The 43707-nt window shown below is 66.3% G+C and carries 38 protein-coding genes, 1 tRNA gene and 1 pseudogene; 15 read left to right on the forward strand and 25 right to left on the reverse strand.

Going from position 1 to position 43707, the window contains the following annotated elements:
* Nucleotides 1-58 precede the first annotated feature (58 nt).
* Nucleotides 59-718: an NUDIX hydrolase gene (locus J7J50_RS22735; protein WP_215059173.1), complete on the reverse strand. Its 660-nt coding sequence runs from the start codon at nt 716-718 to the stop codon at nt 59-61.
* A 185-nt stretch (nt 719-903) separates the two neighbouring features.
* Here J7J50_RS22735 and J7J50_RS22740 point away from each other — a divergent pair, with 185 nt between their 5' ends.
* From J7J50_RS22740 to mtnC, 5 genes are all read left to right on the forward strand, one after another.
* A complete protein-coding gene (locus J7J50_RS22740; RefSeq protein ID WP_215059170.1) occupies nt 904-2400 on the forward strand; it encodes an amino acid permease in 1497 nt (498 codons plus the stop codon).
* A 250-nt stretch (nt 2401-2650) separates the two neighbouring features.
* The gene (locus J7J50_RS22745; protein ID WP_215059167.1) at nt 2651-4087 is read left to right on the forward strand and encodes an amino acid permease; all 1437 of its coding nucleotides are present in this window, start codon (nt 2651-2653) and stop codon (nt 4085-4087) included.
* Between the two features lie 114 nt (nt 4088-4201).
* Entirely contained in the window at nt 4202-4840 is a 639-nt protein-coding gene (locus J7J50_RS22750; protein WP_215059165.1) for a methylthioribulose 1-phosphate dehydratase, read from the forward strand.
* Nucleotides 4837-5394, forward strand: coding sequence for an acireductone dioxygenase (locus tag J7J50_RS22755; RefSeq protein WP_215059163.1), 558 nt, complete (start codon nt 4837-4839; stop codon nt 5392-5394). The genes J7J50_RS22750 and J7J50_RS22755 overlap by 4 nt, the downstream gene beginning before the upstream one ends.
* 261 nt (nt 5395-5655) lie before the next feature.
* Nucleotides 5656-6351 (forward strand): acireductone synthase, encoded by a 696-nt coding sequence (gene mtnC / locus J7J50_RS22760; RefSeq protein WP_215059161.1) that lies wholly within the window; start codon nt 5656-5658, stop codon nt 6349-6351.
* A gap of 81 nt (nt 6352-6432) precedes the next feature.
* On the opposite strand, the gene J7J50_RS22765 is transcribed toward mtnC, so the two are convergent.
* The 13 genes from J7J50_RS22765 to J7J50_RS22825 form a co-directional block, all read right to left on the reverse strand.
* Nucleotides 6433-6642 (reverse strand): hypothetical protein, encoded by a 210-nt coding sequence (locus J7J50_RS22765; protein WP_215059159.1) that lies wholly within the window; start codon nt 6640-6642, stop codon nt 6433-6435.
* Between the two features lie 14 nt (nt 6643-6656).
* Nucleotides 6657-7109, reverse strand: a complete 453-nt coding sequence (locus J7J50_RS22770; RefSeq protein WP_215059157.1) for a type II 3-dehydroquinate dehydratase — start codon at nt 7107-7109, stop codon at nt 6657-6659.
* Between the two features lie 208 nt (nt 7110-7317).
* Nucleotides 7318-7911: a YdeI/OmpD-associated family protein gene (locus J7J50_RS22775; RefSeq protein ID WP_215059154.1), complete on the reverse strand. Its 594-nt coding sequence runs from the start codon at nt 7909-7911 to the stop codon at nt 7318-7320.
* A complete protein-coding gene (locus J7J50_RS22780) occupies nt 7908-9572 on the reverse strand; it encodes a calcineurin-like phosphoesterase family protein (RefSeq protein WP_215059152.1) in 1665 nt (554 codons plus the stop codon). The genes J7J50_RS22775 and J7J50_RS22780 overlap by 4 nt, the downstream gene beginning before the upstream one ends.
* Before the next feature lie 111 nt (nt 9573-9683).
* Nucleotides 9684-10343 carry a bifunctional phosphoribosyl-AMP cyclohydrolase/phosphoribosyl-ATP diphosphatase HisIE gene (gene hisIE / locus J7J50_RS22785; protein ID WP_215059150.1) on the reverse strand — a complete coding sequence of 220 codons (660 nt, stop codon included), beginning with the start codon at nt 10341-10343 and terminating at the stop codon, nt 9684-9686.
* Entirely contained in the window at nt 10343-11134 is a 792-nt protein-coding gene (gene hisF, locus J7J50_RS22790) for an imidazole glycerol phosphate synthase subunit HisF (protein ID WP_251044442.1), read from the reverse strand. Before hisF ends, hisIE begins: the two co-directional genes overlap by 1 nt.
* Nucleotides 11128-11877 carry a 1-(5-phosphoribosyl)-5-[(5-phosphoribosylamino)methylideneamino]imidazole-4-carboxamide isomerase gene (hisA, locus tag J7J50_RS22795; RefSeq protein WP_215059148.1) on the reverse strand — a complete coding sequence of 250 codons (750 nt, stop codon included), beginning with the start codon at nt 11875-11877 and terminating at the stop codon, nt 11128-11130. Before hisA ends, hisF begins: the two co-directional genes overlap by 7 nt.
* A 2-nt stretch (nt 11878-11879) precedes the next feature.
* The gene (gene hisH, locus J7J50_RS22800) at nt 11880-12488 is read right to left on the reverse strand and encodes an imidazole glycerol phosphate synthase subunit HisH (protein ID WP_215059145.1); all 609 of its coding nucleotides are present in this window, start codon (nt 12486-12488) and stop codon (nt 11880-11882) included.
* Complete coding sequence (hisB, locus tag J7J50_RS22805) at nt 12488-13726, reverse strand: histidinol-phosphatase (protein WP_215059179.1); 1239 nt, start codon at nt 13724-13726, stop codon at nt 12488-12490. The genes hisH and hisB overlap by 1 nt, the downstream gene beginning before the upstream one ends.
* 5 nt (nt 13727-13731) lie before the next feature.
* Complete coding sequence (gene hisC, locus J7J50_RS22810) at nt 13732-14835, reverse strand: histidinol-phosphate transaminase (RefSeq protein ID WP_215059144.1); 1104 nt, start codon at nt 14833-14835, stop codon at nt 13732-13734.
* A gap of 69 nt (nt 14836-14904) precedes the next feature.
* A complete protein-coding gene (gene hisD, locus J7J50_RS22815) occupies nt 14905-16245 on the reverse strand; it encodes a histidinol dehydrogenase (RefSeq protein ID WP_215059177.1) in 1341 nt (446 codons plus the stop codon).
* Between the two features lie 8 nt (nt 16246-16253).
* Nucleotides 16254-17168 (reverse strand): ATP phosphoribosyltransferase, encoded by a 915-nt coding sequence (gene hisG / locus J7J50_RS22820; protein ID WP_057942510.1) that lies wholly within the window; start codon nt 17166-17168, stop codon nt 16254-16256.
* 83 nt (nt 17169-17251) lie between these two features.
* Nucleotides 17252-17563 (reverse strand): YerC/YecD family TrpR-related protein, encoded by a 312-nt coding sequence (locus J7J50_RS22825; protein WP_057942509.1) that lies wholly within the window; start codon nt 17561-17563, stop codon nt 17252-17254.
* Between the two features lie 307 nt (nt 17564-17870).
* Here J7J50_RS22825 and J7J50_RS22830 point away from each other — a divergent pair, with 307 nt between their 5' ends.
* Nucleotides 17871-19736, forward strand: a complete 1866-nt coding sequence (locus tag J7J50_RS22830; RefSeq protein WP_215059141.1) for a diguanylate cyclase — start codon at nt 17871-17873, stop codon at nt 19734-19736.
* 211 nt (nt 19737-19947) lie between these two features.
* Here the strand turns inward: J7J50_RS22830 and J7J50_RS22835 are convergent, their stop codons facing one another.
* Both J7J50_RS22835 and hisS read right to left on the reverse strand, forming a co-directional pair.
* Nucleotides 19948-21846 (reverse strand): aromatic amino acid lyase, encoded by a 1899-nt coding sequence (locus J7J50_RS22835; protein ID WP_215059139.1) that lies wholly within the window; start codon nt 21844-21846, stop codon nt 19948-19950.
* 330 nt (nt 21847-22176) lie between these two features.
* Nucleotides 22177-23565: a histidine--tRNA ligase gene (gene hisS, locus J7J50_RS22840; RefSeq protein WP_083512872.1), complete on the reverse strand. Its 1389-nt coding sequence runs from the start codon at nt 23563-23565 to the stop codon at nt 22177-22179.
* A gap of 244 nt (nt 23566-23809) precedes the next feature.
* Here hisS and J7J50_RS22845 point away from each other — a divergent pair.
* Nucleotides 23810-23886: transfer RNA gene (locus J7J50_RS22845), tRNA-Pro, on the forward strand.
* Nucleotides 23887-24101: 215 nt separating this feature from the next.
* On the opposite strand, the pseudogene J7J50_RS22850 reads toward J7J50_RS22845, so the two are convergent.
* From J7J50_RS22850 to J7J50_RS22870, 5 genes and pseudogenes are all read right to left on the reverse strand, one after another.
* Nucleotides 24102-24286, reverse strand: a pseudogene (locus J7J50_RS22850) (hypothetical protein); the annotation flags it as partial.
* 10 nt (nt 24287-24296) lie between these two features.
* Nucleotides 24297-27896 (reverse strand): peptidoglycan-binding domain-containing protein, encoded by a 3600-nt coding sequence (locus J7J50_RS22855; protein ID WP_215059135.1) that lies wholly within the window; start codon nt 27894-27896, stop codon nt 24297-24299.
* 14 nt (nt 27897-27910) lie between these two features.
* Nucleotides 27911-28315, reverse strand: coding sequence for a hypothetical protein (locus J7J50_RS22860; protein WP_057942504.1), 405 nt, complete (start codon nt 28313-28315; stop codon nt 27911-27913).
* 119 nt (nt 28316-28434) lie between these two features.
* Entirely contained in the window at nt 28435-28839 is a 405-nt protein-coding gene (locus tag J7J50_RS22865; RefSeq protein ID WP_215059133.1) for a hypothetical protein, read from the reverse strand.
* Between the two features lie 118 nt (nt 28840-28957).
* Nucleotides 28958-29362: a hypothetical protein gene (locus J7J50_RS22870; RefSeq protein WP_215059131.1), complete on the reverse strand. Its 405-nt coding sequence runs from the start codon at nt 29360-29362 to the stop codon at nt 28958-28960.
* Nucleotides 29363-30100: 738 nt separating this feature from the next.
* Between J7J50_RS22870 and J7J50_RS22875 the strand changes: the two genes are divergently transcribed.
* From J7J50_RS22875 to J7J50_RS22900, 6 genes are all read left to right on the forward strand, one after another.
* Nucleotides 30101-30538: a DUF6393 family protein gene (locus J7J50_RS22875; RefSeq protein ID WP_251044443.1), complete on the forward strand. Its 438-nt coding sequence runs from the start codon at nt 30101-30103 to the stop codon at nt 30536-30538.
* Nucleotides 30539-30553: 15 nt separating this feature from the next.
* Nucleotides 30554-31492, forward strand: coding sequence for an XVIPCD domain-containing protein (locus tag J7J50_RS22880; RefSeq protein ID WP_215059129.1), 939 nt, complete (start codon nt 30554-30556; stop codon nt 31490-31492).
* 490 nt (nt 31493-31982) lie between these two features.
* Nucleotides 31983-32615 carry a hypothetical protein gene (locus J7J50_RS22885; RefSeq protein WP_215059127.1) on the forward strand — a complete coding sequence of 211 codons (633 nt, stop codon included), beginning with the start codon at nt 31983-31985 and terminating at the stop codon, nt 32613-32615.
* A 3-nt stretch (nt 32616-32618) separates the two neighbouring features.
* Nucleotides 32619-34535, forward strand: a complete 1917-nt coding sequence (locus J7J50_RS22890) for a hypothetical protein (protein WP_215059125.1) — start codon at nt 32619-32621, stop codon at nt 34533-34535.
* A 37-nt stretch (nt 34536-34572) separates the two neighbouring features.
* Nucleotides 34573-35736 (forward strand): OmpA family protein, encoded by a 1164-nt coding sequence (locus J7J50_RS22895; protein ID WP_215059123.1) that lies wholly within the window; start codon nt 34573-34575, stop codon nt 35734-35736.
* Between the two features lie 59 nt (nt 35737-35795).
* Nucleotides 35796-36233: a hypothetical protein gene (locus J7J50_RS22900; protein ID WP_215059121.1), complete on the forward strand. Its 438-nt coding sequence runs from the start codon at nt 35796-35798 to the stop codon at nt 36231-36233.
* Between the two features lie 41 nt (nt 36234-36274).
* On the opposite strand, the gene J7J50_RS22905 is transcribed toward J7J50_RS22900, so the two are convergent.
* Both J7J50_RS22905 and J7J50_RS22910 read right to left on the reverse strand, forming a co-directional pair.
* Nucleotides 36275-36940, reverse strand: a complete 666-nt coding sequence (locus J7J50_RS22905; protein WP_215059119.1) for a polysaccharide deacetylase family protein — start codon at nt 36938-36940, stop codon at nt 36275-36277.
* Between the two features lie 10 nt (nt 36941-36950).
* Entirely contained in the window at nt 36951-38141 is a 1191-nt protein-coding gene (locus J7J50_RS22910) for a glycosyltransferase family 2 protein (protein WP_215059116.1), read from the reverse strand.
* A 386-nt stretch (nt 38142-38527) separates the two neighbouring features.
* Between J7J50_RS22910 and J7J50_RS22915 the strand changes: the two genes are divergently transcribed.
* The gene (locus J7J50_RS22915; RefSeq protein WP_215059113.1) at nt 38528-39226 is read left to right on the forward strand and encodes a methyltransferase domain-containing protein; all 699 of its coding nucleotides are present in this window, start codon (nt 38528-38530) and stop codon (nt 39224-39226) included.
* A 49-nt stretch (nt 39227-39275) separates the two neighbouring features.
* Nucleotides 39276-40616, forward strand: a complete 1341-nt coding sequence (locus tag J7J50_RS22920) for an MFS transporter (protein ID WP_215059110.1) — start codon at nt 39276-39278, stop codon at nt 40614-40616.
* Nucleotides 40617-40646: 30 nt separating this feature from the next.
* On the opposite strand, the gene J7J50_RS22925 is transcribed toward J7J50_RS22920, so the two are convergent.
* Nucleotides 40647-42953: a hypothetical protein gene (locus tag J7J50_RS22925; RefSeq protein ID WP_215059107.1), complete on the reverse strand. Its 2307-nt coding sequence runs from the start codon at nt 42951-42953 to the stop codon at nt 40647-40649.
* 508 nt (nt 42954-43461) lie between these two features.
* Nucleotides 43462-43707, reverse strand: a 246-nt coding sequence (locus J7J50_RS22930; protein WP_215097570.1) for a hypothetical protein, incomplete at its 5' end; no start/stop codon positions are given.

Raw genomic sequence — 43707 nt, forward strand, 5'->3', positions numbered from 1 at the left:
CCTGAAGGCCCTCCTACAAAGGCAGGCCCTTCCACCAATTCTTTGGTGTGGACGACGATCAGGCCGGCGCCGGTTCGCTCAGCGCGGCGCGCGCCAACCACTTGCGCGCCATCCGCCGCATCGAGTCGTCGCTGCCCGGGTCGTCGAGCAGTTCCGCGATCTCGCGCCAGGCCAGGTCCAGCGATTCCTCGCTGATCACGTAGTCCTCGTTGTCGCCGGCGCGCACGACGTAGCGCAGGTCGTAATGCCAGTGGCCGGGGACCTCGCGGCGTTCGGGAATCCAGTGGCGGTCCACGTCGAACAAGTCCGGGTCCACCGACAGGCCGGTCAGGCCCGACTCTTCCTCGGCTTCGCGCAAAGCCACCTGGGCGAGGTCGCGGTCGCCGTCGGCATGGCCGCCCAGTTGCAGCCAGCGGCCGAGCTTGCGGTGATGGGTCAGCAGGACGCGGCGGCCCGCGCGGTCGATCAGCCAGGCGCCGCCGGTGAAGTGGCCAGCCAGTCGCTCGCGCATGAACGGGTCGGCGGCGCCCGCGATCGCATGCTGCGACGCGCCATCGGCGCTCGCGGCCGCGCCGCCGGGCCCGTGGTCGGCCTGCTGCGCTTCGTCGAGCAGTTCCAGGAACGGCTGCGTATGTTCGGCCTCTTCCGGCCAAAGTCGCGCATATTCGATGAGATTGGAACGAAGTTCGCCTATGGCGTCGGAATGTTTCGCGGGCATGCGTAAAAAGGTGCTCGACGGGGGATACGGACTGTGATTATGGGCGCAGGAACCATGACCGTGTCCGCTTGCCGCCCATTTCAACACTAGGTTAAGGTGGCCCGCCGCCCCGCTCTGGAGGCCGGTCATCGTCGTCGCCAGAACGACGGGTACAGATCACTTCTTACGAGAGAGAGGGGAGTTCGATGTCGACAGGCCTGTTCATCACCAAGCCGGTGCAAGCCGCGCCGCACGTAGACGCCGGGGAAGTCCACGGCAGTCTGGGCGGCGAAGATTCGCTGAAGCGCGCACTGACTTCCAAACACTTGGTGATGCTGGGCATCGGCGGCGTGATCGGTGCCGGTATCTTCGTCCTCACCGGCCAGGCGGCGGCGCAACATGCCGGCCCGGCGGTCGTCATCAGCTTCATGCTCGCCGGCTTCGCCTGCGCCCTGGCCGGCCTGTGCTACGCCGAGTTCGCGGCGATGCTGCCGGTCTCGGGCAGCGCCTACTCCTATTCCTATGCGACCCTCGGCGAGGGCGTGGCCTGGTTCATCGGCTGGAATCTGGTGCTGGAGTATCTGTTCGCGGCCTCCACCGTATCGGTCGGGTGGTCGGGTTATTTCAGCGAGCTGTTGCATTTAGTCGGCGGATGGACAGGCACGGACATATCGCTGCCGAAGGCATTGGCCTCGGCGCCGTATGAATTCGTCAACGGCCACATCCAGGCCACCGGCACCCTGATCAATCTGCCGGCGGTGTGCATCGTCGCCGCGCTCAGCGGCCTGTGCTACGTCGGCGTGACCCAGTCGGCCTTCGTCAACTCGATCATCGTCACCATCAAGCTGATCGTGATCCTGCTGTTCCTGGCGTTCGCGGTGAAGTACATCAATCCGGACAACTGGACCCCGTTCATTCCGGAAAACGAGGGCCCGGGCAAGTTCGGCTGGGAAGGCATCACCCGCGCGGCGGCGATCGTGTTCTTCTCCTATATCGGTTTCGACGCGGTCTCCACCGCCGCCGGCGAAGCCAAGAATCCGCAGCGCGACATGCCGATCGGCATCCTCGGTTCGCTGGCGATCTGCACGGTGCTGTACATCCTGGTCTCGCTGACCCTGACCGGCATCGCCGACTTCCGCACCCTCAACACGCCCGAGCCGGTCGCCACCGCGCTCAGCAATTATTCGGCGCTGAACTGGCTGCGCTTCATCGTGGTGATCGGCGCGCTGGCCGGCCTGTCCTCGGTGATCCTGGTGATGCTGATGGGCCAGCCGCGCATCTTCTTCACGATGTCGCAGGACGGCCTGATTCCGAAGGTCTTCTCCAAGGTCCATCCGAAGTTCCAGACGCCGTACGTGGGCACGATCATCGTCGGCATCTTCGCCTGCGCCCTGGCCGGTCTGTTCCCGATCAGCGTGCTGGGCGAGCTGGTGTCGATGGGCACCCTGCTGGCCTTCGCCACCGTCTGCATCGGCGTGCTGGTGCTGCGCTATACCCGCCCCGACCTGCCGCGTCCGTTCCGGGTGCCGTTCCCGTTCATCGTCTGCCCGCTCGGCGCCGCCGCGTGCCTGTTCCTGTTCTGGCAGGCCTTCGCCGAGCATTGGCGCCTGATGGTGGGCTGGACCGTGATCGGCGTGTTCATCTACATCATCTACGGCTACCGCAACAGCAAGCTGCGCAGGCTCGCGTCCAACGCGGCCTGATCGGCACGAAGCAGTCAAGGCCGGCGGGAGTGCTCCCGCCGGCCTTTTTCCATTTCACCGCAGCAAGGCTTCCACTGCGATCCGATCCGATTTCGAGCCTGTGCGCTTGAGCTCGTCATCCCCGCGAAGGCGGGGATCCAGGGCTTCAACGCGACACCACTCTGAAGTCTCTGGATTCCCGCCTTCGCGGGAATGACGGGCGGAAAGATCGCAGCCGGCGGCGACACGCAGCATCAGGAAGAACCGCACCATGCTGGAACAACTTCGGGCGACCAAACACCCGCACGCCGCCCACACCGAGGCCGAAGGGCTGAGCCTGCACCGCACGCTGGGGCCGTGGGGCCTGACCGCGCTGGGCATCGGCGCGGTCATCGGCGGCGGCATCTTCGTGATCACCGGCAAGGCCGCGGCCGAACACGCCGGCCCGGCGATCATGCTGTCGTTCGTCCTGGCCGCGATCTGCTGCACCTTCTGCGCGATGGCCTATGCCGAATTCGCCGCGATGGTGCCGGTCTCGGGCAGCGCCTACACCTACACCTACGCCACTCTGGGCGAGCTGGCCGCGTGGTTCATCGGCTGGATGCTGATATTGGAGTACGGCGTATCCGCCTCCGCGGTGGCGGTCAGCTGGACCGGGTATTTCCTGAGTCTGCTGCAGCACTTCGACATAACCCTGCCGGCGGCGCTGGTGCAGGCGCCGCTGGACGCCAAGCTGCGCCCGACCGGCGCGATCGCCAACGTCCCGGCGGCGATCATCGTGCTGCTGCTGACCTGGCTGTGCTACGTGGGCATCCGCAAGTCCTCGGCCATGAACATGGCGATGGTGCTGCTGAAGTCGGGCCTGATCGTGCTGGTGATCGTGGTCGGCTGGAAGTACGTCAATCCCGAGCTGTGGCACCCGTTCATCCCCGAATCCCAAGGCCACGGCAAGTACGGCTGGGAAGGCGTGCTGCGCGGGGCCTCGATGGTGTTCTTCGCCTACATCGGCTTCGAAGCGGTGTCGGTGGCGGCGCAGGAATCGCACAAGCCGCAGAAGGACATGCCGATCGGCATGCTGGCCTCGCTGGCGATCTGCACCGTGCTCTACATCGGCATGGCCGCGGTGATGACCGGCCTGGCGCCGTACACGACCCTGGGCACCGACGAGCCGGTGGTGACCGCGATCGCCGGACATGCCGGCCTGAACTGGCTGCGGGTGGTGGTCGAGGTCGGCGCCCTGGTCGGGCTGTCGTCGGTGGTGCTGGTGATGATCATCGGCCAGCCGCGCATCTTCATGATCATGGCGCGCGACGGCCTGTTGCCGCCGGTGTTCACCAAGATCCATCCCAAGTACCGCACCCCGCACATCAACACGGTGATCACCGGCATCGGCATCGCCCTGCTGGCGGCGCTGTTCCCGCTCGACATCCTCGGCGACATGACCTCGATGGGCACCCTGATCGCCTTCGCCGCGGTCTGCGCCGGCGTGCTGATCCTGCGCCGCACCCAGCCCGACCTGCCGCGTCCGTTCCGGATTCCCTTCGCCTGGCCGATCTGCCTGGCCGGCATCATCAGCTGCCTGGTCCTGCTGTCCACCATGTCCGCGCACAACTGGATGCTGATGGCGGTGTGGACGCTGATCGGCTTCGTGATCTATTTCGCCTACAGCATGCGCCACAGCAAGCTGGCCCGGCAGAACCGGCAATAGCGCGCCGCCGGGATTCGGACCGCGGCCCCGGCCGCCCCGATCCCGGCTCCGCGGCAACGCTGCGTTGCCGCAAAAACGAGGCAAGCGACACGTCCGGGCGCTAAACTTGGCCCCATGAACAGCGCCCTGCCCTACGATCCGCAACGCCTCGCCCACTGCGCCGGCGAGATCATCGTCAACGTGCGCGAGTTGTCGCAGCGCGGCTGGACTCCGGCCACGAGCAGCAATTTCTCGCGCCGTATCGACGCCCAGAATGTCGCCATCACCGTCTCCGGCCGCGACAAGGGCCGGCTGACCGAGGCCGACATCATGGTCGTCGACCTGGACGGCCAGCCGGTCGCCACCAGCCATCGCCCCTCGGCCGAGACCCTGCTGCACACCCAGCTGTACAAGCGCTACCCCGAGATCGGCTGCGTCCTGCACACCCATTCGCAGACCCAGACCGTGGCCTCGCGCCTGTACGCCGGCCAGGGCCACGTGCATCTGGAAGGCTACGAGCTGTTGAAAGCCTTCGCCGGCACCACCACTCACGACACCGAGCTGGACTTGCCGGTCTATCCCAACACCCAGGACATGCCCACCCTCGCCGCCCAGGTCGATGCCACGCTCGACAAGCAGGCGATGTGGGGCTACCTGATCGACGGCCACGGCCTGTACGCCTGGGGCCGCGACATGCCAGAAGCCCGGCGCCACCTGGAGGCGTTCGAATTCCTGCTGGGATGCGAACTCGAACTCAGGAGGCTGCAGCGATGAGCCGGCTGCGCATTTTCCCGCAAGACCAACCCGACGCCCCGAGCCTGAGCACGTCCGACCAGGCGCAGATCGCGCATGAGCTGGCCAGGATCGGCGTGGGCTTCGAACAATGGCGCGCGACCCAGCCGGTCAAGCCGGGCGACACGCCCGAGGCGATCATGCAGGCCTATCGCGGCGACATCGACCGTCTCGTCGCCGAGCGCGGTTTCAAGACCGTGGACGTGGTCAGCATCGCCCCGGACAACCCGCAGCGCGAAGCGATGCGCAGCAAGTTCCTGGACGAGCACTATCACAAGGAAGACGAAGTGCGTTTCTTCGTCGCGGGCTCGGGCTTGTTCACCCTGCACGTCGAGCCGAACGTCTATGAGATCAAGTGCGAGACCGGCGATCTGATCTCGGTGCCCGACAGCACCCTGCATTGGTTCGACATGGGCCCGCAGCCGAGCTTCGTCGCGATCCGTTTCTTCACCGAGCCGGACGGCTGGGTCGGGCATTTCACCGGCAGCGATCTGGCGCAGCAGTTTCCTCGCTATGAGAAGGGTCAGGCGGCTTGAGGGGCTAAAGAGCAAATCCCCCCTGCCCCCCCCTTTTTCAAAGGGGGGAACTGCAAAGGCGGGGACGCTGGCGTTTTGTCCACACAGCCAAGCCGTTAAATTCGCCCCCTTTGAAAAAGGGGGCTGGCGCCCAGCAAAGCACGCAGTCTGCGCATAACCCGTGCGCCGGGGGATTTGCCCCTCCAAACACGCGCTCCGTTTTTGCACCACCCGCCCATCACGGCGACAATCCCCCTTCTCCCCGCAACGCCGGCCTTCCCCATGCCCATCCGCGCCATCCTCACCGACATCGAAGGCACGACCAGTTCGATCTCCTTCGTCAAGGACGTCCTGTTTCCGTACGCGCGCCGCGCCCTGCCGGGCTTCGTCGCCACCCGCGGCCGCGAGCCGGGCGTGCGCAAGTGGCTGGACACGGTCGCGCTGGAGAACGGCGGCGCCTGCCAGGATTCGGTGATCGTCGAAGTGCTGCAGGGCTGGATCGACGAAGACCGCAAGCACACCGCGCTCAAGGCGCTGCAGGGCATGATCTGGGCCGACGGCTACAAGAGCGCGGATTTCACCTCGCACATGTACCCCGACGCGGCGCCGGCGCTGCGGCAGTGGAAGGACCAGGGGCTGCGCCTGTACGTCTATTCCTCCGGCAGCGTGCCGGCGCAGCGATTGCTGTTCGGCCACAGCGATGCCGGCGATCTGACCGAGCTGTTCTCGGGTTGGTTCGACACCGAAGTCGGCAGCAAGCGCGAGGCGGCGAGCTATGAGCGCATCGTCGAATCGATCGGCCTGCCCGCGCACGACATCCTGTTCCTGTCCGACGTGATCGAGGAACTCGACGCGGCGCGCGAGGCCGGACTGGAAACGGTGTTGATCGATCGCCTGGACGATTACCCGACGCCGCGCGAAGGCGCGGCCACCCACGATCATCCGCGCGCGACTGCGTTCGATCAGATCGAGGTGTGATCTCATCCGGCGAATGTTGCATTCGCCGCAGATGAAGTTTCGCGGTCGCGGCTCGCGCCGCGATCGTTTCATCGATGCCGCTTACAACCGGCTCAGATTGCGCACCCGCACCTCATCGCGCTCCACGCCGTGTTCGTTCGCGGCCTGGGCGCGGATGCGGTTGAGCAGTTCGGCCGGATCGAAGGCGCCGGGCTCGGCCGGCGCGTAATCGAGCGTGGTCTGGCCCCACACGATGAAGCGGCCGCCGACCAGGATTTCGTAGTCGGCGAAATAGAAGTAATGCGCGCTCATGGCGATGCCGCGGCTCAGGTGCCGACGTGGACGTCGTTGCCGCTTTCCGCGCAGCCCAGGTGTTCCAGCGCGATCGCCAGCGCCAGCGTGTAGCTCTGCGCGGCGTAGCCGTGGATCAGGCGCAGGCGCTGGCCGCAATCGGGCGCGATCGACGGCTCCAGCGCGTTCATGTCGTCGTCGTGGACTTCGATGTACGGCACCGGCAATTGCTCCAGCGCGCCGCGCAGCTTGTCGCTGACCGGCAGGCACGCGCCCGGGTCGAGCAGCAGCAGTTCGGCATTGGCCGCGCGCATGCCGCGCAGGCATTCGATCAGCTCGCCTTCGTTGCGGCAGCTGCGCACCGCGATCGCCTTGCCGGCGTCGGCGGCGCGCTCGACCAGGGTCGCGCGCACTTCGCCGGCCAGCGGCGGGACCATCGAATCGACAGCGGTGCCGGTGTTGGGGCCGCGCAGAATCAGGATCGACACGTCGGGACTCACTGCGCGCTCGGAGCGGCGCGCCTTGGAGTTCACTGTAGGAAGACGGGGCGTAAAGGCGCTATGCGCGGGCGGGCGCGGGGCGTAAATCCCGCGTCAATTCCTGATGGGGGGGTTGGGCGTATGGAGCGATGCGGCCCTCACCCCAACCCCTCTCCCGCAGGGCGGGAGAGGGGCTCAGTGCGCGGCGGGCGCGAACTCAGCCGTGAATCTTTTCTCCGCGCGCCAGCATCGCCACCAGCTTCTCGATCCGGTCCGCGCGCGTCTGCGCCTTCTTCGCGGTCTGCACCCGCCACAGCACCGCGTAGCGATTGGTCTTGTCCAGGGTGTCGAAAAACTTGCGCGCCTTGGGTTGCCTGGCCAAGGCCTTGGCCAGATCCTCCGGCACTTCGATCTTGCTCGCCGAATCGTAGGCCGCGTCCCAGCGGCCGTCGGCCTTGGCCGCGTCGATCTCGCGCTGCCCGCCTTCGCGCATGCGGCCGGCGGCGGTCAGGTTCTCGATCTTGCCGATATTGATTTTCGACCACAGACTCCTGGGCCGCCGCGGCGTGAAGCGCTGAAGAAAATACACCTCGTCCAGACCGCGCTTGAGGCCGTCGATCCAGCCGTGGCACAGGGCCACGTCCAGCGCTTGTTCGTAGTTCACCGTGACCACCGTCTGGCCTTTCTTGGCGATCTTCAGCCAAACGCCCTTGGCATCGGATCGGGCTTCCAGCCAACGCTCGAACGCGGCCGAGTCCTCGAACTCGATCACCGGCAAATCGTCCGCGGGACCTTTCGGCGTCGGAGTCACGGCGCGGCCTCCAGCAGACGGTACGAGGTGCGCAAGCGCTGCTCGCCTTGCCAGGCGTCGAACACCCGTACTTCGATCGCATGCTCGCCCGCGGCGCGGTCGGTCGGCAGCGGCGCGTTCCACAGGTGCGCGCTCGGCGTGGCGACCGCGGCGCGGTCGTAGCCGCGCAGGTTGGTGGCTTCGTCGTCGCGCGCGTTCTCGGCCTGCAGCGCCGGGTCGGGCTGATCGACGCGCTTCATCGGCTTCCATTCGCCGTCGTCGAGGCGGTATTCGACCCGGCTGTCGTCGCGGCCCATGAACACGTTCGCGAACACGCCGCGGATCGGATACGAACCGCGGCGCAGGGTCTTGGGCGCGTACAGGCTCAGGTACCGGTTCATCACCCGGTTCTGGATCGTGTCGGCGCCGGCGGCCGCCTGCGCGAGCGGCTTGGCCTCGGCTTTCGCCGGGTACCAGCTCAATTCGTATCGGGCATCGGCCTTCACCTGCAGCCGCGCATAACCGTTCGGCGTGCCGTCGCTCATCGTGGTGTCGGGAATGCCGTCGGCGTTCTTCACGCCCGACCAGAACGCGCCGCAGGCCGCGCCGACGTTGTATTCGTGCAGCGGCTGGGCGCCCTTCCAGCCCACCGACGCATCGTGAAACACATGGCGCTGCGCATGGCTGTGGCCGCTGATCACCAACACGTGCGGGAACTCGCGCAACAGATCGAACAAACGCTGGCGATCGGCGTGACGGAACGTCTCCCGCCCCGGCGCGGCGTCGAACAGCGGGATATGCATGGCCAACACCAGCAGACGCCGCTTGTCCGCGCTCGCCAGATAGCGTTCGAGGAAGGCGAACTGATCCGGCCGCAGGCCGCCGATGTAGTCGGGCTTGGTGCCGGGCTGATACACCACGTCGTCGAACACGACGAAGTTCGCCTGCGGCTCTTCCCAGGCATAGGTGTCGGGGCCGTAGATGTGGCGATAGCTCAGCAGCGAGTCTTCATCGCGCCCGGCGTCGAAATCCAGGTCGTGATTGCCGGGCGCATGCAGCCACGGTACGCCAAGGCGGGCGGTGACGGCGTTGAGCTTGGGATACAGCGACAGATCGTCGTGGGTGATGTCGCCCAGGCTCAGGCCCAGATCGGCGACGGCGGCCTGGCCTGCGCGCTGCGCCAGCAACGGCTCGACGATATCGCGGCGGTAGTAATCGACATCCGTCGCGCTTTTGGTCTGCGGATCGGCGAACACCAGCACGCGCAGATCGGCGCCGCCGCGCCGCTGCGGCACCAGCGCATAGTCGCGGCAGCTCGCCGCGGCCTGCGGCATGCCGCCGTATTTCAGCGGCGGCGGCGCGCTCAGGCTCACGTTGAGCCAGTAATCCGGCAGCCCGCTGTCGACGCGCGCGGCGACGCGATAGCCGGCCGGCTTGATCAGGAACTGGCTGCTGCGATCGCGCAGCGGCAGCGTGTAGCGGCCCTGCGCATCGGTGCGCACGATGGTTTCGCCGTCGGAGACGCGCTGCCCGGCCATGCCGGGTTCGCCCGGATCGCGCCGGCCGTTGCCGTTGCGGTCCTCGAACACGCGGCCGCCCTCGCACGGCGGCGGAAGCGACTCGGCCAAGGCGGCCGGTGCGATCAGGGCAAGCAACACAGCGGCGGACGCGATGGGGCGCATACGGGACTCCGAAAGGTGTCCGCATTATGCGTCGATCGTGGTCAGGGCGTGCCCGCGATAGGCCAGCAGCGCACGGTTTGGCGCCGCCATGCCGGCAACGAAACGCCGGAATCAATCCGCGGGCCGCGCCCCGCGATGCGGCTGCCCGTGCCGCGCGCGCAGCACCGCGACCGCGTCGCCCAGCGACAGGCCGCGCGCGCGCAGCAGCACCTGCAGATGGAACAGCAGATCGGCGGCCTCGCCGCACAGCGCGGCATCGTCCTGGACCACCGCGGCCAGCGCGGTCTCCACGCCCTCTTCGCCGACCTTCTGTGCGATCGAACGCACGCCCTTGTCGAACAGGTGGGTGGTGTAGCTGCCGGCCGGGCGTTCGCGTTCGCGTTGTTCGACCAAGGCATCGAGCTCGGCGAGGAACGACAGCGCGTCGCCGGGATGGCCCGGCGCGTTCGGGAAACAGCTTTCGCGGCCCAGGTGACAGGTCGGCCCGTGCGGTTGCGCGCGCACCAGCAGAGTGTCGCGGTCGCAGTCGGTTTCCATCGACACCAGGTCGAGGAAATTCCCCGAGGTTTCGCCCTTGGTCCACAGCCGCTGCTTGCTGCGGCTGAAGAAGGTGACGTGGCCGCTTTCCAGCGTGGCCTGCAGCGCCGCCCGGTCCATGTAGCCGAGCATCAGCACGCGCAGGCTCGCCGCGTCCTGGACCACGGCCGGGATCAGGCCCAGCTGTTTGTCCCAGTCGAGCGCGTCGATCTGCTGCGGTGTCAGCGCGCTCATCAGTGCAGTTCCCGCACCGGCACGCCCTGCTCGCGCAGCGCCTGCTTCAAGGCCGGAATGCGGATGCTGCCGGAGTGGAACACGCTCGCCGCCAACGCCGCATCGACATCGGCTTCGCGGAACACCGCGCCGAAGTGCTCGATGGTTCCGGCGCCGCCGGAAGCCACCAGCGGCACCTGGCAGATTTCGCGCACCGCGCTGAGCTGCTCGATGTCGTAACCGCTGCGCACGCCGTCGCTGCCCATGCAGTTGAGCACGATCTCGCCCGCGCCCAGCCGTTGCGCTTCGACCACCCAGTCCAGCGTGCGCTTAGCCAAAGCCTGGGTGCGCGAGGGATCGCCGGTGTACTGGCGCACCCGCCACTGGCCGTCGGGATCGCGCAGGCTGTCGATGCCGACCACCACGCACTGCACGCCGAACTCATCCGCGATTTCGCCGATCAGCTCGGGCCGTTCCAGCGCCGGGGTGTTGATCGAAATCTTGTCGGCACCGGCGTTGAGCACGCCGCGCGCGTCGCCCACCGAACGGATGCCGCCGGCGACGCAGAACGGAATGTCGATCGCGCGCGAGACGCGCTCGACCCAGCCGCGATCCACGCTGCGCCCCTGCGGGCTGGCGGTGATGTCGTAGAACACCAGCTCGTCGGCGCCGTCGTCGCGATAACGCAGCGCGAGTTCGACGATGTCGCCCATATCGACGTGATCGCGAAAACGCACGCCCTTGACCACGCGGCCGTCGCGGACGTCCAGACACGGCACGATGCGCCGGCTCAAGGGTGTGGTGGTCAGCAACGTCGTACCTGCTTCAATGCGTCAGTGAGTTGGAAACGGCCTTCGATCAGCGCCTTGCCCAGCACCGCGCCGCTGCAGCCGACGTTGTCGGCGGCGACGATGTCGGCGATGTCGCGGATGCCGCCGGAGGCCTGCAGCTGCACGTCCGGAGCGATCTCGTGGATGTGCCGGTACAGGTCGAGGTTCGGCCCGGTCATGGTGCCGTCGCGGGAAACGTCGGTGCACAGCAGATGACGCAGGCCGGCCGCGGCGTAACGCGTCAGCAACGGTTCCAGGCGCACGCCGCTGTCCTCGGTCCAGCCGGCGACCGGCAGTTCCCAGGCGCCGTCCTCGGTCTGGCGCACGTCCAGGGCGATGGTGATGCGTTCGGAGCCGAAGCGCTTGAGCCAGCCGATGACCAGGTCCGGGTCCTTGACCGCGAGCGAACCGACCACGACGCGGTCGGCGCCGGCGTCGATGATCGCCTCGACATCGGCTTCGCTGCGCACGCCGCCGCCGGTCTGCACGCGCATCCAGCTGGAGGTGGTGATCGCGCGCAGCAGCGGCGCCAGGGTGTAGCCGCCGTAGCGCGCGGCGTCCAGATCGATCAGGTGCAGCCACTTGGCGCCGGCTTCGGCGTAACGGGTGGCCAGGGCCAGCGGCTCGGTCTCGTAACGGGTTTCCTGCGTGTAGTCGCCCTGGTGTAGGCGCACGACCCGCCCGTCGCGAACGTCGATCGCGGGATACAAGGTGCTGTTGCCCATGTTCACGCCTCCAGCGCCAGGAAGTTGGCGAGCAGGCGCGAACCGACGGCGGCCGAGCGTTCCGGATGGAACTGGGCGCCGAAGCAGCGTCCGCGTCCGGCCACGGCGGTGAAGCGGGTGCCGTAGCTGGCGCTGGCCAGGGTGTCTGGGGTCAGTGGCGCGGCATAGCTGTGGACGAAATAGGCCTGGTCGTGCTCGCCGATGCCGGCAAGCAGGCGATGCGCTCCGGCCGATTCATGCTTCTGAAGGAGATTCCATCCCATGTGAGGCACACGTACTCCTGGTCCTGGTTGCAACCTGGTGATCCGGCCCGGCAGAAGCCCGAGGCACTCGACCTCGCCCTCCTCCGAGGACTCGTACAACAGCTGCATGCCCAGGCAGATCCCGAGCAGCGGCTGTTGCAAGCGGCGGATCGTCGCAACCAGTTCCAGTTCGCGCAGTCTTGCCATCGCGGGGGCGGCGGCGCCCACACCCGGCAAGATCACGCGATCGGCGGAGGCGATCGTCGCGGGGTCCGCGCTCAGAATCGAACGCGCACCCAGCCGCTCCAATGCATAACGCACTGAGCCGATGTTCCCCCCCCCCGAATCGATGACAGCTACAACCGTCATCACAAAACTCCTTTGGTACTCGGCAGTTCACGCCCTTGACGAGCGATCGCCTGACGCAGTGCGCGCGCCACCGATTTGAAACAGGCCTCTATTTTGTGGTGATCGTTATCACCTTCCACGTTCAGGTTCAGATTGAGTCCGGCGGTTTCGCACAATGAACGGAAGAAATGCGGGAGCAGCTCGGTCGGGAAGTCGCCGACCCGCTCGCGCGCGAAGCTGCCGCTGAACACGAAATACGGCCGCCCGGAAAAATCCAGCGCGGCGCGCGCCAGGGTTTCGTCCATCGGCAGCACGAATTCCTGCGCCTGCGGCGCACTCATGTCGTCCTGCGAATCGCCCACCTCGCCTTCCCCAACCTGCGCACCACCCAAATCGCCTTCCCCCCTTTGCAAAAGGGGGGCCAGGGGGGATTCGCTCTTGGCCGCGACTGCATCGCTGCTGACCCCGGCCCGCGGATCGAACCCATAGCGCCCGATCCCGCGCTTGTCGCCCAGCGCTTCGCGCAGCGCCTGCCCCAGCGCCAGCGCGCTGTCTTCGATGGTGTGGTGCTCGTCGATATGCAGATCGCCTTCGCAGCGCAACTCGAGCGCGAAGCCGCCGTGCTTGCCGATCTGTTCGAGCATGTGATCGAAGAACCCGAGCCCGGTGTGCACCTTGGGATCGGCGACGCGATCGAGATCGACCGCCACCTCGATCCGCGTCTCGCGCGTAGTGCGCCGCACCCGCGCGGTGCGCGGACGGTCGGCCAGCGCGTGGGCGATGCCGGCCCAGTCCCACTCGCCGCCGAACTGCCCGGTGCGCAGCTGGAACGCGCGGATGCCCAGGTTGGCGGCGAAACCGTTGTCGGTCTCGCGATCGCCGACCATCGCCGAGCGCTCCCAATCGATGCCGCGATCTTTCAGCAACGGCAGCGCCAGACCGATGCCCGGCTTGCGCGTGGGCAGGTTCTGCGCGGGGAAACTGGTGTCGATCAGCACTTCGCGGAACACGATGCCCTGGCTTTCGAAGATCTGCATCATCAGCTGATGCGGGCCGTCGAAGCTCCAGCGCGGAAACGAGTCGGTGCCCAGGCCGTCCTGATTGGTGACCATGACGAACTCGTAGCCGGCATCGCGCAGTTTCAGCATTGCCGGGATCACTCCGCGCACCAGCCGCAGCTTGGGGTAGCTGTCGATCTGGAAATCGGCCGGCTCCTCGATCAAGGTGCCGTCGCGATCGACGAACAAAATCGGCGTCAACCCGCTCATGCCGCTGCTCCGCAAGACGTGCGCGCCACCCGGTTCAGCACTTCGATCACCGCCGCGTTCTGCTCTGGCGTGCCCAGGCTGATGCGCAGCGCATCGCCGAGTTGCGGCGCGTGGCGGAAATCGCGCACCACCACGCCGGCGTCGAGCAAACCGTCGAACGCGGCCTGCGGATCGTCGAAGCGCGCGAGCAGGAAATTGGCCTGCGAGGGATACACCCGGCGCACGCCGGGCATCGCCCACAATGCCTGCAGCAATTTCTCGCGCTCGCTCATCGCCGTGGCGATGCGCGCCTTGGTGGTATTGCGCGGCACCTCGGCCAGCGCGCGCAGCGCCAGATTCACGCACGGCGTGGGCAGCGGATACGGCGCCTGGCAGCGTTGCAGCGCGGCGATCACGCCGGCATCGGCGATCACGCTGCCGATCCGCGCCGCCGCCAGCGCATGCGCCTTCGACAAGGTGCGCAGCACGGCGATGTTGCGCTGGCGCGCGAGCAGGCTCACCGCCGAAGCGCCGTCGGCGAATTCGATATAGGCCTCGTCCACCACCACCATCGCGCGGCCGCGCAGGCGCAGGGCCAGCGCTTCGATCTCATCGAGCGGCAACAAGGTGCCGGAGGGATTGCCCGGCGAACACAGGAACACCAGCTTGGCCGCTTCGCGTTCGGCCGCGTCCGCGATCGCGGCGAAATCGCAGGCGAAACCCTCCGCGGTGTCGCGCAAGGGCGCTTCGACGATGCGGGTGCCGTGCAAACGCGCGTTCACCGCGTACATGCCGAAGGTCGGCGGCGTGATCACGATGGCATCGCCGCCGGGGCGGCAGAAGCCGCGCACGAGCAAGTCGATGGCCTCATCGCTGCCGCGGCCGGCCAGCAGCTGTTCCGGCGCGCAGCCGTACAACTCGGCCAGGCACTCGCGCAAGCGCTGCGGCTGCGGATCGGGATAGCGGCGCACCGCGCCCTCGCCGTCGGCGACGCTGGGCCAGGCGGCTTCGTTGGCGTTGAGCCAGACCCGGCCGCTGCGCTTTTCGCTGCGCGCCGAACTGTAGCCGGCGAAATCGCGCAGGTCTTCGCGCAACAGGTTCATGGGGTTGTCGTCGATCATGTCCGGTTCTTCGTGCCCGATCTTGAAGCGTGGAGTTATCGCGTTGCCTATCGTATCGATCCGGCGCGCTCAGGCGCGTGAGCCGGCGAGGCCGTCGAGGACCCCGGCGCCCCGGCGCAGATGCTCGCGGCGGATCGCCACCGCCGCCCGGTGCGCGTCCAGGCCTTCGGCGGCGGCCAGTTCCATCGCGCAGCCGCCGATGGCTTCCAGGCCGTGCGCCTGCACTTCCTGCACGGTGATCGCGACCTGGAAGCTGGCGACATTGAGCCCGCCGGCGTAACGCGCCGCGCCGCTGGTCGGCAGGACGTGGTTGGTGCCGCTGCAGTAGTCGCCGAGCGCTTCCGGGGCGAAGTCGCCGAGAAACACCGAGCCGGCGACCTCGACCGCCGGCAGCCGCGCGCGCGCGTCGCGCAGCGCCAGGATCAGGTGCTCGGGCGCGTAGCGGTTGCTGACCTCCAGAGCGGTGTCGATCGAATCGACCCGGATCGAACGCGACGAGCGCAGCGCGATGCGCGCGGTGTCGGCGCGCGACAGGCTGGCCAGTTGCTTCTCCAGCTCCGCATCGACCGCGTCCAGCAGGCCGACATCGTCGCTGAGCAGAATCACCTGCGAATCCGGCCCGTGTTCGGCCTGCGACAGCAGATCGGCGGCGACGAAGTCCGGATAGGCGCCGGCGTCGGCGATCACCAGCACTTCCGACGGCCCGGCCGGCATGTCGATGCCGGCGCCGCCTTCGATCAGGGCGACCTGGCGCTTGGCTTCGGTGACGAAGGCATTGCCCGGGCCGAACAACTTGTCGCACTGGCCGATGCTCTGCGTGCCGAAGGCCATCGCCGCGATCGCCTGCGCGCCGCCGACCTTGAACACGCGCGCGATGCCGCAGCAGCGCGCGGCATACAGCACCGCCGGATCGGCGCTGCCGTCGCGACGCGGCGGCGTGCACAGCGAGACCTCGCGGCAACCGGCCAGCAACGCCGGGACACCGAGCATCAGCGCGGTGGACGGCAATGGCGCCGAACCGGCCGGCACGTACAGGCCGACCCGGCGGATCGGCCGCAGCACGCGTTCGCAGCGCACGCCCGGCGCGGTGTCCAGCGCGTAGGGTTGGGTCATGCCGGCCTGGTGGAACAGGCGGATGCGCTCGGCGGCTTCGTCGATCGCCGCGCGCAATTGCGGCGACAGCGAGGCCTGCGCGGCGTCGAATTCGTCCTCGCCGACGCCGAAGCGCTGCGGCGCGCCGCCGTCGAAACGTTCCGCATAGCGGCGCAGCGCCGCGTCGCCTTCGCTGCGCACCGCGGCCAGGATGTCCGCCACCGCATCGGCGGTGGTCTGACGGGTTTCCTGCGCCGGCCGGCGCAGCACGCCGGCGCGCTGGTCGGCGTCCAGCGCGTTCCAGTCGTAGCGCTGCATCGACCCGCTCATGCCAGCATGCCCTCCACCGGCAGCACCATCAGGCCGCGCGCGCCGGCGCGCTTGAGTTCTTCCAGCCGCTGCCAGGTCACCGCGCCGTGGCACAGCGCCTGCAGGGCGATGTCGTCGCTGCTGTCCAGGCGCATCACCGTCGGCGCCTCGGCATCGGGCAGCAGCGGCAGCAATTCGTCGAGCAGGCTGCGCGGCGCCTGGAACATCAGCAGCTTGCTGTTGCGCACGCGCATCGCGCCGTCGAGGCGGCGCAGCAACAGGTCGGCCAGTTCGCCGCGCACATCGTCGAAGCCGTCGATCGGCCCGGCCAGCACCGCCTCGCTTTCGATCAGCGTCTGCACCGCCTTGAGTTGATTGGCGCCGAGGGTGGCGCCGCTGGACACCAGGTCGCAGATCGCCTCGGCCTGGCCCAGGCGCGGCGCGATTTCGACCGAACCCGACAGCAGCACCACCTGCGCGTCCACGCCCTGCTCGGCCAGCCATTGCGACAACAGCGCCGGATAACTGGTGGCGATGCGCTTGCCGGCCAGCTGCTGCGGGCCTTCCCATTGCCATGCGTCGGGCACCGCCAGCGCCAGCCGGCAACCGCCGAAGCCGAGGGGGCGCCATTCGCGGAACGCCGGCGCGCGGCCGCTGCCGCGACGGTCGCCATCCTGTTCCAGCAGCACGTTGCGGCCGACCACGCCCAGATCGCAGACGCCGTCGGCGATCAGACCGGGGATGTCGTCGTCGCGCACCAGCAGCAGATCGACCGGCAAGGTTTCGCCATAGCAGAACAGGCGGTCGCGGCTTTCGCGCCAACTCAGGCCGCAGGCCGCGAGCAGGGCGCGCGCAGGTTCGGCCAGGCGGCCGGACTTCTGGATCGCGATGCGCAGGCGGTCACGCGCTGCGGCGCTGGCGGGAGGGCTCATGAACGGGTCTCGGAAAGAAGATCGGGCGATGGGGGAAGCGAGCAACGGGCCGGCGGCATGCGCGATAAGGAAGTGCGCGGCGGTCAGCGATGGCGCGCCGCGCGCCGGTGCAGGGCCGCGGCATAGCCGCCGGCGCCGCGTTCGAACACCCGCGCGACGCGGCCGATGGTGGTCACGCTGACCTGGGTGCGGTCGTGGATTTCGCGGTAAGGCACGCCTTCGCTGAGCAGCGGCACCACCCGCCAGCGGTCGCTCATCGCTTCCAGCTCGGCCGGCGTGCACAGGTCTTCGAGGAAGGCCCGCACCTGTTCGGGCGTGCGCAACGCGGCCAGCGCCATCGCCAGGTCGGCGATGGAATCTTCAATCTGGTCGCTGTCGGTGGAGCGGCGCTTCATCGTGGAGAACCTTTGCCGGCGTGGCTTTCGGAGCGGACCGGCGGGCTTTGCGGCCGCCCGGCCTGGAACGTGGAAGACGGTGGGAAGGCGCCTGCTTCGGGGCCGGGAGCTGGCCCGGGCCCGCACAGACGCACTAATGTACTAACGCGTTAATACATTATCGATCCGCCGAACGGTCGTCAAGACGGCCTGAGTGGCGACGGATTTGCGTTAAGAATTCAGGCATGCGCCCGAGCCGTACCTTCCGCAGCCCCGACGCCCCGCCCCGCCGCGACGCAATGGCCTGCGTCGGAACCGACCAAGGAAGATGAATACGATCCCCGCCTCCACCTCGCGCCGCCCGCGCCACGCCGTTTCGCGCGCGTGGCTGCTCGCGCTGCTGTGCCTGCTCGCCGCATGCTGGACTCCGGCGGCGCTCGCCCAGAGCGTGCTGGACCTGGACCGGTCCACCCGCGAGGTCGCGCTGGCGCCGTTCACCGCCTACCACCACGACCTGGACGGCAGGCTCGATCTGGCCGGCGCGCAGCGCCTGCACGCGCAGGGCCGCTTCAAGCCGGTGCCGAACAACAACAGCTCGTTCGGCTTCCAGCGCGGCGCGTTCTGGTTCCACATCGCCGCGCTCAACCGCAACGCCGAGGTGCCGCACTGGCTGCTGGTGCAGGGCTTCGCCCTCAGCGATCGCCTGGATGTGTACACCCGGCCGCGCGACGGCGCGGTCGCGCATCAGGCCGGCGGCGACAGCCTGCCGTTCAGTTCGCGCACCATCCGCTACCGCCACCCGAACTTCCAGATCGATCTGCCGCCCGACCGCATCGTCGATATCTATGTGCGCGTGAGCAGCGAAAGCTCGATGCAGGTGCCGCTGACCCTGTACACGCCCAACGCCTTCACCGAACTGGCGCGCGATGCGCAATTCGGCATCGGCCTGTACTACGGCATCCTGGTCGCGCTGTTCTTCTACAACCTGGTGCTGTGGCTGAGCCTGCGCGACAGCAGCTACTTCTGGTACCTGCTGCATATCTGCGCGTTCGGCCTGGTGCTGCTGACCCTCAACGGCCTGGGCTTCGAATATCTGTGGCCGAACTCGCCGTGGCTGGCCGATCACTCGGTGCCGCTGTCGATCTGCCTGGCCCAGGTCGGCATGCAGCAGTTCGCGCGCAATTTCCTCGGGCTCGCGCAGCGATGGCGTTTCGGCGACCGGGTCGGCCTGGGGATGATCGCGTTCTTCGTGCTGCTGGGGCTGGCGGCCACGCAGATTCCGTATCGCATCGCCACGCCGATCGCCTCGGCCGCGGTGTTCGTCAGCATCGCCTGGATCGCGGTGGAGACCATCGTGGTGCTGCGCCGCGGCTACAAGCCGGCGCGGCTGTTCCTGCTGGCGTGGTCGGCGTTCCTGCTCGGCACCGGCATGTTCGCGGCGATCGCCTTCGACCTGCTGCCGAAGATGTTCATCACCGAATACGGCGTGCAGATCGGCTCGGCGCTGGAGATGTTGCTGCTGTCGGTGGCGCTGGGTTATCGCTACGCCTCGCTGCGCAACGAGAACGAACGGGTGGTGCGCGAGGCCAAGGAGCAGCTGGAGCACAAGGTCGAACAACGCACCATGGAGCTGCGCAGCACGCTGGAACAGTTGGAGGACGCGCATACGCGCCTGCGCGAGACCTCGCAGCGCGACGGCCTGACCGGCCTGCACAACCGCAGCCATTTCCGCGAAGCCTTCGAGGCCTTGCTGCATCGCTCGCGGCGTCAGCGCCGGCCGCTGGTGCTGATGATGATCGACCTGGATCACTTCAAGCAGATCAACGATCACCACGGCCATCTGGTCGGCGACGAATGCCTGCGCTGGGCCGCGGGCCTGATCGCGCAAGTGCTGATCCCGCAGCACGCCCTGCTGGCCCGCTTCGGCGGCGAGGAATTCGTCGCGGTGCTGCCCGATCATGACCTGGACAGCGGCGCGCGCGTGGCCGAAGACCTGCGCCTGCGCCTGCGTTCGCAGCCCTGCCCCAGCCGCAGCCACGACATCCCGGTGACCGCGAGCATCGGCGTGCACGAGATCACCCCGGACGCGGACATGGGCGTGGAAGCGGCGCTGCAGTTCGCCGATCAGGCGCTGTATCTGGCCAAGGCCGAGGGACGCGATTGCGTGCGGGTATGGGGCGCGGCGGCGGCTTGATTTTGTAGGAGGGGCTTCAGCCCCGATGCTTTTCGCTCAGATAGCCGTCAAGCCTCATCGCTTGAAGCGCATCATTCGGGCGATCTGAGAAAAGAGCATCGGGGCTGAAGCCCCTCCTACAAAAGACTTCGAAACGGCGCGAAGAGCGCCCCTCACCCCAACCCCTCCCCCGCCAGCGGGAGAGGGGCCAGGCAACTTGTGCGGCACCGCGTCAGTCGCGCATACCCGCGCGCACCGCCGACAACACCGTGCCGTCGCGCACCAGCCGCACCGCCGTCGCCACTTCGCCGTCCAGCGCGCGATCGTGATCCAGGAACGCGATCGCTTCGCGCAGCTTCGCGTGCGCGATCGCCACCGCGCGGCCGGGACGGAACTCCGCCGCCGCCGACAACTCGGCGCGCAAGCCCTCGACCTCGGCGATGAAGCCGGCATGCTCGGACGAATCGGCGGCCGGGCCGCCGAACACCTTCGCGGCCAAGGTGGCGGCGTCGGCGCGATCGGCCAGATCGCGCGCGGCGTTGATCATGTCGCGACGCAGATCCAGCGCCTGCGCGGCCGTGTACAGCTCCAGCGCCAGCACCTTGCCCAAGTCGTCGGCCATCGCCAGCACGTGGCGCGCCTCATTCGCGCCCATCGACACGTGGTCCTCGGCGTTGGCGCTGGTCGGGATCGAATAGACCGACGCCGGATGCGCGCGGCTGGCCAGATCGTTGACGATCGCCGCGGCGGTGTACTGCACGATCATGTGGCCCGATTCGGTTGCGTCTTCGTTGCCGATCAGGAAACCCGGCAGGCCGTCGTTGGTGGCCGGATCGACCAGCTTGTTGAGGCGGCGCTCGGAGATGCTCGCCAACACCGGGATCGCGGCCTTGACGTAGCTCATCGCCAGCGCCAGCGGCATGCCGTGGAAATGGCCGGCCGAGATCACCTGCTGCTCGACGTGCTCGGCCTTGGCGTCCGGGAATACGATCGGATTGTCGGTCAGCGAGTTGAGTTCGATCTCAAGCACGCGCGCGGCCTGCGCGATGGCGTCGCGCACCGCGCCGTGCACCTGCGGGATGCAACGCAGCGAATAGCTGTCCTGCGGCTGATGCTTCTTGCCGCCGCGGAACGGACGGAAACGGTTGTAGAACTTCTCGCGGCCGTGGCGCTGGCCGAACGGCACCCAATCCCAGCCGATGTCGAAGCTGAGCTGCTGCGCCGCTTCGGTGTCCCAGCTTTGCGGCAGCCAGGGACGGAAACGCGGCACCAGGTGATACGGAATATCGGCCAGGGTGGAACCATCGAGCAGCTTGCGCAGATTCTCCGCGACCTGCACTTGGCCCGGATGCGGACGCAGCGCATGCACTTCCTCGGCGAACGCGCCCAGGCGGCCGGCGAAGGCGTCGATGGTCATCGCCGCGGCCAGATCGGCGGTGTCGAGCATGTCTTCCAGTCGCGCCAGCGCGAGCACGCCGCACGCCAGCATCTGCGCGGTGCCGTTGTTGAGCGCCAGGCCTTCCTTGTACGACAGCTTGACCGGCTTGAGGCCGGCGCGTTCCAGCGCCTGCGCGCCGGGCATGCGCTCGCCCGCGAAGAAGGCTTCGCCGCCGCCGAGCAGCACGATCGCCAGATGCGACAACGGCGCCAGATCGCCGCTGGCGCCGACCGAACCCAGCTGCGGCACCACCGGCACGATGCCGGCGTTGAGCATCGCCGTCAGCGCCTGCAGGGTCTCCACGCGAATACCGGAGTGGCCGCGCATCAAGGTGTTGACGCGGATGCACAGCATCGCGCGCACGATCTCGGGAGCGAACGCGTCGCCGACGCAGACCGCGTGGGTGACGATCAGATTGCGCTGCAGTTCTTCGTGCAGGGTTTCCTGCGAGCGCTTCGCGCCCGGCAGCTGATCGCGCAGATGATGCGAACCGAGCAGGCGGTCGGCGTTACTGCCGAAGCCGGTGGACACGCCGTAGATGGGTTCCTCGCGGCGCACTTGCTCGGCGAGGAAATCCGCCGCGCGCGCCACCGCCGGCAGCTGCGCCGCGGCTAGTTCGACCTGGGCGCCGTAAGCCACGGCGACGAGTTGCGACCGCGTCAGCGAACGGCCGTCGAGCTGAATCTTGTTCATTTGTAACCTCGCCTCGCACCCTGGCGATCATCTGAACGGCGGGCCTGACCGCGAACGGTTAAACCCGGCCGAGCGTACTCGGGAGTCGGTGCGTCAATACAACATTGGGAACCGCGGCGGCAGGTGCTCGCCGCGGCGTGGAATCGGTTCGCCTCGGTGCCGGATCGCGATCCGGCGCGCGGCGAACCAGGTGACGGGAGCCGCGCGCGCCTGCGCGTGCGTGGCTCCGATGACCGGACTCGCGAACGGCCGGCGCCGGGATCGTGCGATCCGCGACGACGACACGGCCCGCGCACCCGGCCGACTTGCGCATGCCGGTTTCCCGCATGCCTATTTCTTCATGACCCGCGATTGTTCCAGCTCGACCCGCAGCGTGCGCGCCAGCTCGGCGCGCGGTACTTCGAACTGGTCTTCGCGTCGCAGATCCTTGACCGTCGCGGTGCCCTTGGCGATTTCGTCCTCGCCCAGCACGACCACGAAGCGGATGCCGGCGCGGTCGGCGTAGCGGAACTGCGAGGTGAGCCTGGACGCTTCCATCACCACTTCGGTGTTGAGGCCGCCGTGGCGCAACTCGTTGGCCAAGGCCAGGCAGTGCGGCAGCAGCGCGTCGTCCATCTGCGTGACCAGCACCTGCACGCTGCTGTCGGCGGTGCTGACGATGCCGGCCTTCTGCAGCTGATAGAACAGGCGGGTCAGGCCGATCGAGATGCCCACGCCCGGCAGCTTGGACTTGGTGTAGTTGCTGGCCAGGTTCTCGTAACGGCCGCCGGAACAGATCGACCCCAGCCCCGGAAAATCGTTGAGGGTGGTTTCGTAGACGGTGCCGGTGTAGTAATCCAGGCCGCGCGCGATCGAGAAATTCAGCGCGTAGTTCTGCTCCGGCACGCCCAGCGCGCGGATCAGTTCCAGCACTTCGCGCAGTTCGGCCACGCCTTCGCGCAGCGCGTCGTTGCCTTCGCCCAGGGCCGCCAGCTTGGCCAGGGCATCGGCGTGCGAGGTCGAACGCGTTTCCACGAAACTCAGGATGGTCGCGACCGCGTCCGCCGACAGGCCGAAGTCCGCGCCGGTGAGGGTGTCGCGCACATACTCGACGCCGCGCTTGTCGAGCTTATCGACCTCGCGCAGCACCAGCGCCTGCAACTCGCCGTCTTCCACGCCCTGGGCCTGGAAGAAGCCGCGCAGCAGCTTGCGATTGTTGAGCTGGATGGTGAAGGCGCCGATGTCGAGCTCGGAGAACACCGCATAGATCGCCGCCGGCAGCTCGGCGTCGTAGCGAACGCTCAGCGAGTCCTTGCCGATCACGTCGATGTCGCACTGGTAGAACTCGCGATAACGGCCGGCCTGTTGCCGCTCGCCGCGATAGACGCGCTGCATCTGGTAACGGCGAAACGGAAATGCGAGGTGATGCTCGTGCTCGGCGACGTAGCGCGCCAGCGGCACGGTCAGGTCGAAGCGCAGCGCCAGTTCCGGCAGCGCCGCGCCGCCGGCCTGCGCGTTCTTCTCGCGCGAGCCGGTGGATTCGACGAAATACACCTGCCGCTCGGTCTCGCCGCCGGATTTGGTCAGCAGCATCTCGGTCAGTTCCATGACCGGCGTTTCCACGGGCAGGAAGCCGAACCGCTCGAAATTGCGCCGGATCGTGTCGAGCATGCGCTGAAACGCGATCTGGTCACGGGGCAACAGCTCCATGACCCCGGGCGGGGTGCGAGGCTTGATCAAGCGAAACTCCAATACGTACGTCGATTGCGGGCCGGGGCGTGCCGGCGGCGCTGCGAGCGCTGGCGCCGGCGGATTGAGCGCCGCCGATAGTCTAACGTCCGCCCCCGCCCGTGGCTCGCGCCGCGGCCGGCATCCAGGCAAAAACACCGTCGCAGCGGGCTATGGGCGCATCGCCGCGAATTTCTTCGCACCGCCCCCTTGCGCCGGCCCCGTGGGTATCGTTAGAATTTGCGGCTCACGAAGTCGGGGTGTAGCTCAGTCTGGTAGAGCGCTACGTTCGGGACGTAGAGGTCGCAGGTTCGAATCCTGTCTCCCCGACCAATCGTCGAAACAGTAAAGGCTCCGAAAGCCGCGGAAACGCGGGACTTCGGGGCCTTTTTGCTGCCCGTCGCTTTTTACTCGCAATTGTTCATTATCGGAACAATTGTGAGCAGAACCGGGCTTCCGCCGCATGCTGTGAGCATCCTTCCCTGCTCTCCCGGCCCCAGCTAGACCCGCTTTGGATTCACCGCTGGCAGCCCGGCCTGGGCACGATGACGCCGCACCAGCGCCCAGGCGCGGCGGTAGCCGTAGCTGGGCAGGTCCACGACGCCGTGCGGATTTCTTCGACTGAACCGGCTACCTCGCGCCAGTTTTTTGAGCGGCCGCGCTCCACCGCTTTTTTCAGCATCTCGTTTTCCAGCGTCTTCTTGCCCAGCAACCGCTGCAAGGCCTCCACGCGCACGTCGGCCTCATCCGTCACCGCCTCCCCCATCAGCGCTCGACCCATCGGACATCGCGGGTTGAAGGGTATGTGCGCCTAACTTCATGACTGGATCGGTGTGATTGCGATTCAGTTCTTCCTGCTGCTGTTGGAATTGCTCCATCTCCAACGCCTGTTGCTGATCGAAGGCCTGCGTGCGCTTCAAAGTGTCTTCCAATTCCGGTGCCGACGCCGTGAGCGACACGTTGCCGTAGAAGCCAGGGACATGTCCGTAAGCGAAGGCGCGGTCGCCGACGACCACCACGTCTTTGAATTTGTCCACGCGATCGACACCACCCAGCTTGGCGGCGTGCATCAATTCGGCGGTCTTGCCGTCTTGCGTGTCCTTCGGCAATCGTGCCTGGATTGCGGCAAACAACGCGTAGTCGGGATGATCGGACGGAAAGGATTGCGATGGCCTATCAGGTTGGGCAGCCGTAGCCTGCGCGTCATCGCGCTCGGGTTCCTGTCGCCGCGTTTTGCCGCCGGGGCTGCCGGGGCCTGGTGACGCATTCGTGGAATGCGCCGCATCCTCCATTTGGACCCGCGTTTCCGCCGCGGGTAGCGATGCCCCTTGAAACGAGCCGGCCAGTGTTTGCCTCGCCGCAATCCGCGCTTCATGCCGGGTCACACTCAGCGGCTGCGCTTCGTTAGCCACTGGTGCCTGTGCCGGGGGAATCTCCGGATTGGAACGCTCGACGGTTGGTTCTGCAACCGCTTGTGCGGGCATCACTTGCCGGAGCGGCGTTGGCGATCCAGGACCGGGCCGCGGAGCCTGCGCCAGTGCCATGTCCACGGTCTGGTCGGCCACGCCCGTGGCAGGAAGGTCATGCGCCTGCTGGAACTGCCTCACCGCGTATTCGGTTTCCACCCCGTAGTAACCATCCTGCGCCACGGGCTGCCCTTCCGGGCCGCGAGCGCCGCCCCGTTGCAAGCGGAACTGCAAAAATTCCACGTCGTTGCCACGATCCCCAAGGCGCAGACCTTCCGGCGCGCCGGACGCAGCCGCAACTACCGGGACGCGCTCGGCCGTGGCGACATCCGGCGCGACCGACACCTCCACCGCGATAGTCCGCCCATTTGTTTTCGACGACTGGGGAATCGACACATCGGCAGATGACACGGATCGCGCCACGGCATCCGGCGTTTGTACAGGCGGCTGCGATTGAAACGTCGCCGGTGTTGCCGATCGAAAAGCCGGGACAGCCGTTGCTTGCACGGCCGCCGATGGCGCGTCAGCCACGACAAACGATTGAGGTATCGCGGGCCGTACCGATTGAACAGAGGAGGTGACCGCCTCCCGCCCTTGCCCTTGAGCGCGATCTTCCAACTCAGGCGCAACAACTGCCGCTTGAAGCGCGGGCATGACGGGCCCGGTAGAGACCGGCACCTGCGCCGCAACATCGCGCTCGCGTTCGACCGGCGATTCGACTTCAGCCCGCCTCTGCGCCCCATCGACACGCGGAGCGCGCACCTCGACGGCCGCCAAGGTCGCGACCGTCTGCGCCTCCTGGGTAGACACGCCCTGGCGATTCGCTTCGCGCAAGGCTTGCTGATACGCGTCGCGCTCCTGAGGCGATTGCGCTGCGATCCGCATGTCCGGCACGTCAGGCAGTGGCGCTCGCTCCTGCCGACCGGCCCGCACCTCCTTGAGCGCCTGTTCGATGTCCTGCGTGCTGGTGACAGCAGCGATACGCTCCACCCCATCCGGACCTCGCCGGTAGTGGGCTATGGGACTATCGGCCGCGACCGCATTGTCGGCCGCAGTCTTGCCGCCTGTCTTGTTCTGCAACTGCATGGAGCCCGGCCCGGCGAGTCCATGTTCTTCGCGAGTCCGCCGGGTCGCCAGAACGACGGCCTCTTGCCAATCGGGATTGAGTTCAACGTCGGCCACCCGGTAGCGATGCAGCAACTCGTTCTGCTGTTTCTGTTCGGCAGTGGGTGCTGGCCGACTCTCCAGGCTGGCCAGTCGCTGGTTGTGTTGTTCAAGCGAAGGCTGCCGGGCAGCTCGAGTCAACTCCAGCTCCAATTCCAGATTGCCCTGCGCGACCTTGCCGTCGCTCGACCATACCCTGGCCTCGCCGCGCTGATAGACAGTCTTGTCCGACGCCATCAACGTATCGCGCTGAGGCGTGGCCGACACGACAGCGCCAGGAATACCGCCGAAATCGCGCCATCGCTGCGCGGCGTAGTTTTCCTGGTAGACCATCGCGACCGCTTCTCGCCCGGTGGCGATGTTGGTCTGAATTCGTCCGAGCGATTCGCGACTGAGTTCGTCGGCTCGCTGCGAGGAGGCGATTTGCTGTTCGTAGACGCCGCGATCGTTGGCTCCCGTCTCGGCGACCTTGACCGAACGCACCCATTGTTCCGCAGCCGGATCTCGCCGCCAGTTGTTGTTGTCCAGCCCCGCGCGATCGCTTTCTCGCGCGGGCAGGTTGAATGGGTCCTGGGGAGGCGGCATCTTGCCCAATGCGAGTTCGACGGCTTCATTGGTCGCGTGATAACCCAATTCGCGCGCCTTCTCATAATTCGCGCCGACGACTCCGGCTACCGGATTGCTTATGCCATCCGGCGTCTTGTCGAGCGCGGCCGGCCGGACCCAGTTGCCATCGGCAAACGTCCAGACAACGCCATTTTTGTCGGCTTGGTGATGGATCTGGTAGTCCTCCACCAGATCGACGGCTTTATCCGCGGCCTTGGCCAGCAGCGCGGCGTCGGCCACGATCAGCGCGACGGGGACGTAGCCCGAGGAACCCACCACATAAGCGGCGGTAGTTCCGCCTATCCATGCGCCGGCATTGCGCGCGATCGTGCGACTCGATTCGGACTGAGCGGCTCGCAGGTTGCCTTGCTCAAGCAGCTCGGCCGAACGCTGGGCGCTGAGGGTCAGATCGACACCTGTGGCTAGCAGGCCTCCTGAGCGGGCCAGTGTATGGATGGGGCGCTCGCCGACGAGCAAGTCCTTGGAGATGGAGCCGCTTTGCCCTTTGGGGCCGCGTAAGGCCTCGTCGGCCTGATCAAGATCGACCGATGCAGCTGACAAGGCGGGATCGAATGAGTTCAGGCGGGGGCTGTCCTGAAAATCGCTCAGTTTGCGGTAGCCCACGACATGCTGTTGATACTCGGCTTCGGAGATGGTGCCATCGCGAAACGTCCGGTCGACCAATTCGGCCGTGGTCGTCGTTCGCAGGCCAGGCAACTCCCGCTGCAACTGACGCTGTATCTGCGGCGAAGCGAAGAGCTTGTCGTCCGACCAGATGATGACGCTGCGGCCTTCCGCGTGCTCGCGGGTGGCGATTTCGAGCAGGGAGCGTTCGCCTGCGTTTTTGGAGAATTTTTCGGGATCGGATCGTACTTTCTGCTGAGTCTCGGCAGCATCGAGGACCTTAATTTTCCGGTCAGCAATGTACTGACTAAGTTCTTGCTTAAGGGGACCATCCTCAATCTCGGTCTCGATAGTTTTGGTGATAGCGAACTCATGCCCCTCCGCTCGCGCAACCTTTCGGTATGTATCGAGCAGTTGAGGGCCACCCGCACGATAGGCATAAATCAAACTATTCGTATCAGCCAAGAAATAACTGGTGGCCATCTGATCCTCCTTAATCAGATCAAATGTAGCTTGACGTAATCGCGAAATTTACCGAATAGCCCAGTACAGTCCGACTGATCCAAGTCCGGCATCAATTCCCATATCAGACGACGAACGTTCCAGGCAAGCACCGACTCGATCTCGTTGAATTCTTTTTCCTGCCTTATGAACTCAACAAAATCCGCCGGCTTCTTTTCCTTGAAATACTGTGCAAAAGCAGCCACTTCGTCGTCCTTCCACTGCCTCCGCCGGCTCCATTCCTCCTTGGATTCCGTGTAACTGGACACGATCATTTCATAAATCGCCTCATCGGTTGCCCGCCTCTTTCCAGGCCCGGTAAGCACGTCAAGAATGTCGGCCTTAAGTCTTTCGTCTTCCAGCGCATCGATTTTTGCTTGTAGCTCAGGACTAATGGACATAGAGAAATTTCCTTGAGACTTGGCTCTTCATGTTGTTGTTCATGGCTCCATTCCCATGGAGAATGGAGCTTCCAGAAAATCCGGGGCAGCTCATCTCGCGGCAATCCGCACCTCCTTGATCAGACCAAATTCAACTTGACGTAATCGCGAAGTTTACTGAATAGCTCAGAACGGTCATCGGAGTTCAAGTCCGGCATCCATTCCCGCATCAGGCGACGGACACGCCATGCAAGTTCGGATTCGATCTGGTTAAATTCCTTCTGCTGCCGCAAAAACTCAGAATAGTCCTCTGGTTTTTTTCCTTGAAATATTGCGCAAAAAAAAACCACCTCGTCATCCCGCCACTTTCTTAATCTAGCCTGCTGTTCTTTGGCCATGGCGTAGCCTGCCAGAGCCGTTTCATAAATTTCTTCATCGCTTGCCCGCTTCTTCCCGGGCCCCGTAAGCACTCGAAGAATTCTGGCCCTGAGATCTTCGTCCTCCAGCGCATCGATTTTCGCTTGCAGTTCCGACCTAATGGGCATAGAGAAATTTCCTTGAGACTTGGTTCTTCATGTTGTTGTTCATGGCTCCACTCTCTTGGAGAATGGAGCTTCCAGAAAATCCGGGGCAGACCATCTCGTGACCATCCGCCCTCCTTAATCAGATCAAATGCAACTTGACGTAGTCGCGAAATTTGCTCAATAGCCCGTTAGAGTCGGACTGGTCTAGACCCGGTATCAGTTCCCGTATCAGGCGACGAACGTTCCAGGCAAGCACCGACTCGATCTCGTTGAATTCTTTTTCCTGCCTTATGAACTCAACAAAATCCGCCGGCTTCTTTTCCTTGAAATACTGTGCAAAAGCAGCCACTTCATTGTCCTTCCACTGCCTCCGCCGGCTCCATTCCTCCTTGGATTCCGTGTAACTGGACACGATCATTTCATAAATCGCCTCATCGGTTGCCCGCCTCTTTCCAGGCCCGGTAAGCACATCAAGAATGTCTGCCTTAAGCCTTTCGTCTTCCAGCGTATCGATCCTTGCTTGCAGTTCAGGACTAATGGACATAGAGAAATTTCCTTATCGACATAGATAAATTTCCTTGGGGCTTGGTTCTTCATGTTCTTGCTCATGGCTCCATCCTCCCGAAGCGTGGAGCCCCCAGAAAAGTCGTGATAGCTTAGGGTGGCACCGTCCATACATATTTTTCCCACTATCTCTGCATACGCTGGCCCTAGACCACCGCCCTAAACCCCGTCGGCAACACCCCAGATACTACCCAATGACGCGAAAGCGTCGCCATGCTGGCGACATAAAGACGGAACGCAGTGGAAAAAGTGGATTTTGGGTGGCCTCCCGTTGGCCACGTGGCGTAGTCAACAATCAGGTATCTTTCGGAAAATTGGAATCACGTGGAGAACCTCCATGACACGGCGACCGGACCCCTTCCAGGAATTGTCCAGGCACGAACCGGCTCAGTCCGGATCACGGCGAGCGCAGCGGGCCGATTCTCCGCACACCGCCCCTGAGCGCACGGACCCGAGCGCATCGCCCTCGCACGCAGCCCAGGTCGCACAGACACAAGCCGCGCTGAAGCGCGAGCTGGTCCGCGTGTACGCACAGGCCTGCGCGGCCTGCGTGCGCAAGGACTGATCCGGCGCGGCGGGACATCGTCCGCGGTTTTCGCGCTTTGCGTGCCCCACTGGGCGTTTGCGGCCACGACAATGAGCCCGCCGCCTCGGCAGGCGCGACGAAGCGGTTTTAAACTCGGCGTACGCATTCGCCGTAATGCGGCAGGAGATCTCAATGGCAACACGCAAGTTACCCGGCTGGACGATGTCCTTCGCGATCGCCGCCGCCGCAATGCTGCCGCTGTCGTCCTGCGGGATGGCGGGCGCGCAAAACGCTAATCTGACGCGGGATAGGGCCATGAAATCAGGAGTTCACGACATGCTGGAAGAAATCTATTCCTCGCCGAAGCCGGTTCGCTTCGAGCAGCTCGACGTCAGCGCCATCGTCGTCAAGCACATTCCGCTGGGAACCGAAAAGGCGGCGGTCGCCGATTCGTTCAAGTCCTCGCCGAGCTCGAAGATCATCGAAGACTCGGCCGACAAACTGGTGGTGCGCGACAACAAGGGCCAGGCGATGCTCGATCCGGATGCCCGCTCGGTCGTGATGACCTTCAGCTTCGACTCGAGCGGCAAGCTGGCGAAGGTCGCCGCGGTCCATCTCAAGAATCAATAAGGAACGCAGCCGGCCATGGACGAGAAAATCGAAGTCGGATACCGCAATATCGGATCGGCGCTGGGGAAGGACTATCACCACAAGTACCTTCTCTACACCGACAAGGACGGCAACCAGCACACCATCAGCGGCTGGACCGGGGAGCCCGAGGCGGGCCTGCCCTATGGACGCATGCAGGTCGAGACCAATCTGCCGTTCGATGCGACCAATCCCGACCACCCGACCAATCCCAATGCGGCGGGACAGAAGCAGTACCACGAGCTGATCGCCAGCGGGCCGGATCTGTCCAAGACCTGGGAACAGATGGTCGCCAACGCCCAGACCAAGGACGACAAGTACCCCTACGACCCGCAGTTGCAGAATTCCAACACCCTGGCCGACAGCGTGCTGCGCGACGCGCGCCAGCCCGAACCGAAGAACGACGGCTTTTTCGGCCATTGGGCGCCGGCCTCCGGCCGCGCGCTGGACGAATCGATCAAGCCCACGGTGCCGGGGCTGGGCAATTCCGGACGCACCTTCAGCGCCAACGACGCCAATCCCGCCGATGCGCAACGCGAAGCCGCGCTGCGCGACGACCCGTTGTTCAAGCAGGCCCTGGCCGGCCTGGACAAGCTCGGCCCGGACGCGGGCGTCTACAACAACCAGCAGGACAAGGAGCGCATCGCCGGCGCCCTGGCCGTGCAGGCCAAGCTGCACACGCCGCCGCTGCCGGAGATTCAGGAAGTCCGCCCCAGCCCCACTAACGGCAACGTGTTCGCGATGTGGACCAACCCGGGCAACGAGATGGACGTGCTGCGGCCGCATGTGGACAAGGCCGAGGCCGTCAAGCAGCCGCTGGCGGACAATCTGCACAAGCTCGATGCCGCCAATCAGCAGCAGGATCAGCAACGCTCGCTGGCGCTGTCGCAAAACACGGACGAACCCAGCCGCAGCGCACCCCGGATGGGCGGCTGAGAGACGGGCGGGCGCTGAACGCCCGCCCTTTCCCGCGGGTTGCGCGCGGCCGGCGCCGAAGCGATACCGTCGCGCCGGCCGCATTCGCTCCTGGCGCGATGCCGGGAGCGCGATGGCCGGTACGCACCGGCGATCCCGGCGGGCAGGCACGCCCTGCCCGCCCCGATGAACTCATGACCCCGCCCGCTGCGCCTCGGTAGCCATCGGCGCCGAAGCACGGATTCATAGTTCCTGCTTCCGGGTTACCGACAGCCGGGGCCACCGCTGGGACTGCCGCGCGGCCTCGCCAGCAAGTCGTCCGCCCCCGCCTCTCCCGCACCCCACCGTCACCGCGAAAACGTGCGGCCGGTCGCTGTGCGTGCGTATTTCCCGCCCCAACAAAAGAAAAATCACAAAAAAAGGAAATTTTCCTCCGGGTCGGCACCGACGCCGGTCACTACGGTGGCGCCCATCGACGGTCCCAGACCGCGCCGCCCCGCCGGAGACTTCCATGACCGCCAAGACCCGTTCCGCCCTCGTCCTGACGCTGGCCATCGCCGCCTCCGGCCTGGGCTGCGGCCAGTTCGGCGCCGATGCCGCCAACCCGGCACCGGCGGGAATCGGCTGGAAGATCCATGAAGCGGCGAGCGCATCGACGCAAACGGTCGCCTCGGCCGCCGCCAGCGCGACGAAGACCCGGCTCAAGCCCGGCCTGTGGCGGATCGAAGGCGCGGAATTCGACGCCCTGAGCGAACGCGGCAAGGTCTACCTGTGCATCGACGCCGCCAGCGCCGCGCTGATCGACCCGCCACCGCCGCCGGCGAGGTTGGCCCAATGCAGCATCGAGGACGGCACCCCGAAGCCCGACCTGTACCTGGGCACCCTGCAATGCCGCTACCCGGATCGCACCGTCACCTCGCGCGTGCGCATCGACAGCAACAATCTCTATTTCCGCGACGTGGTCGTCCAACGCGGCACGGCGGCGGTCGAGAGCAGCGACAAGAGCAGTCACTTCGCCGAATGGGTCGGCCGCTGCCGGCCCGAGCAAGCCCCGGGCAAGGCCTACACCCAGGCCTACGGCCAGGACGAGATGCATGCGGCCGAACTGCCGGCGGCGCTGACCTCGGCCGCGAGCGGAAGCTGAGACATGGCGACGACCCCGCGCACTCGCGCCCGCTTCGCCGTCTGCCTGGCCGGCGCTTTGCTGAGCGTGCCCGCGGCCATGGCGCAGCCGCCCGCCGACGGCGCCGACGACGGCGTCCAGGCCATGCAACCGCGCGATGTCGATCTGTATGTGGAAGCGGTCCCGGGCGATCTCGCGCTGGGCCAGGCCTGGACCGCGCCGGTGCCCGGCCAGCCCTACACCACCGCCATGGGCAAGCCGGTCAAGATCCGCGGCGTCGCCTCGCTGGCGCTGGCCGGCAAAACCTTGTCGGTCACCGTCACCTCGCGACAGAAGAAGGAACCGCCCGGCCCGCCCGATCAAGGCTGCCCCGCCGGCACGCAGGAAATGGACACCGGCGCGCAGGCCATGAGCGACCAGACGCGTCCGCAACCGCCGACCACCTTGCAGGTCGCCATCCGCAACTCGGGCACCTTCGAAACCGTCTACACGCCGAGCGTCACCGGCACGCATCAGATCCTCGCCAGCGCCGGCGCGGTCAGCGGCAAGAGCGAATTCGACGTGGTCGATCCGGTCACGCTGTGCGAACCCCTGTCGCCGCAGGAAATCGAGCAGGAAGCCAGGCAACTGTCCGAAACCACGTACCAGACCGTGGAGCTGCTGGACCAACACATCCAGGCGCTGCCCGATTCGCCGGCCAAGGACGAGTTCAAGAACAAGCTCGATGAGTTGCGCAAGGCCATGCAGTCCGCGCAGCCGCGCGGGCAAGCGCCGGACTGGGTGAAATCGATCGAGCCGTTCAACCGTCTGCGCAGCCTCAGTCCGCGCATTCGCGAAGCCGCCGAGCCGCTGCGCCGCCAGTTGAGCGAATGGCAAGACAAGGCCAGGCAGTCCAACCAGCAATCCAGGCAGGTGCTGGCCAAGCTGCAGCACGGCAACGTGGTCTGCGATCAGCTCGACATCGTCATCAACGCGCTGAAGTTCGTCGATTTCAGCCTGGGCCTGGTCACCACGCCGGCGCAACTCATCGAGGGCTGGCTGAAGGAGAACGTGCCGACCAAGCTCATCGGCCAGATGTCGGGCGCGGACAAAGCGCCGGCCGTGCAGCAAACCATCGAAAGCCTGTGGAAGCTTGCGCTGACCCACGTTTCCGGCTGGAGCGGCCTGGCCTTGCCGAAGGTCGCCAACGATCTGGTCGGCTACGCCGCCAATCGCTATTTCGACCGTTACTGCCAGACCTTCACCGGCCCAGTCGCGGCGGAAATGAAAGGCGTCGTATCGAAGATCGGCACGCCGTGGTGGTGGTTCCGCATCAAGACCAGCGGGGTGTTGATCCTTCGCTATCCCAAGGGCGCCGCAGGGAATGCGATCGCGCTGAGCGGCGAACTGATCGGCAACGCCTCGCTGTTCAAGTCGAAGGACGACGCCATCCGCGTGCTGTTCCCGAAATTCGCGAAAGGCATCGTGTTCCACCAGAACCGCATCGAACCGCTCGCCGGCAACCTGCTCAACGACGGCGATTACTCGGGCTACGACCCGGGCAGCATCATGATGGACAAGGGCGGCACGATGGTGCGTTCGCTGGCGCCGGCGTTCTTCCGCATTCCGGTGCGCGGCGAGTTGCGCGGCGACCGGTTGCGCATCGAGCTGCAGCCGGCGGTCATGGACTTCAAGGACAAATACACGACGGTGCGGCAGGTGACGTTCTCGCCGCTGTCGATGTTTCCGAACGTGACCGACTACGAACTGCCCTACCCCGGCGCGCACACGATTTTCCAGCGCGCCTTCAACGACGGCCCGGCCGAGTTCGTGGTGACCCGGGTCGGCGCGAACAAAGACGTCATGCAGATCAAGCAGCACTTCGCCCGCCAACGGGACACCAACCGGACCCATGGCGAATTCACCGTGGACGTGACGGCCTGCAATCCCTCTTGCCCGTAACGCCCCTTCTTCCATCACACCAAGGAATCATCGCGATATGACGACGCTCACTTCCCCCTCCCGTCTTGCCGGCCTGCTCGGGCTGGCGCTGGCGGTATCGGCGTGCTTCGGCGCGCAGGCGCAGGATTCGGCCGAAACCGGCCAGGACCATCCGCTGGTCGGCCGCTACGAAGGCGCGACCATCCGCGCCTACAAGCAACAGCAGTTCGATGAAGCCTCACTGCTGCAGGCGCCGGTGGACTATCAGTCGATGGTCGACCGCGATGCGCTCGAAGACCGCGCAGGCCCGGCCTGGCTGAAACTGGAAGGCCGCCACACCCGCATCCGCTACGAGGCGCCGGCCGAGCGTTCCTCGCTGGAACTGTTCCGCAACTACGAAAGCAAGCTCAAGGCCAACGGCTTCGAGCAGGTCTACGCCTGCAACGACAACGCTTGCCTGGCCGGCTCGCGCAAGGACCCGAGCCAGCTCGGCGATCTGCTCGACAATTTCGACATCGCCGACAACGGCCGCCACTACGCCAATCACGCGCGCTACGGCCTGTACAAGGCGACGCGGCCGGAAGGCGTCGCCTATGTCGCGCTGCTGGCCGGCGACAGCGACGAAGGCCACATCCTGCCGCGCGTGCTGGTGGACGTGGTCGAGACCAAGTCGATGGACGCGGACAAGGTGAAAGCGGTCGCGGCGACGAAGGCGCCGGAAGCGCCCGTGGTCGAGCGCAAGGAACCGGCGGTGACCGATCGCGAACCCAAGATCCAGGACCGGGAGCCGAAGATCCAGGAGCATCCCACTCAGGTGAAGGAAACGCCGGCGCAGGTGAAAACCTCCAGCGCCGCCGAAATGGCCCGCGCCATCGCCCATACCGGCAACATCTCCGTGTACGGCATCCTGTTCGACTTCGACAAGTCCGTGATCAAGCCCGAGTCGAAGCCGCAGCTCGATCAGATCTCGCAACTGCTCAAGGACGACGCCTCGCTCAAGGTCGCGGTGATCGGCCATACCGACAACAAGGGCACGCCGGCCTACAACCTGGCGCTGTCGCAGCGCCGCGCCGACGCCGTGGTGCTGGCGCTGTCGCGCGACTACGGCATCGCCGGCGCGCGCCTGCTTCCGCAGGGCAAGGGCGACACCCAGCCGGTCGCCGACAACCTCAGCGACGGCGGACGCGCGAAGAACCGGCGCGTCGAACTGGCCAAGCTGTGAGCGCCGCCGCGCGTCCGCTCCCTTCCCCCTTCAAGCGCCTTCGCCAGGAGCGCCCGATCATGCGTGTATCCAGTGTTCTGCTGTTGCTGTGCCTGAGCGCCAGCGCCGGCCTCGCCGGCGCCGCCAACCGATCCGCCGCCAGCCGCGACTCGGACGACTACGCGTCCTGCCGCGACTGCGGCACCGTCGCCCGCATCGAACCGGTGGCGCGGCGTCAACGCGGCAACGCGGTCATGCATGCGGTCGGCAATGCCCTGGGCGATGTGGCCCTGAGCCATATCGACAGCGACGTCGCCACCGTCGCCGGCGCCGCGCGCGATGCCGCCAGCGATGACGACGACGAAGATCGGGACGATGAACGTGCGCGCGGCTACGACATCACCGTGCGCATGGACGACGGACGCCGCGTGCAACTGCGGCAGGACGAGGTTTCCGAGCGCCTGCGCGAGGGCGGTCGCGTGCGCATGCGGGCGGGCCGCTTGTCGCCGATCCGTTGATCGGTGCCGGCGACGAAACAACCGATTCCGCGAGGGATATCTCAGCCGGCAGGCAGGAATTCGCTCACCCGCACGAACTCATAGCCCTGCCCACGCAGCGCCGGCACCAGCTGCCGCACGATGTCGACGATGCCTTCGCGGCTGCGGCCTTGCTCATCGTCGCCGTCGTGCAGCAGGACGATCGCGCCGGGATGGATGCGCGCCAGCACCGATTCCACCACGCACGACACGTAGCCGGGCGCGCCCGGTTCGAGCCAGTCGCGCGGATCGACCGACCAACCGACCACCGCGTAGCCGGCGTCGGCCAAGGCATCGAACTGGGCTTCGTCGATCTCGCCATAGGCGGGCCGGAACAGACGCGGGTTCTCATTGAGCCCGGCTTCGCGCAAGGAAACGGCCGCGGGCGCGACCTCGCGGGCGAACCAGTCCTGGGCGCCGAACCCTCGCGCATCGGCGTGCGTCTGCGAATGATTGCCGACCTCGTGGCCTTCGCGCAGGAGTCGTTCGATCAAACGCGGACGTTCGCCGGCCGCCGCGCCGGTGCAGAAGAAACTCGCGCTCACCCGCAACTCGCGCAAGGCATCGAGCAAGGCCGGCGTGGCCCGGCCCGGGCCGTCGTCGAAGGTCAGCGCGAGCGCGCGTCGCGAGCCGTCGCCGCGGCCCAGATAGGACCGCGGCCGCGCCTGCAGAAATCGATGCCATTCCATGCCGGCGGCCTCAGCGAGTCATCCAGCTCTTGCGCCCACCGCGCAGTTCGTCGATCAGCCCGATCACGTTGGCCGGCAGGATCAGCACGTCCATCACCGTGTTGTAGACCGACACCAGCAGCATGTCCCGCGGCCGCAGTTGCAGCAGCGTGCGCGAATGCAGCACCGAGATGAAATTCAGCACCGCCATCAACAGCCAGTTCAACCCCGCCACCACCAGCAGATGATGGCTGCGATACACCAGCGCGCCGGCGATCAGCAGCAGCAAGGTCGGCACCAGCGCCGACTGCGCCCACAGCAGCCACCACGGCAGCATCTTCATGGTCCGCGCGCGCGAGATGCCCCAGGCGACGCGGAACGATTCCAGACGCCCGCGCGCCCAGCGCCGGCGCTGGCGGAACAGGCCGAGGAAGGTCGTGGGACAGATGGTGTAGGCGATCGCATCGGAGGCGTAGGCGATCGAATAGCCGTGCGCCAGCGCGCGCCAGGTCCAGGCGATGTCTTCCACCAGCCACTCGCCCCAGCCGCCTAGTTCGCGGATGACCGAAGTACGGTGCAGCGAGAACGCACCGCCGACCACGTTGACCACGCCGATCTTGCTCTGCACGTAGCGGATCGCCGCCAACGCGCCGATGTGTTCGTAGAACTGCAGGCGGTGCAGCCACGACGTATTGCGTCCGGCCGGCACGATCAAGCCGCAGGCCGCGGCGTGGCGCGGCGACGAGTACAAGGCCTCGACCGCATTGCGCAGCGCGCCGGGCAGGATCACCGTGTCGCTGTCGATCACCGTGACCACGTCGGAATCGGGCGATATCCGCGGCAAGGCCGCATCCAGCGCCAGGCCCTTGGCGCCGCCGTTGCGTTCGCGCGACAGCAGCCGGTAATCCTTGAGCCTGGGTTGCGCGAGCCACTGCGCGACCGCGGCGGCGGTGGAATTGGTCGAACCGTCATCGACCAGCAACACTTCCAGCCGGCCCGGATACACGTTGTGCTCGATCGCTTCCAACGTGGTCAGGAACGACTCCGCCGGCTCGTTGTAGAACGGCACCAGGATCGACACGAAGGGATAGTGCGCCAGCGTCCGCGAAGCCGGTCGCCGCAGTAATCGGAAACATGCCCAGCCGGCCAGGAAAATCAGGCAGGCAAGCAGTACCAGGGTGGAGAAACCGACGAAACCGGTCAGGACGAACTGGCTGAACATGGGGGCGCGCATCCGGCAGTGCGAGCGCCACCGTCGGCGCGCGCAAACGCGCGCGGCCACGGGCTGCGAACTCGCAAATCTGATTGCCAGACCGGACGCGTCGATACGGGTGGCCGCGTTCGCGGGCCCGCACGCCAGGTGCTAGAACTAACGGGTTGGGAGAGGTGACTGGAAAACTTGCAGGCGGAACATTTCAACTGAAACGACTTGCGAATACACGAGCGCGATGCGTTGCCGCGCTTTCGCAAGCAAGAATGAAAGCTGGGATCGATTTAATCTGTGACGTCGCCATGCAGTTCCGCGATCGTTGCCTGCGCGGTCGCTCGACATGTCCTCGCCGATCGATGAAGAATCAAGAGGCATTGTCTTCTTCGCGAAACCCAACCATGACCGAGTCCGCCTCCCTCCGCGCGTCCGCGTTCAGTCCGCGCTTCGATATCGGCGCGCAGCGCATCGATTGCGGGCGCGAACCGCACGTGGACACGCACGAAGCCGCCGACCAGCGCGCGAGCTGGCCGCTGCTGGATTATTCCGAGTGCGAGCCCACCGAGGATCAGGCCGCGATCAATCGCTGGCTGGCCGAGGCCGCGCTCGACGGCCGCGACGTGCTGCATGTGGGCACCGGCAATTCATCGGTGGCGCGATTGCTGGCCGGCAAGGCGCGGCGGATCGTGTCGGTGACGGTGGCGCGCAACGAACGGGAGCACGGCCGCGCCCTGGGCCTGCGCGACTACTCGGTGCATCTGCTCAACAAACACAGCCTGGCCTTCGCGGAGCAGTTCGAGCCGGCCGGCTTCGACTGCATCCTCGACAACAACCTGGCCAGCTTCGCCTGCTGCCAGCGCCACCTGGAACGCTATTTCGAAGCGCTGGTGCGCCTGCTCAAGCCGGAGGGCTTCGTGCTGACCCATTGGCTGGGCATGCAATGGACGCTGGATATCGGCGTGGACGACGTCGAGCCGGTCTGGCGCCTGGACGCGGGCAAGCTGCGCGCGATCGCCAGCGCCTACCAGCTCAGCGTCAAACGCGAGGACGAATTGTTCTTCCTGCGCCGCGCGCGCAGCGCGGCCGCCGCGCGGTCTTGAGCGCGCGGCGACGCGGGCCGGTTCGGCCGCGACCGTCGCATTGCGCCCGATGAACACCGCCGCACTCCGCCGCCACTGCCCGCGTCAACGCCTGCGCGACACCGCGCGGCTGTGGCGGCTCGGCCGCCGCGACCCGCGCCTGGGCTGGCTGCTGCTGGACAATCTGATCACCACCCTCGGCGCGAGCTTCACCCTCATCGCTCTGCCGTTCCTGGTCATGCGCCTGACCGGGCACGCGCTGGACCTGGGCCTGACCGCGACGCTCGAAGCCTTGCCGAGTCTGGCGTTCGCGTTCGCGTTCCGCGGATTTCTCGACCGCGCCGATCCGGCGCGGGTGTTGTGGTGCTGCCGCGCGCTGTACGTCGCGATCAACGCCGTGCTGGCGGCGACGACGTGGTTCGGGCTGATCACCATCGAATTGATTTATCTGCTGGCGCTGATCGGCGGACTGGTCTGGGCAGTGGCGTATCCGGCCGGGCGCGCCTGCTTCGGCCTGTACATCCGCAAGGGCCTGTTGCCCGCCGGCAACGCCGTGTTCGCGGTCGCTTCGAGTCTGGCGACGATGGCGTTGCCGATGCTGGCCGGCAGCCTGATCCTGTCCGCCGACGGCGAACGCGGCCTGGCCGTCGCCTTCGCCATCGACGCGGTCTGCGTGGCGGTGTCGTTGCCGCTGATCGCGGCGGTGCGGCGGCGCGGCCCGGTGCGGCGGCGGGTGGCGAATGCACGCGACGACGATGCGACCCAGGTCGCCGATCAGGTCGCGGTGGCGGCACCGGCATCGGCTATTCCGCGCAGCTATTACCTCTATCTGCTGTCGAGCACGGTGCTGGTGTTCGGTCCCGTGCAGATCCTGCTGCCCGTGCTGTTAGTGCAACGCCACGACACGCGCTACCTGTGGATCTACCTCGCCCAATTCGCCGGCATCTTCGCCGCCGCCGGCTTGTCCGCGCCGGGCGTGCCGCCGTCGATGGCGGCGGTGCTGCGCAAGATTGTGCTGTGCTGGGTCATCGCCGCTTTCGCCTATGGCTTGCTTGCCTGGAGCGCCTACGCCGCGGCGCAACCGTGGTGGCCGCTGCCGTCGGCGCTGCTGGCGTTCGGCCTGCTGGCCGGCGCCTCGAACTACTACGGCATCCAATCGCTGTCATGGCTGCAGCGCAGCGCCGACGCGCGGCGCATGGGTCGCGAGATGACCTGGTTCTCGGCCGCGACCATGGGCGCGATGCCGCTGGCGACCTTGGCGACCGGCACGATGATCGATCGCCTGCGCTGGGCGCAGACCGCGCAAGCGCTGGCCTGGGCGATCCTCGGCGTGGCGCTGCTGGCCTTGCTGCATCTGCCCAGCCTGCGCCAAAACAAAGCTCCGGGGACTCGCGTCCCCGGAGCGGCGTGACTTCGATCTATACCGGCCGCCGACAGCGCATCAGCGCGGCGATTTACTGTCGAAGCCGTACATGAAGGTCGCAGGTTCCCCCGAAGTGAAACCGTAGCTGCCGAACGGATCGGGCAGATTGTCGAGCGGGTTGCCGGTGCCGTTCCAATTGGCCTGGCCCAACGAGTACACCGACGCGCCCACCGTGGACAACGACCCCAGCGCCAGCGGTTCGGTCGGCGCGGCGCCGTAGTAGGTCACGAAGCTGAGCGTCTTTCCGGGCGACAGCGCGCCGAGTTTGAAATCGATGTGCGCGCCCTGATCGCCGGCGCCCAGATCGGTGAACGGCCCGGACGTGCCGCTGTTGCCGCCCAGCGGATTGAACACATTGAAGCCGTTGTTGTTCCAGGCCAGCACATAGCTGGACGAACCCGCCAGGGTGATGTACTCGGAGAACGTATTCGGCGGCACGTCGTAGTCGATGCCGCGCGTGTAGCGCAGATCGGCGACGTTCTGGCTGCCGTTGTTCTGGATGCTCACGTCCACGCGGTACAGATACGGCGTCGCCGGCACCGGAGTGAACTTGTGCGTGACGCGGAAGGTCTTGTTCGGCCCCGCGTCCACCACCGAGGTCGCGGTCGATGTGGTGTAGACGAACGACACCACCGCCATGTTGTTGACGCCATAACAACGCGAGGTATCGCCGGTGATGCCCAGATCGGCGCTGGCCACGCCCCAGCCCTCGCAGGGCGAGCCGGGCGAAGCGGCGTCGCCGTTGGTCGGCATGTAGCGCAGGCCGACCAGGGAACCGCCGTTGGTGCCGCTGGAACGCGGAATCGCCGGGCATTCGATATTGAGATAACCGGTGTTGTGCACGCCCAGCTGGACGATGCCGTTGTTGATCACGCCCGGGCAATTCTCCGGCGGATCGACTTCGCACACGATGTCGGCGCCGTGCACCGGCAGGTAGGGAGTGTCCACGCGCTCGAACGGATCGATCCGCGCGAACTGCGCCTGCACGTCCTGCGGCTTGAACTGCACGCGCTGGACCTTGGGGTCCCAGGGCTTGTCGCACAGCGTGCCCAGGGTCGGATCGGTCTGCACCAGGTACATGTCCTGCGGATCGCCGACGCCGACGTAGTCGCTGAAGGTGGAACCGGCGGCGACGACGCGGTCGCTGGACTTCAGGTCGATCGCGACCAGCATCTCCTTGCCGATGCCGAAGCGGTTGACGTTGAGCGGCGTGTCGTCGAGGTTGCCGATCGACGCGGCGAACACCGCGCCGTATTGCGGCTGGCCCAATGTGCCGGCCAGGGCCAGTTGCGGCCCGGAACCGCCGACATCGTTGGTTTCCAGCACGTCATAGGCGCGGAAGGCCTGGCCGCTAGGGTCGGCCCACAGCGTCTGCGCGATCACCGCGCAGGAACCGGCGGCGAACCGCGTCAGATAGGCCTGCACGCCGGTGTTGTCGATCTTGGAATTCAGGCCGACCAGCACCGACTGCCCGGCGAACTGGCGGCTGCGCAAGGCGGTGACGCCATGGAACAAGGCCTGCGACTGGTCGGAGTTGTTGAGCGCGGTGCTGCATACCGGCGTGCCGTTGAAATCGGTGCGGAACATCAGGCCGCTGCTCAGGCCGCTGGGCGAGACCGAATTGCCGGCCACGACCAGATCGGTGGGCGCGCCGCTGGCGGCGATGTTTTCCGTCAGCGCGCGGAAACGCAGTTCCGGCCAGCGGTCCAGGCCGTCGTAGAACTGGTTCCACAGCACGCCGCCGCCGTTGTCCAGGCGCGCGATGCGGCCCCACTTGCGCTTGTTGTCGCGCGAGTTTTCCTCGCCGACCAGGATCAGGTCGAAGTGGCGATCGCCCAGGCCTTCGATGATGTCGTAACCGCTGGCGAACTGCTCGCGCTTGACGTTCTCAAGCACGGTGGTCCATTTCGGGAAGCCTTCGCAATCGATCTGCAGCACGTAGATCGAGCGGCCCTCGCCGAGCCACACGCCGCCGGTGACGGCGAAGCCGCGGCCGGTGCTCAGCTCGGTGATGGCCTGGCCGAGCGAGCGTTTGCTGCCGGCGATGTTGTAGGTCTTCTGCCACAGCTCGACGCCGTTGTTGTCGACGCGGCTGACCTGCACGTCCTGCAGGTCGCCGCGATTGCGCGTGCCGACCAGCACCGAGCCTCCGCCGCCGCAGACATTGACCGCTTTCACGTCTTCGCCGAACTCGCTGCTGTCGGCCTCGCCATAGACCGCCTCGAAATTCTGCGCCTGCGCCAGCGGCGCGGCGAACAGCAGGCTCGTCGCCAGCGCCACGGCATAGCGCCGCAGGCTGGAACGTTTACGTCCCGTGGTATCCATATCGGCCTCATTTGCGGAATCGTTCCGCGTGGTGGGTCGAACGCTTCCTTAACGAAAGCGCCATCGATCGAGCGTCCCCGACAAAGCGCGCCGCGCGGTGCGCGACGGCGTTTGACCGTCCGACACTAGCGCGCTCGCGCGTGCGTTCGTAGGAACAAGAAGGGGCGATATCGGGACATCGCGGGAAGGATTCGCAGCGCGCGATCGAACGGGTCGCGACCGGCGTCTAGGATTGGCGTTAAACCGCGCAGGGCGTCACAGCGCGTAATGAAGTGCTAACTGTTCGGCTGGAGGCGAGATTGCTCTAGTCTTGCAAGTGGACTTGATCTGCACTTGCTCCTGCTCCGCCTCTGCGCTTGCTCCGCCTCCGCGCTTGCTCCGGCGCTGCACCCGCCCTGGTTTTGCACCTGTTCCGGTTTGCTCTTGCTGTGGCCTTGATGTGGCTTTGCTGTTGCTGTGACGTTGTTCTTGTCTTGGCCTTGCTCTGGCTCTGGCTGGGCGCAGCTTGTTACTCGCGAGACCAGGGACACCCGGAGGGCGGCGCACATGGACGTGCGCCGGGTGCCACCTTGGGCAGGATGCCCAATGTGGCACCTGCCTGCGCAGGCATCGCACTCGTGGCTTTTGACTCGAAACAGCCAAAGCCCTTTCTTTGGTTACTTTCTTTGTGGCTTTGGACAAAGAAAGTGACCCGCCGCTCCATGGCGGAAGCTTTAGGCGTTTGATCCTGTTCCTTGTCCTTGTCCTTGTCCTT

Source organism: Lysobacter sp. ISL-50 (assembly GCF_018612875.1).
Lineage (GTDB): Bacteria > Pseudomonadota > Gammaproteobacteria > Xanthomonadales > Xanthomonadaceae > Lysobacter.

Excerpts from the sequence above, each read along its gene's own strand:
- J7J50_RS22735 (WP_215059173.1), bottom strand. The coding sequence starts at position 718 with ATGCCCGCGAAACATTCCGACGCCATAGGCGAACTTCGTTCCAATCTC.
- J7J50_RS22740 (WP_215059170.1), top strand. The coding sequence starts at position 904 with ATGTCGACAGGCCTGTTCATCACCAAGCCGGTGCAAGCCGCGCCGCAC.
- J7J50_RS22745 (WP_215059167.1), top strand. The coding sequence starts at position 2,651 with ATGCTGGAACAACTTCGGGCGACCAAACACCCGCACGCCGCCCACACC.
- J7J50_RS22750 (WP_215059165.1), top strand. The coding sequence starts at position 4,202 with ATGAACAGCGCCCTGCCCTACGATCCGCAACGCCTCGCCCACTGCGCC.
- J7J50_RS22755 (WP_215059163.1), top strand. The coding sequence starts at position 4,837 with ATGAGCCGGCTGCGCATTTTCCCGCAAGACCAACCCGACGCCCCGAGC.
- mtnC (WP_215059161.1), top strand. The coding sequence starts at position 5,656 with ATGCCCATCCGCGCCATCCTCACCGACATCGAAGGCACGACCAGTTCG.
- J7J50_RS22765 (WP_215059159.1), bottom strand. The coding sequence starts at position 6,642 with ATGAGCGCGCATTACTTCTATTTCGCCGACTACGAAATCCTGGTCGGC.
- J7J50_RS22780 (WP_215059152.1), bottom strand. The coding sequence starts at position 9,572 with ATGCGCCCCATCGCGTCCGCCGCTGTGTTGCTTGCCCTGATCGCACCG.
- hisIE (WP_215059150.1), bottom strand. The coding sequence starts at position 10,343 with ATGAGCGCGCTGACACCGCAGCAGATCGACGCGCTCGACTGGGACAAA.
- hisA (WP_215059148.1), bottom strand. The coding sequence starts at position 11,877 with ATGGGCAACAGCACCTTGTATCCCGCGATCGACGTTCGCGACGGGCGG.
- hisH (WP_215059145.1), bottom strand. The coding sequence starts at position 12,488 with ATGACGGTTGTAGCTGTCATCGATTCGGGGGGGGGGAACATCGGCTCA.
- hisC (WP_215059144.1), bottom strand. The coding sequence starts at position 14,835 with ATGATCGACGACAACCCCATGAACCTGTTGCGCGAAGACCTGCGCGAT.
- hisD (WP_215059177.1), bottom strand. The coding sequence starts at position 16,245 with ATGCAGCGCTACGACTGGAACGCGCTGGACGCCGACCAGCGCGCCGGC.
- hisG (WP_057942510.1), bottom strand. The coding sequence starts at position 17,168 with ATGAGCCCTCCCGCCAGCGCCGCAGCGCGTGACCGCCTGCGCATCGCG.
- J7J50_RS22825 (WP_057942509.1), bottom strand. The coding sequence starts at position 17,563 with ATGAAGCGCCGCTCCACCGACAGCGACCAGATTGAAGATTCCATCGCC.
- J7J50_RS22830 (WP_215059141.1), top strand. The coding sequence starts at position 17,871 with ATGAATACGATCCCCGCCTCCACCTCGCGCCGCCCGCGCCACGCCGTT.
- J7J50_RS22835 (WP_215059139.1), bottom strand. The coding sequence starts at position 21,846 with ATGAACAAGATTCAGCTCGACGGCCGTTCGCTGACGCGGTCGCAACTC.
- J7J50_RS22855 (WP_215059135.1), bottom strand. The coding sequence starts at position 27,896 with ATGGCCACCAGTTATTTCTTGGCTGATACGAATAGTTTGATTTATGCC.
- J7J50_RS22860 (WP_057942504.1), bottom strand. The coding sequence starts at position 28,315 with ATGTCCATTAGTCCTGAGCTACAAGCAAAAATCGATGCGCTGGAAGAC.
- J7J50_RS22865 (WP_215059133.1), bottom strand. The coding sequence starts at position 28,839 with ATGCCCATTAGGTCGGAACTGCAAGCGAAAATCGATGCGCTGGAGGAC.
- J7J50_RS22870 (WP_215059131.1), bottom strand. The coding sequence starts at position 29,362 with ATGTCCATTAGTCCTGAACTGCAAGCAAGGATCGATACGCTGGAAGAC.
- J7J50_RS22875 (WP_251044443.1), top strand. The coding sequence starts at position 30,101 with ATGGCAACACGCAAGTTACCCGGCTGGACGATGTCCTTCGCGATCGCC.
- J7J50_RS22880 (WP_215059129.1), top strand. The coding sequence starts at position 30,554 with ATGGACGAGAAAATCGAAGTCGGATACCGCAATATCGGATCGGCGCTG.
- J7J50_RS22885 (WP_215059127.1), top strand. The coding sequence starts at position 31,983 with ATGACCGCCAAGACCCGTTCCGCCCTCGTCCTGACGCTGGCCATCGCC.
- J7J50_RS22890 (WP_215059125.1), top strand. The coding sequence starts at position 32,619 with ATGGCGACGACCCCGCGCACTCGCGCCCGCTTCGCCGTCTGCCTGGCC.
- J7J50_RS22895 (WP_215059123.1), top strand. The coding sequence starts at position 34,573 with ATGACGACGCTCACTTCCCCCTCCCGTCTTGCCGGCCTGCTCGGGCTG.
- J7J50_RS22900 (WP_215059121.1), top strand. The coding sequence starts at position 35,796 with ATGCGTGTATCCAGTGTTCTGCTGTTGCTGTGCCTGAGCGCCAGCGCC.
- J7J50_RS22905 (WP_215059119.1), bottom strand. The coding sequence starts at position 36,940 with ATGGAATGGCATCGATTTCTGCAGGCGCGGCCGCGGTCCTATCTGGGC.
- J7J50_RS22910 (WP_215059116.1), bottom strand. The coding sequence starts at position 38,141 with ATGTTCAGCCAGTTCGTCCTGACCGGTTTCGTCGGTTTCTCCACCCTG.
- J7J50_RS22915 (WP_215059113.1), top strand. The coding sequence starts at position 38,528 with ATGACCGAGTCCGCCTCCCTCCGCGCGTCCGCGTTCAGTCCGCGCTTC.
- J7J50_RS22920 (WP_215059110.1), top strand. The coding sequence starts at position 39,276 with ATGAACACCGCCGCACTCCGCCGCCACTGCCCGCGTCAACGCCTGCGC.
- J7J50_RS22925 (WP_215059107.1), bottom strand. The coding sequence starts at position 42,953 with ATGGATACCACGGGACGTAAACGTTCCAGCCTGCGGCGCTATGCCGTG.